This window comes from Streptomyces sp. CB02980, assembly GCF_014451325.2.
Classification (GTDB): domain Bacteria; phylum Actinomycetota; class Actinomycetes; order Streptomycetales; family Streptomycetaceae; genus Streptomyces.
Genome location: NZ_JACSCH020000006.1, coordinates 170284 through 227954 on the forward strand (window position 1 = coordinate 170284; position 57671 = coordinate 227954).

The 57671-nt window shown below is 71.6% G+C and carries 47 protein-coding genes and 5 tRNA genes; 15 read left to right on the plus strand and 37 right to left on the minus strand.

What is annotated here, in order from left to right; translation table 11 throughout:
- Positions 1-13: 13 nt before the first annotated feature.
- The 10 genes from E0F75_RS15255 to E0F75_RS15300 form a co-directional block, all read right to left on the minus strand.
- A tRNA-Glu gene (locus E0F75_RS15255) sits at positions 14-86 on the minus strand.
- A 41-nt stretch (positions 87-127) separates the two neighbouring features.
- A tRNA-Gln gene (locus E0F75_RS15260) sits at positions 128-199 on the minus strand.
- Positions 200-213: 14 nt separating this feature from the next.
- A tRNA-Glu gene (locus tag E0F75_RS15265) sits at positions 214-286 on the minus strand.
- A gap of 84 nt (positions 287-370) precedes the next feature.
- Positions 371-443: transfer RNA gene (locus E0F75_RS15270), tRNA-Glu, on the minus strand.
- A gap of 42 nt (positions 444-485) precedes the next feature.
- Positions 486-557, minus strand: a tRNA-Gln gene (locus E0F75_RS15275).
- 92 nt (positions 558-649) lie between these two features.
- Positions 650-1372, minus strand: a complete 723-nt coding sequence (locus E0F75_RS15280; RefSeq protein WP_187623071.1) for an HAD family hydrolase — start codon at positions 1370-1372, stop codon at positions 650-652.
- A gap of 26 nt (positions 1373-1398) precedes the next feature.
- Positions 1399-2046 (minus strand): DUF4241 domain-containing protein, encoded by a 648-nt coding sequence (locus tag E0F75_RS15285; RefSeq protein ID WP_187623072.1) that lies wholly within the window; start codon positions 2044-2046, stop codon positions 1399-1401.
- 81 nt (positions 2047-2127) lie between these two features.
- On the minus strand, positions 2128-3603 hold the full coding sequence (gene gltX / locus E0F75_RS15290) for a glutamate--tRNA ligase (RefSeq protein ID WP_187623073.1): 1476 nt from the start codon (positions 3601-3603) through the stop codon (positions 2128-2130).
- Complete coding sequence (locus E0F75_RS15295) at positions 3596-4390, minus strand: fumarylacetoacetate hydrolase family protein (RefSeq protein WP_055598481.1); 795 nt, start codon at positions 4388-4390, stop codon at positions 3596-3598. Before E0F75_RS15295 ends, gltX begins: the two co-directional genes overlap by 8 nt.
- 128 nt (positions 4391-4518) lie before the next feature.
- Positions 4519-4722, minus strand: coding sequence for a hypothetical protein (locus E0F75_RS15300; RefSeq protein WP_030325552.1), 204 nt, complete (start codon positions 4720-4722; stop codon positions 4519-4521).
- A 571-nt stretch (positions 4723-5293) separates the two neighbouring features.
- Here E0F75_RS15300 and E0F75_RS15305 point away from each other — a divergent pair.
- From E0F75_RS15305 to E0F75_RS15340, 8 genes are all read left to right on the plus strand, one after another.
- Entirely contained in the window at positions 5294-9142 is a 3849-nt protein-coding gene (locus tag E0F75_RS15305) for a nitrate- and nitrite sensing domain-containing protein (RefSeq protein WP_187623074.1), read from the plus strand.
- Positions 9143-9151: 9 nt separating this feature from the next.
- Positions 9152-9565 (plus strand): roadblock/LC7 domain-containing protein, encoded by a 414-nt coding sequence (locus E0F75_RS15310; RefSeq protein WP_030325548.1) that lies wholly within the window; start codon positions 9152-9154, stop codon positions 9563-9565.
- Positions 9566-9724: 159 nt separating this feature from the next.
- Positions 9725-10129 carry a DUF742 domain-containing protein gene (locus E0F75_RS15315; protein ID WP_017235980.1) on the plus strand — a complete coding sequence of 135 codons (405 nt, stop codon included), beginning with the start codon at positions 9725-9727 and terminating at the stop codon, positions 10127-10129.
- Positions 10110-10691, plus strand: a complete 582-nt coding sequence (locus tag E0F75_RS15320; RefSeq protein WP_055602619.1) for an ATP/GTP-binding protein — start codon at positions 10110-10112, stop codon at positions 10689-10691. The genes E0F75_RS15315 and E0F75_RS15320 overlap by 20 nt, the downstream gene beginning before the upstream one ends.
- A 338-nt stretch (positions 10692-11029) precedes the next feature.
- On the plus strand, positions 11030-14302 hold the full coding sequence (locus tag E0F75_RS15325; protein WP_187623075.1) for a nitrate- and nitrite sensing domain-containing protein: 3273 nt from the start codon (positions 11030-11032) through the stop codon (positions 14300-14302).
- Between the two features lie 7 nt (positions 14303-14309).
- A complete protein-coding gene (locus E0F75_RS15330; protein WP_026057603.1) occupies positions 14310-14723 on the plus strand; it encodes a roadblock/LC7 domain-containing protein in 414 nt (137 codons plus the stop codon).
- 91 nt (positions 14724-14814) lie between these two features.
- On the plus strand, positions 14815-15369 hold the full coding sequence (locus E0F75_RS15335) for a DUF742 domain-containing protein (protein WP_187623076.1): 555 nt from the start codon (positions 14815-14817) through the stop codon (positions 15367-15369).
- Complete coding sequence (locus tag E0F75_RS15340; protein WP_187623077.1) at positions 15350-15931, plus strand: ATP/GTP-binding protein; 582 nt, start codon at positions 15350-15352, stop codon at positions 15929-15931. The genes E0F75_RS15335 and E0F75_RS15340 overlap by 20 nt, the downstream gene beginning before the upstream one ends.
- A 197-nt stretch (positions 15932-16128) precedes the next feature.
- Here E0F75_RS15340 and E0F75_RS15345 read toward each other — a convergent pair whose 3' ends face one another.
- The 4 genes from E0F75_RS15345 to E0F75_RS15360 form a co-directional block, all read right to left on the minus strand.
- On the minus strand, positions 16129-16332 hold the full coding sequence (locus E0F75_RS15345) for an acyl-CoA carboxylase subunit epsilon (RefSeq protein WP_030320260.1): 204 nt from the start codon (positions 16330-16332) through the stop codon (positions 16129-16131).
- Between the two features lie 14 nt (positions 16333-16346).
- Positions 16347-17930, minus strand: a complete 1584-nt coding sequence (locus E0F75_RS15350; RefSeq protein WP_078944794.1) for an acyl-CoA carboxylase subunit beta — start codon at positions 17928-17930, stop codon at positions 16347-16349.
- Positions 17931-18209: 279 nt separating this feature from the next.
- Complete coding sequence (locus tag E0F75_RS15355) at positions 18210-22124, minus strand: endo-alpha-N-acetylgalactosaminidase family protein (RefSeq protein WP_187623078.1); 3915 nt, start codon at positions 22122-22124, stop codon at positions 18210-18212.
- A 132-nt stretch (positions 22125-22256) separates the two neighbouring features.
- Positions 22257-22766, minus strand: coding sequence for a hypothetical protein (locus E0F75_RS15360; protein ID WP_187623079.1), 510 nt, complete (start codon positions 22764-22766; stop codon positions 22257-22259).
- 259 nt (positions 22767-23025) lie between these two features.
- On the opposite strand from E0F75_RS15360, the gene E0F75_RS15365 reads away from it, so the two are divergent.
- Complete coding sequence (locus E0F75_RS15365; RefSeq protein ID WP_187623080.1) at positions 23026-23637, plus strand: YceI family protein; 612 nt, start codon at positions 23026-23028, stop codon at positions 23635-23637.
- Between the two features lie 141 nt (positions 23638-23778).
- Here the strand turns inward: E0F75_RS15365 and E0F75_RS15370 are convergent, their stop codons facing one another.
- Both E0F75_RS15370 and E0F75_RS15375 read right to left on the minus strand, forming a co-directional pair.
- Entirely contained in the window at positions 23779-24408 is a 630-nt protein-coding gene (locus E0F75_RS15370) for an ankyrin repeat domain-containing protein (RefSeq protein WP_187623081.1), read from the minus strand.
- A gap of 12 nt (positions 24409-24420) precedes the next feature.
- Entirely contained in the window at positions 24421-25620 is a 1200-nt protein-coding gene (locus E0F75_RS15375) for a serine hydrolase domain-containing protein (protein WP_187623082.1), read from the minus strand.
- A gap of 212 nt (positions 25621-25832) precedes the next feature.
- Here E0F75_RS15375 and dnaN point away from each other — a divergent pair, with 212 nt between their 5' ends.
- The gene (dnaN, locus tag E0F75_RS15380) at positions 25833-26933 is read left to right on the plus strand and encodes a DNA polymerase III subunit beta (protein ID WP_187623083.1); all 1101 of its coding nucleotides are present in this window, start codon (positions 25833-25835) and stop codon (positions 26931-26933) included.
- Between the two features lie 8 nt (positions 26934-26941).
- On the opposite strand, the gene E0F75_RS15385 is transcribed toward dnaN, so the two are convergent.
- The 7 genes from E0F75_RS15385 to ureA form a co-directional block, all read right to left on the minus strand.
- Positions 26942-28294 (minus strand): hypothetical protein, encoded by a 1353-nt coding sequence (locus tag E0F75_RS15385; protein ID WP_187623084.1) that lies wholly within the window; start codon positions 28292-28294, stop codon positions 26942-26944.
- A gap of 42 nt (positions 28295-28336) precedes the next feature.
- Positions 28337-29953 (minus strand): citramalate synthase, encoded by a 1617-nt coding sequence (gene cimA / locus E0F75_RS15390; protein ID WP_187623085.1) that lies wholly within the window; start codon positions 29951-29953, stop codon positions 28337-28339.
- Between the two features lie 382 nt (positions 29954-30335).
- Positions 30336-31685 (minus strand): MFS transporter, encoded by a 1350-nt coding sequence (locus E0F75_RS15395; protein WP_187623086.1) that lies wholly within the window; start codon positions 31683-31685, stop codon positions 30336-30338.
- Between the two features lie 121 nt (positions 31686-31806).
- Positions 31807-32352: a TetR/AcrR family transcriptional regulator gene (locus E0F75_RS15400; protein WP_229312696.1), complete on the minus strand. Its 546-nt coding sequence runs from the start codon at positions 32350-32352 to the stop codon at positions 31807-31809.
- Between the two features lie 147 nt (positions 32353-32499).
- On the minus strand, positions 32500-33516 hold the full coding sequence (locus E0F75_RS15405) for an agmatine/peptidylarginine deiminase (RefSeq protein WP_187623087.1): 1017 nt from the start codon (positions 33514-33516) through the stop codon (positions 32500-32502).
- Positions 33517-33536: 20 nt separating this feature from the next.
- Positions 33537-35219, minus strand: a complete 1683-nt coding sequence (locus E0F75_RS15410; RefSeq protein WP_187623088.1) for an urease subunit alpha — start codon at positions 35217-35219, stop codon at positions 33537-33539.
- Entirely contained in the window at positions 35219-36022 is an 804-nt protein-coding gene (ureA, locus tag E0F75_RS15415) for an urease subunit gamma (protein ID WP_187623089.1), read from the minus strand. The genes E0F75_RS15410 and ureA overlap by 1 nt, the downstream gene beginning before the upstream one ends.
- A gap of 177 nt (positions 36023-36199) precedes the next feature.
- Between ureA and E0F75_RS15420 the strand changes: the two genes are divergently transcribed.
- On the plus strand, positions 36200-37621 hold the full coding sequence (locus E0F75_RS15420; RefSeq protein WP_187623090.1) for a cytosine permease: 1422 nt from the start codon (positions 36200-36202) through the stop codon (positions 37619-37621).
- Between the two features lie 3 nt (positions 37622-37624).
- Here E0F75_RS15420 and E0F75_RS15425 read toward each other — a convergent pair whose 3' ends face one another.
- The 3 genes from E0F75_RS15425 to E0F75_RS40040 form a co-directional block, all read right to left on the minus strand.
- The gene (locus tag E0F75_RS15425) at positions 37625-38713 is read right to left on the minus strand and encodes a branched-chain amino acid aminotransferase (RefSeq protein WP_187623091.1); all 1089 of its coding nucleotides are present in this window, start codon (positions 38711-38713) and stop codon (positions 37625-37627) included.
- A 260-nt stretch (positions 38714-38973) separates the two neighbouring features.
- On the minus strand, positions 38974-40014 hold the full coding sequence (locus E0F75_RS15430; protein ID WP_187623092.1) for a 3-isopropylmalate dehydrogenase: 1041 nt from the start codon (positions 40012-40014) through the stop codon (positions 38974-38976).
- Positions 40015-40094: 80 nt separating this feature from the next.
- Entirely contained in the window at positions 40095-40226 is a 132-nt protein-coding gene (locus E0F75_RS40040; protein WP_260461862.1) for a hypothetical protein, read from the minus strand.
- Positions 40227-40605: 379 nt separating this feature from the next.
- Here E0F75_RS40040 and E0F75_RS15435 point away from each other — a divergent pair, with 379 nt between their 5' ends.
- Together E0F75_RS15435 and E0F75_RS15440 are read left to right on the plus strand one after the other, a co-directional pair.
- The gene (locus E0F75_RS15435) at positions 40606-40947 is read left to right on the plus strand and encodes a PadR family transcriptional regulator (protein WP_187623093.1); all 342 of its coding nucleotides are present in this window, start codon (positions 40606-40608) and stop codon (positions 40945-40947) included.
- Positions 40944-41687: a hypothetical protein gene (locus E0F75_RS15440; RefSeq protein WP_187623094.1), complete on the plus strand. Its 744-nt coding sequence runs from the start codon at positions 40944-40946 to the stop codon at positions 41685-41687. Before E0F75_RS15435 ends, E0F75_RS15440 begins: the two co-directional genes overlap by 4 nt.
- A gap of 7 nt (positions 41688-41694) precedes the next feature.
- Here E0F75_RS15440 and E0F75_RS15445 read toward each other — a convergent pair whose 3' ends face one another.
- Positions 41695-42231 (minus strand): GNAT family N-acetyltransferase, encoded by a 537-nt coding sequence (locus E0F75_RS15445; protein WP_187623095.1) that lies wholly within the window; start codon positions 42229-42231, stop codon positions 41695-41697.
- A gap of 119 nt (positions 42232-42350) precedes the next feature.
- On the opposite strand from E0F75_RS15445, the gene E0F75_RS15450 reads away from it, so the two are divergent.
- A complete protein-coding gene (locus tag E0F75_RS15450; protein ID WP_187623096.1) occupies positions 42351-43244 on the plus strand; it encodes an alpha/beta fold hydrolase in 894 nt (297 codons plus the stop codon).
- Here the strand turns inward: E0F75_RS15450 and E0F75_RS15455 are convergent.
- From E0F75_RS15455 to E0F75_RS15465, 3 genes are all read right to left on the minus strand, one after another.
- Complete coding sequence (locus E0F75_RS15455) at positions 43234-43470, minus strand: hypothetical protein (RefSeq protein ID WP_187623097.1); 237 nt, start codon at positions 43468-43470, stop codon at positions 43234-43236. The two genes, E0F75_RS15450 and E0F75_RS15455, sit on opposite strands and share 11 nt — an antisense overlap.
- A 124-nt stretch (positions 43471-43594) precedes the next feature.
- Positions 43595-45235, minus strand: coding sequence for an L-glutamate gamma-semialdehyde dehydrogenase (pruA, locus tag E0F75_RS15460; RefSeq protein ID WP_187623098.1), 1641 nt, complete (start codon positions 45233-45235; stop codon positions 43595-43597).
- A gap of 30 nt (positions 45236-45265) precedes the next feature.
- A complete protein-coding gene (locus E0F75_RS15465; RefSeq protein ID WP_187623099.1) occupies positions 45266-46192 on the minus strand; it encodes a proline dehydrogenase family protein in 927 nt (308 codons plus the stop codon).
- 183 nt (positions 46193-46375) lie between these two features.
- On the opposite strand from E0F75_RS15465, the gene E0F75_RS15470 reads away from it, so the two are divergent.
- A complete protein-coding gene (locus E0F75_RS15470) occupies positions 46376-47500 on the plus strand; it encodes a CdaR family transcriptional regulator (RefSeq protein ID WP_187623100.1) in 1125 nt (374 codons plus the stop codon).
- Between the two features lie 9 nt (positions 47501-47509).
- On the opposite strand, the gene E0F75_RS15475 is transcribed toward E0F75_RS15470, so the two are convergent.
- The 7 genes from E0F75_RS15475 to E0F75_RS15505 form a co-directional block, all read right to left on the minus strand.
- Positions 47510-48550 (minus strand): aldo/keto reductase, encoded by a 1041-nt coding sequence (locus E0F75_RS15475; RefSeq protein WP_187623101.1) that lies wholly within the window; start codon positions 48548-48550, stop codon positions 47510-47512.
- A complete protein-coding gene (locus tag E0F75_RS15480) occupies positions 48547-52440 on the minus strand; it encodes an ABC transporter ATP-binding protein (protein WP_187623234.1) in 3894 nt (1297 codons plus the stop codon). Before E0F75_RS15480 ends, E0F75_RS15475 begins: the two co-directional genes overlap by 4 nt.
- Positions 52441-52559: 119 nt before the next feature.
- The gene (locus tag E0F75_RS15485) at positions 52560-53969 is read right to left on the minus strand and encodes an LLM class flavin-dependent oxidoreductase (RefSeq protein ID WP_229312680.1); all 1410 of its coding nucleotides are present in this window, start codon (positions 53967-53969) and stop codon (positions 52560-52562) included.
- Complete coding sequence (locus E0F75_RS15490) at positions 53953-54885, minus strand: ABC transporter ATP-binding protein (RefSeq protein WP_229312681.1); 933 nt, start codon at positions 54883-54885, stop codon at positions 53953-53955. The genes E0F75_RS15485 and E0F75_RS15490 overlap by 17 nt, the downstream gene beginning before the upstream one ends.
- Positions 54861-55790, minus strand: coding sequence for an ABC transporter permease (locus E0F75_RS15495; protein WP_187623102.1), 930 nt, complete (start codon positions 55788-55790; stop codon positions 54861-54863). Before E0F75_RS15495 ends, E0F75_RS15490 begins: the two co-directional genes overlap by 25 nt.
- Positions 55787-56860 (minus strand): ABC transporter substrate-binding protein, encoded by a 1074-nt coding sequence (locus E0F75_RS15500; RefSeq protein ID WP_187623103.1) that lies wholly within the window; start codon positions 56858-56860, stop codon positions 55787-55789. The genes E0F75_RS15495 and E0F75_RS15500 overlap by 4 nt, the downstream gene beginning before the upstream one ends.
- Before the next feature lie 39 nt (positions 56861-56899).
- Positions 56900-57403 carry a flavin reductase family protein gene (locus E0F75_RS15505; RefSeq protein ID WP_187623104.1) on the minus strand — a complete coding sequence of 168 codons (504 nt, stop codon included), beginning with the start codon at positions 57401-57403 and terminating at the stop codon, positions 56900-56902.
- Positions 57404-57671: the final 268 nt, after the last annotated feature.

Genomic DNA, 57671 nt, shown 5'->3' on the forward strand with positions numbered 1-57671 from the left:
CTTCTTCGTTCTGTACCCCCGACCGGATTCGAACCGGCGCTACCGCCTTGAGAGGGCGGCGTGCTAGGCCGCTACACAACGGGGGCCTTTGCGGATCAGATCCGCGGGTGCAGATGAGCTCTGCGAGCTGGCCTACCTGGACTCGAACCAAGAATGACGGTACCAGAAACCGTAGTGTTGCCAATTACACCATAGGCCATGGTGGTTACACCGTACCCCCGACCGGATTCGAACCGGCGCTACCGCCTTGAGAGGGCGGCGTGCTAGGCCGCTACACAACGGGGGCCCTAGCGATCCCACCCGGCCGAAACCGGGTGATGTCACCGTAGATCCACCGGGAGCTACCCAAGTGACCTACAGGATGGATCTGTACCCCCGACCGGATTCGAACCGGCGCTACCGCCTTGAGAGGGCGGCGTGCTAGGCCGCTACACAACGGGGGCTTTGTGGATGCCTATCCACGGGTTGCAGATGAGCTCTGCGAGCTGGCCTACCTGGACTCGAACCAAGACTAACGGAACCAGAAACCGTCGTGCTGCCAATTACACCATAGGCCACCGGAACAACGTCCCCACCAGGGGGATCTTGCTCGGCTTGCGCTTTTCGGGTTCTTGCCTTTCGGCTTGTTCCCCTCGGCGCAGAAAGAACATTACCCGAAGGTGGACGGTGCTCCAAAACGGGTATGGCCTCCGAGCAGGGCCGGGAGCTGGCGGAGGTCGGTGATCCGGTTCAGCTCGGGCCTGCCCCCGGTGTCCGCGCGGTCCAGCCAGATGCCCCGCAGCCCCGCCTCCACGGCGCCCCTGGCGTCGATGTCCGGCTGGTCCCCCACGTACGCCACCTCGCTCGGGCGCAGGTCAAGGGCGGTACAGGCGGCGTGGAAGGCCTCCACGGCCGGCTTGGCCACCCCGAGCTCCGCCGCGCACAGGACGGCCTCGAAGCGGTCCCGTACACCGAGGACCCGCAGCTTCCGGTCCTGGTTGTGGAGGCTGGAGTTGGACAGAATCCCGTGACGATAGTCATCGGCCAGCAGGTCGAGAACGGGGAGGGCGTCGGGGAAGAGCTCCCAGGCCGCCTCGTAGTGGGAGACGTACCGCTCGAACCAGCCGTCGGCCTCCGCGGCGGTCAGGCCGGGCTGCGCCAGGAAGTCCCGGACGCGCTCCCGCCGCTGCTCCTGGAAGTCGACCCCGCCGGCCTCGAAACGGCGCCAGTGGAGCGCGGTCAGCTCCCGCCAGCGGCCGAGGGCCTGGTCGACGGATGCGTATCCGTCGACCAGGCCCTCGGCCGTCAGGTGCGCGCTCATGCCGACGTGGTCGGCGCGGGCGTAGTCGAAGATCGTGTCGTCGACGTCCCACAGCACCGCGCGGATGGTCATGGTCCGACCGTACCGCGCGGCGGCGGTCAGGCGGGGGCGAAGCGGAAGACGCGGAAGTCGGTGACGAAGCAGACGGCCCCGCCGTCGGCGGCGCGGCCGATCCAGGTCGGGTAGCAGCCGTCGCCCCAGCCCGAGCCGAAGACGGCGACGGTGTGGCCGTCCGCCCCCTCGGCGAGGAAGGCCGTCGGGCCGGGCGGCCCGCTGTCCATCGCCTCCCAGACGACACCCTCCTCGTCCTCGGTGCCGGGGAAGGCGTGGTGGGCGGAGGCGTCGAGGAAGCAGCCGACGCCGGCGTCCACGCCGTAGCCGAAGAACTCGCCGTCGGCGAGCTCCGCCAGGTCCTGGCCGGGGACCAGGGCGGGCTCCCAGCTGACGGCGGGGGCGTCCCGGACCACCAGCCGGGCGGCGGCGATCACGCGGTTCCGGAAGGGGTGCTCGACATCGGCCACGACGGTCTGGACCGGGTAGCTCCCGGGCGGGACCGTGACGGTGAAGGGCGCGGGCCGCTCGTCGTCGTCCCCGAGGTGGACGACCGGGTCGCAGGCCACCAGCCGCCCGGTGGGCAGGCCGAGCTCTCCGAGCTCCGTCACGGTGAAGGCGGCGCCCCCGCCCCCGGGCGGGGCGGCGGCTCCCGCCGTGAACCAGCGGGTGCAGTCCGGTGGGGTCGAAGTCATGAACCGAGGCTAGGGGGTGGGTACGACAGCGAGGGGCGGCGGCCTCTGCGGCCGCCGCCCCTCGTCGCGTTGCGGAAGCCGTCAGGCGGCGAGCTTCGCCAGAGCCGCGTCGATGCGGGTCAGGGTCTTCTCCTTGCCCAGGATCTCCAGGGACTCGAAGAGCGGCAGGCCGACCGTGCGGCCGGTGACGGCCACGCGGACCGGGGCCTGCGCCTTGCCGAGCTTGAGGCCGTGGGCCTCGCCGGCGGCCAGCACGGCGTTCTTGAGGGACTCGGGGTCGCTCCAGTCGGCGCCTTCGAGCTTCTCGCGGGCGGTGGTGAGGAGGGCCGCGGGCTCGCCCTTCATCGCCTTGTCCCACGAGGGCTGGTCGAAGACCGGCTCCGACAGGAAGAGGAAGTCCACGTTGGCCGTGATGTCCGAGAGGACGGTGACGCGGGTCTGGGCGTGCGGCGCGATGGCCTCCCAGGCGGTCCGGTCGAAGTCCTCGGGCGCCCAGTTGGCGAAGGGGGCCCGCAGCCAGGGCTCGCAGGCCTCGGCGAACGCCTTCACGTCCAGCATGCGGATGTGGTCGGCGTTGATCGACTCGGCCTTCTTGAGGTCGAAGCGCGCCGGGTTGGCGTTGACGTCGGCGATGTCGAACTTCGCCACCATCTCGGGGATGGTGAAGATGTCCTGGTCGGCCGAGAAGGACCAGCCGAGGAGCGAGAGGTAGTTCAGCAGGCCCTCGGGGAGGAAGCCGCGCTCCCGGTAGAGGTTGAGGGAGGCTTCCGGGTCACGCTTGGAGAGCTTCTTGTTGCCCTCGCCCATCACGTACGGCAGGTGGCCGAAGGAGGGGATCTCCTTGGCGACGCCCAGCTCGATGAGCGCCTTGTAGAGCGCGACCTGGCGGGGGGTGGAGGAGAGCAGGTCCTCGCCGCGCAGGACGTGGGTGATCTCCATCAGGGCGTCGTCGACCGGGTTGACCAGGGTGTACAGCGGGGCGCCGTTGGCCCGGAGGATGCCGTAGTCCGGCACGTTCTCCGGGGTGAAGGTGAGCTCGCCGCGGACCAGGTCCGTGAAGGTGATCGGCTCGTCGGGCATCCGGAAGCGGACGATCGACGCGCGGCCCTCGGCCTCGTACGCCGTCTTCTGCTCGGCGGTGAGGTCGCGGCAGTGGCCGTCGTAGCCGGAGGGGCGGCCGGCGGCGCGGGCGGCGGCGCGGCGCTCGTCGAGCTCCTCGGTGGTGCAGTAGCAGGGGTACGCGTACCCGCCGGCGAGCAGCTTGTCGGCGACGTCCTTGTAGATGTCCATCCGCTGCGACTGCCGGTACGGGGCGTGCGGGCCACCGACCTCCGGACCCTCGTCCCAGTCGAGGCCGAGCCACTTCAGGGAGTCGAGCAGCTGGTTGTACGACTCCTCGGAGTCGCGCGCAGCGTCGGTGTCCTCGATGCGGAAGACCATGGTGCCCTCGTTGTGCCGGGCGAAGGCCCAGTTGAAGAGGGCGGTGCGGACCAGACCCACGTGGGGGTTGCCGGTCGGCGAGGGACAGAAACGGACGCGGATGTTCGCGTTAGCCACGCTTGATCACCCTATTGGTGAGAGTGCCGATGCCTTCGATGGTGACGGCGACCTCGTCGCCGACGTTGAGGGGGCCGACCCCGGCGGGGGTGCCGGTGAGGATGACGTCTCCGGGGAGCAGCGTCATGGCCTCGGTGATGTGGACGACCAGGTCCTCGATGGAGCGGATCATGTCGCTCGTCCGACCCAGCTGGCGCTGTTCGCCGTTGACCGTGGCCTGGATGGTCAGGTCGCTCGCGGCAGCGATGCTCAGGTCCGTCTCGACCCAGGGTCCCAGCGGGCAGGAGGTGTCGAAGCCCTTGGCGCGGGCCCACTGCTTCTCGCGCTGCTGGGCGTCGCGGGCGGTGACGTCATTGGCGCAGGTGTAGCCGAAGATGACGTCCTTCACGCGCTCGCGGGGCACCTCGCGGCACATGCGGCCGATGACCACGGCCAGTTCGGCCTCGTGGTGCAGCTCGTTGGAGAAGGAGGGGTACTCGATGGCGTCGCCGGGGCCGATCACCGAGGTGGTGGGCTTGAAGAAGGCGACGGGAACGTCGGGGACCTCGTTGCCGAGTTCGGCGGCGTGCTCCGCGTAGTTGCGGCCGATGGCCACGACCTTGTTGGGGAGCACGGGCGGCAGGAGCCGTACCTTGCTCAGCGGGACCTTGGTGCCGCTGAGCTCGAAGTCGGTGTACGGGATGCCCTTGATGATGTCGAGGACGAGGCCGCCGGACTCGACGGTTCCCTCGCCCTCGACGGCGCCGAAGGCCACATTGCCGTCGATGGAGAATCTGGCGATGCGCACGAGTGCTGTCGCCCCTCACTTGGTGCTGGCTGGAGTCTGACGCTCCAGGCTAACGCGGCGCGGGGCGGCCGACCGGCGATGTCACCGGGCCCGTGACAAGGATGACGCGGGTGGCTCCGGGGGTGGCGTCAGCGGGACGCGGAGGCGTACGGCTGGGGCTGGTACGGGGCCGGGGGCTGCATGAGGACGGTGCGGCGCGGGTTGGCCGTCTTCGCCGGCAGCTCGACCGCGTACTCGGGCAGGGCGACCCTGCCGAGCTCTGCGGCGTCCGAGAGGTGGACGAGGGTGGAACGGCGGGGGTTGGCCGTGGTGCCGGGCGTCGTCGTCTTCATCGCGGTGATCTGACCTTGTTCCGGAACGGGCGCCGCGTTCGGGCGCGAGGGGGTGTAAAGCGTCAGGCTAAACATGCGATTCCCTTCGAATGCATGGCTAAGACATCGATCATCGTGTGAGTTTGCTCACCACGGGCGACATATTCCGGGCATTACGGACTGTCGCCTGTCGTCACGGAAAGGGACATTCCGCCACTGAATGCTCTATTCCGCTCCTGATCATGGCGACTGGGACACACGGGTACGCGCAGTCATTGGAGAGGAAAAGTCCGAATCCTCCGCGATCATCTTCTACATGGGGTGACACTGTGCGTACGGGTTGTCATGACCCTCCCGGCGCGACACGCGGCCCTTGTTGGAGGTCCGGCACTGTGCTGGAATTCCACGCACCGCCGCGGGATTCAAGCCGGCACGCAGAAGGCGCAACGCAGCGCCGGCCTAGTGGCGGGGAAGGGGGAACTGCGCCGGTCACCGACGACCACCTGGGGTGCCCTCCACGCACCCCGATTGACGCCGACACCGTCCTCTCCGCTCATCCGGAAGGACGCCTGGTCCAGAGGTTGCGACGCTAGTGCAGGGACGTTTCAAGAGGGATGGCTCGGGGTCTCCCCAGGCCCGTAAGGGCCGAGCCGATGCTCCGGCGGAGCAGGAACCGCGTGCCGGGACCGACCGCGGTCCCTCGGCCTCGCACACCCCGAACCAGGGTCAGGGCCCGACCGGCGAGAGCGGTGAAGGCGGCAGGCGCACGAGCGCCGCGGCCGCTTCCGCCGAGCCGTCCGACGCACCCCCCAAGGTCCGGGCCGAGAACGAGGTCGGCCCTCGAATAGCCCTGCGCAACTGGCGCATCTCCACGCGCCTGGTCGCGCTCCTCACCCTCCCCGTGGTCGCCGCGACCACCCTGGGCGGCATCCGCATCAGCGAGTCGCTCCAGGACATGGAGCAGCTCGACCACATGCAGCTGCTCACCAAGCTGACCCGAGAGGCCACCGACCTCGCGCAGGCCCTCCAGTCCGAGCGCGACCTCTCCGCGGGTCCGCTCGCCAACGGCCGCCCGGTCAGCGACTACCAGGTCGCCAACCCGCGCCGGAAGACGGACCTCGAGTACAAGGCCTTCCTCCAGGCCACGGAGGCCATCCCGGCCACCGAGGGCGACGAGGCGCTGCGCAGCATCCGGCAGAACGTCAACCAGATCGCCTCGCAGGTCAGCGGTCTGCACACGATCCGGAGCAACGCGTACGAGAAGGACGTCTCCCACTCGGTGACGGTCGAGGCGTACAGCCGTCTCATCCGCTCGCTGCTCAGCCTGTCCCAGGACATGGCGCAGGCGACCAGCAACCCCGAGATGATCAAGCGGACCCGCGCGCTCGCCGCGTTCTCGTCCGCCAAGGAGTACGCCTCCATCCAGCAGGCGATCATCGCCGCGGCGCTGCCGCCGAGCGACCGGACCTCCGGTGACATCCAGCAGGGTGACCGCCTCTACGCCGAGGCCGCGCTCAACTCCGAGGGCCGCGAGCTCCAGTCCTTCCAGGCGATCTACGAGTCGACCGGTGGCGACGCCACCGAGCGGACCGCGTCCCTGAACACCGGCAACCCGTCGATCACCGCCGCCGAGAAGTACGCCGAGCGTGTCCTCAACATGGACAACGCCATGAAGAGCGGCCCCCGGCGCGGCCACCTCAACTTCACCGACGAGTACGGCACCAAGATCGCCACCATGAACCGCATCGAGCGCGGTCTGCTCGGCGACATGGAGACCCTGGCCCGTGAGCTCCGCCAGGAGTCGCAGCGGGACGCCATCGTCAACGGTGCGCTGATCCTCCTCGTCCTCGGCGTCTCGCTCATCGGCGCCTTCGTCGTGGCCCGGTCCATGATCCGCTCGCTGCGCCGGCTCCAGGACACCGCGACCAAGGTCGCCCAGGAACGCCTGCCCGAGCTCGTCAAGCAGCTCTCCGAGTCCGACCCGCAGGACGTCGACACCTCCGTCGAGTCCGTCGGTGTGCACTCCCGGGACGAGATCGGCCAGGTGGCCGCGGCCTTCGACGACGTGCACCGCGAGGCCGTCCGTCTCGCCGCCGAGCAGGCCCTCCTCCGGGGCAACGTCAACGCGATGTTCACCAACCTCTCGCGCCGTTCCCAGGGCCTCATCCAGCGTCAGCTCTCGCTCATCTCCGAACTGGAGTCGCGCGAGGCCGACCCGGACCAGCTGTCCTCGCTCTTCAAGCTCGACCACCTCGCGACGCGTATGCGCCGTAACGGTGAGAACCTCCTCGTCCTCGCCGGTGAGGAGCCCGGCCGCCGCTGGACCCGCCCGGTCCCGCTGGTCGACGTGCTCCGTGCCGCCGCCTCCGAGGTGGAGCAGTACGAGCGCATCGAACTCGCCTCGGTCCCCGCGACCGAGGTCGCCGGCCGGGTCGTCAACGACCTCGTCCACCTCCTCGCCGAGCTGCTCGAGAACGCCACCTCGTTCTCCTCGCCGCAGACGAAGGTCCGGGTCACCGGTCACGCGCTGCCCGACGGCCGGGTGCTCGTCGAGATCCACGACACCGGCATCGGCCTCTCCCCCGAGGACCTCGCCGCGATCAACGAGCGGCTCGCCTCGCCGCCCACCGTGGACGTCTCCGTCTCCCGCCGCATGGGTCTCTTCGTGGTCGGCCGCCTGTCCCTGCGACACGGCATCCGCATCCAGCTGCGCCCCTCCGACTCGGGCGGCACCACCGCGCTCGTCATGCTGCCGGTCGACGTCGCCCAGGGCGGCAAGAAGCCGATGCCCAAGCCGGGTGCCGGTGGCCAGGGCGCGATGCCGCCGGGTGCCGGTGGCCAGGGCGGCCGGCTTCCCGCCGGTCCCGGCGCGGCCGGTGGCCCCGGCGGGCGTCCGGGCCAGGGCGGTGCGCCCTCGGGCGGCCTGCTCGGCGGTGGCGCTCCGCGCGGCCAGGTCGGTACGAGCGGTCCCCGGGCCGCGCTGCCCGCCCGTGACGGTGCGCCGCTCGCCGGTGGCCCGCAGGGCGCCCCGCAGTCCCGGACCCCGCAGCCGCAGAACGCCTCGCTCGACCGGACCGGTCAGCTGCCGCAGATCCCCCAGGCCCCGCAGGCCCCGCAGAGCGGCGATCCGCTGCGGCCCGGCCCCGGTGGCGGCGGTCTCATCGGCGGCGCCGCGAGCGCCATCCCGTCCCGCACGGACGTGTGGGGCAGCCAGGGCTCCCCGCAGGCCGGACCCGGCGCGCCGCGGCACGCACCGCAGGGCCAGGGTCAGGGCCAGGGTCAGGGCCCGGGTGCCCAGCAGACCGGTGGGTACGAGTTCCCGCGCGCCGAGCTGCCGGGGGGCAACCCCCAGCCGCAGCGCCCGCAGGCGGCGAGCTGGGGCAACGAGCAGGCCCAGCAGCCGGTCCGCCGCGCACAGCAGGAGATGTCCCCGCTGGACGCCCCGCGCGGTCACGAGGACCCGGAGACGACCGGCTCCTTCGCCGCCCCGGCGCCCCAGGGCCCCGGTTCCACGGGCCAGTTCCCGCGCCCGGACTTCGGTGCTCCGCAGCCGTCGCAGGGCCGCCCGCAGCAGACCCCGCAGCAGCAGGCGCCGCAGGTGTACCAGGGCGGTGTCCAGGACCCGGCGTCGACGGCGCAGTTCCCGCGCCCCGACTTCGGTGCTCCGCAGGGCCCCGGCTCCACCGGCCAGTTCGCGCGGCCCGACTTCAACAGCCCGCAGCAGGCCCCGCAGCAGCAGGGCTACCAGGGCGGCCAGCAGCAGCAGTTCGGCCGGCAGCCCTACGTACCGCAGGCCCAGCAGCAGGCCCAGCAGCAGGCCCCGCAGGCGCCGGCCCCGCGTCAGCACACCGGCGGCGGCGACTTCGGCGCCCCGCGCCAGGAGCCGGTCCAGCCGCAGCAGCAGCGTCAGCCGCAGGGCCAGCAGCCGCAGCTCCAGCAGCCGCGCCGCCCGGAGGCACTGCCGCCGGCGGGCGCGGGCGACGGCCGTACGCCGCTGTACGACACGCTGGAGACCAACTGGTTCCACCAGGAGCAGGCCCAGCAGCAGGCCCAGCAGCAGGCGCAGACCCCGGTCGCGCCGCAGTCGGCCGCTCCGGCGCAGCGTCCGGCCGGTGACCCGGCCGACGGTCGCCAGAACGGCGGGGCCGCCTGGCGGACCTCGCCCAACGACGAGTTGGTGCGCCAGGCCGAGCGGGTGCGCAAGCCCGCGGCCGGCGGTGTCACCACCTCTGGCCTTCCCCGGCGTGTGCCGAAGGCCAACCTCGTACCCGGGACCGCACAGGAGCAGGCCAACACGGCCGGCCCCCAGGTCTCGCGTGCACCCGACGACGTCCGCGGCCGGCTGACCAATCTGCGCCGCGGTATCCAGCAGGGCCGGCAGGCAGGTAACTCGACCACGGGTAATCACCACCTCGGTCCGAACCATCAGCAGGAGCGTTAGTTGAACGCGATGAGCCAGGCGGCGCAGAATCTGAACTGGTTGATCACCAACTTCGTGGACAACACCCCTGGGGTGTCCCACACGGTGGTGGTCTCCGCCGACGGACTCCTGCTGGCCATGTCCGAAGGATTCCCCCGCGACCGTGCCGACCAGCTGGCGGCGGTCGCGTCCGGACTGACCTCGCTGACCGCGGGTGCGTCCCGGATCTTCGAGGGGGGCCCCGTCGCGCAGACCGTGGTGGAGATGGAGCGCGGCTTCCTCTTCCTCATGTCGGTCTCCGACGGTTCCTCGCTGGCCGTGCTCGCGCACCCCGAGTGCGACATCGGCCTCGTCGGCTACGAGATGACGCTGCTGGTCGACCGGGCCGGCAGTGTCCTCACCCCGGATCTCCGTGCGGAGCTCCAGGGAAGCCTGCTCCACTAGCCGGTTCGCTTTCCGGACAGAACCTCACCGCACGACCGATCGACAGGGCGGTACGCCCCTCCGTACCGCCCTGGCACCGTTATCCGTCCGGCCGCCCCACCCGGCCCCCCACCGGCCCCATCAGACGGCAGAAGGTTTGCCGTCACGCCCGGAGGATTCATGACCCCGCCCCCCGCCTCTCACGATCCGTACGGCGCCTCAGTCGACGAGTACGGACATGAGGGCGACCAGCCGCTGGTGCGTCCGTACGCGATGACCGGCGGCCGGACCCGGCCGCGCTACCAGCTCGCCATCGAGGCACTGGTCAGCACCACGGCCGACCCGGCGCACCTCGCCACGCTCCTCCCGGAACACCAGCGGATCTGCCACCTGTGCCGTGAGGTCAAGTCGGTGGCCGAGGTGTCGGCACTGCTGTCGATGCCCCTCGGTGTCGCCCGCATCCTCGTCGCCGACCTGGCGGAGGCCGGCATGGTGGCGATCCACCAGCCGGGCAACGGAGAGACCGGCGGCACGCCGGACGTGACTCTGCTCGAAAGGGTGCTCAGTGGACTTCGCAAGCTCTAGCGGCGGTGCGGCCCGTTCGACCACCAGCGCGAAGATCGTGGTGGCGGGCGGCTTCGGCGTGGGCAAGACCACGTTCGTCGGCGCCGTGTCCGAGATCAACCCGCTGCGTACCGAGGCCGTCATGACGTCCGCCTCCGCGGGCATCGACGACCTCACGCACACCGGTGGCAAGACGACGACGACCGTCGCCATGGACTTCGGCCGCATCACCCTGGACCAGGACCTGATCCTGTACCTCTTCGGTACGCCGGGCCAGGACCGCTTCTGGTTCATGTGGGACGACCTGGTCCGCGGCGCCATCGGCGCCGTGGTGCTCGTCGACACCCGCCGTCTCGCCGACTGCTTCCCCGCGGTCGACTACTTCGAGAACAGCGGCCTGCCGTTCGTCATCGCCCTCAACGGCTTCGACGGCAGCCAGCCCTACCAGCCCGAGGAGGTCCGCGAGGCCCTCCAGATCGGCCCCGGCACCCCCATCATCACCACCGACGCCCGGCACCGCGCCGACGCCAAGAGCGCGCTCATCACCCTTGTCGAGCACGCCCTCATGGCCCGTCTCAAGTAGTCGGACGACCGGGACGGTCGTCCTGTGCCACGCGGGGGGCGGTCTGTGTCGTTCGACACGACCGCCCGCGCGTTCATAACATTTCGACAGAGAATTGGGGCGCCTCGGACACCCGACGCATCCGATCGGTGTCGCTGCGCTCACCTGAGCCCCGTCTTTTGGCGGGGCTCGCTCTTTATGCCCGTTTTATACGAGGCGTAGGCCCGTGAAACCGGCCGCATCCCACTGTTTGGAACCGACCCCCTTCACGTGCTGCAATTCATGAACTCCCGAGTAGTACGGCCCTGAACGAAACACCGGCACAACGTAGGTGCCGACGCCGAGAGGTTGTTGGTCGAGTGAGGCGCAGCAAGGAAAGCTCCGCGGAGCAGGAGACACGGGGCAACTTCACCCCGCCGTCGCGCACGGCGATGTCGCCCGCGGACGTGCCCGTGACGCAGCCCTCCGTGGCCGCCTCCCCGGGCAGCTCCAGCAAGCTCTCGCCCCGCAACTGGCGGGTGCCCACCAGGCTGAACGCGATCCTCTGCGTACCCGTGCTGGTCGGCCTCGTCATGGGCGGCTTCCAGGTCAAGGGGTCGATCGACACCTGGCAGGAGGCGCAGGACGCCGAGAAGACGGCGCTCATCGTGCGCGCCGCCTCTGAGTACAGCACCGCCCTGCTCAACGAGCGCGACCTCACCGCGGGCCCCCTGCTGGCGGCGAAGACCGCCGAGGACCGCAAGAGCGACGAGGTCACGAGGGCGTACGCCGCGACCGACGCCGCCAAGGTGAAGTTCGACGAGGCAGCCCAGGACCTGCCCTCGGGCCAGGGTCTGGAGCGCCGGCTGAACCTCTTCCGGGAGGAGGAGCCGAAGCTCGAGGCGCTGCGCAAGGCCGCGTACACCCGCTCCCTCGACCCGGTGAACACCCAGCTCCAGTACACCGGCGTCCAGCACTACCTCACCGAGTTCTCCAACGAGCTCGGCCTCGGCACCGGCAACGTCACGGCCTACGGCCGCAGCGTCTACGCCATCCAGCTGGCCAAGGGCGCCGAGTCCCTCCAGCGCTCCATAGGCACCCAGCTCCTGGTCCGGCCCAGCCGCACCGAAGCCGTCTTCGCCCAGCAGTCCGTGGCGTTCAACTCGTACAACTACCTGGAGCAGATCGCCCTCGGCGAGTTCTCCTCCGGTGGTATGCCCGAGGACGTCGAGATGCTGAAGAAGGTCATGGCGGGCAAGGCCGCCGAGGGCGCCAAGCAGATGCAGGCCGCCGGCCTCGACCTGCCCAAGGGCAAGGACGGCTCCGTCTACTCGGGCGCGGCCACCGCGATCGGCACCGCGAAGGACCCCGAGGGCCTCGCGTCGCTCAAGGCCAAGGGCATCACGGCCGAGACCTGGGTGGCGATCGCCACCGCCAAGTTCGAGGGCTACTCCGAGGTCGAGAAGGCCCTGGTCGACAAGGCCGTGGCCGAGGCGATCAAGATCTCCGACGAGGCCAAGACGGACGCCTGGGTCAACGGTGGCATCGTCGTCATCGCCCTGCTCGCCGCCTTCATCCTCGCCGGGATGATGGCCCGCCAGATGAGCCGCGCGATGCAGCAGCTGCGGACCGCCGCCTTCGGCATCGCCGAGCAGCGTCTGCCGATGCTGGTCGACCAGCTGTCCCGTACCGAGCCCGGCCGCGTCGACACCCGCGTGCAGCCGATCCCGATCGACACGCAGGACGAGATCGGCGAGGTCGCCCGCGCCTTCGACCAGGTCCACCGCGAGGCCGTCCGGCTCGCCGCCGAGCAGGCCATGCTCCGGGGCAACGTCAACGCGATCTTCACCAACCTCTCGCGCCGCAACCAGTCGCTGATCGAGGGCCAGCTGACCCTCATCACCGACCTGGAGAACAACGAGGCCGACCCGGACCAGCTGGAGAACCTCTTCCGCCTGGACCACCTGGCGACCCGTATGCGCCGCAACGGCGAGAACCTCCTCGTCCTCGCCGGCGAGGAGCCGGGCCGCCGCTGGGACCAGCCGGTCCCGCTGGTCGACGTCATGCGTGCCGCCTCCTCCGAGGTGGAGCAGTACGAGCGCATCGAGCTGGCGGGCGTGCCGGAGGCCGAGATCCACGGCCAGGCCGTGACCGACCTCGTGCACCTGCTCGCCGAGCTCCTGGAGAACGCCACCACGTTCTCCTCCCCGCAGACCAAGGTCCGCGTCACCGCGACCCGTCTCCCCGACGGCCGTGTGATGGTCGAGATCCACGACAAGGGCATCGGCCTCACCGCCGAGGACTTCGCGGACATCAACCACAAGCTGGCCAACCCGCCGACCGTGGACGCGGCCGTCTCGCAGCGCATGGGCCTCTTCGTGGTCGGCCGGCTCGCCGACCGCCACGGCATCCGGGTCCAGCTGCGCCCCTCGGGCGAGCAGGCCGGTACGACCTCGCTGGTCATGCTGCCCGACGCGATCACGCACGGTGGCGGTGGCGAGCAGCCGCTCCAGGACGACTTCACGGTCTCGCAGATCATTCCGCAGCAGCATCAGCCGAGCGCCTTCGAGAGCGCCCCGCCGCAGCAGCAGCCGATGCTGACCGCCGCCGACCTCGGTTTCGACGACTCCCGCTACGAGCAGCCGGCCGAGGAGGAGCGTCAGCTCGACCCGGTCAACCGCTCGCTGAAGCGCGAGGGGCGGCGTGCCGCCCTGGAGGCCCAGACGCAGGGTGGCGACCGGCCGCTCTTCCGTGACGAGGCGGAGCAGCCGGACGAGTACGCGCAGCAGGGCCAGGAGTACGGGCAGGGTCAGGAGTACGGGCAGCAGCAGGGCCAGGAGTACCCGGCCGAGCAGTACGCCCCGGCGCAGGAGTACGGGCAGCAGCAGTCGCAGGGGTACGGCCAGGAGTACGCGGCCGGGTTCCCGCAGCAGCAGGACGGCTACGCGTACCCGCAGCAGGGCTACGAGGCCTACCCGCAGCAGGGCTATGCGGAAGCTTCGTACGAGACGCCGGGAACCGAACACCAGCAGTACGGCAATGCGTTCGATACCCAGTCCCACCAGGGAGACTGGCAGGATCAGGGCGCGTACCAGGGCGGCTACCAGCAGCCGTTCGGAGCGGAATCGGAATCTGCTCCGAGCGCTCCCGAACAGGCCCCCGACCGCGTAGGCTTCGACCGTCCGGGTCCGACCCCGAGTGCCGCCCCGGACGCCGGTCACGCGCTGACCGACGCCGGACTGCCGCGCCGCGGCAGCGTCGCCTCGCCGACCCAGCAGGCGCCGCAGCAGCAGGCACCGCAGCAGGCGAAGCCCGCGCAGCCGGCGCAGGAGCAGCAGCAGAACGACGCCGCCCCCACCGACGACTGGCGCTCGGCCAACGACGAGCGCTGGCAGCGGGCCGGGAAGCTGAAGGACCCGAAGGCGGGCGGGGTCACCTCGTCCGGTCTTCCCCGCCGGGTCCCGAAGGCCAACCTGGTCGAGGGCACGGCTGAGCAGACCCCGCAGGGCGGCCCCCAGGTCTCCCGCGCACCCGAGGACGTACGGGGCAGGTTGAGCAACCTGCGCCGCGGCGTCCAGCAGGGACGCAGCGCGGGAACGGACACGAACGGATCGGGCCTCGGCCCGGGCAGTACCTACAACCAGGAGCGTTAGTGTGAGCATGAGCCAGGCGGCGCAGAATCTGAACTGGTTGATCACCAACTTCGTGGACAACACCCCCGGGGTGTCCCACACGGTGGTGGTCTCCGCCGACGGACTCCTGCTGGCGATGTCCGAGGGTTTCCCCCGGGACCGCGCCGACCAGCTGGCGGCCGTCGCCTCCGGACTGACCTCGCTGACCGCGGGCGCGTCCCGGATCTTCGAGGGTGGTGCGGTCAATCAGACCGTGGTGGAGATGGAGCGCGGCTTCCTCTTCATCATGTCGATCTCGGACGGCTCCTCGCTGGCCGTGCTCGCCCACCCCGAGGCCGACATCGGTCTCGTGGGCTACGAGATGGCACTGCTCGTCGACCGCGCGGGCACCGTACTGACTCCTGACCTCCGGGCGGAGCTTCAGGGAAGTCTTCTCAACTAACAGACAGACAGTGCGTTTCGCGCCACCGCCCCGTAAGGTGCGGTGGCGCGGTTCAAGGGACATGGACCGCGAGGCAGTCGGAGGAGGAGACGTGGGAACACCACCGGGCTCAAGCCCTTACAACGGTTATGACGCGCACCAGGCGCCGCTCGGCGACACCGCGCAGAACCGGTTCAACTTTCCCTCCGCCCCGAGCAGACAGGGCGCGTCGCAGCCCTATCGGCAGCCTCACAACCAGCCCGCGGGTGCGCAGGGCTCCTCACGTGCTCCGTCCGCCGCAGGCTCCAGCAGCTCGGGCGGCGTGCACAACCCGCTGGTGCGTCCCTACGCGATGACCGGCGGCCGGACCCGGCCGCGCTACCAGCTCGCCATCGAGGCGCTGGTCAGCACGACGGCCGATCCCTCGCGGCTGCAGGGGCAGTTGCCCGAGCACCAGCGGATCTGCCGGCTGTGCATCGAGATCAAGTCGGTCGCCGAGATCTCGGCCCTCCTCTCCATCCCCCTCGGCGTCGCCCGGATCCTCGTCGCCGACCTGGCGGAGGCCGGACTTGTCGCCATTCACCAACCCGGCGGCGACGAGTCCGCCGGCGGCCAGCCAGCCGTGACACTGCTCGAAAGGGTGCTCAGTGGACTTCGCAAGCTCTAGCGGCGGTGCAGCCCGCTCAACCACCAGCGCGAAGATCGTGGTGGCGGGCGGCTTCGGCGTGGGCAAGACCACGTTCGTCGGCGCCGTCTCGGAGATCAACCCGCTGCGTACCGAAGCCGTCATGACGTCCGCCTCCGCGGGCATCGACGACCTCACCCACACCGGCGACAAGACGACGACGACCGTCGCCATGGACTTCGGCCGCATCACCCTGGACCAGGACCTGATCCTGTACCTCTTCGGTACCCCCGGTCAGGACCGCTTCTGGTTCATGTGGGACGACCTGGTCCGCGGCGCCATCGGCGCCGTCGTCCTGGTCGACACCCGCCGTCTCGCCGACTGCTTCCCCGCGGTCGACTACTTCGAGAACAGCGGCCTGCCGTTCGTCATCGCCCTCAACGGCTTCGACGGCAGCCAGCCCTACCAGCCCGAGGAGGTCCGCGAGGCCCTCCAGATCGGTCCGGACACCCCCATCATCACCACCGACGCCCGGCACCGCGCCGACGCCAAGAGCGCGCTCATCACGCTTGTCGAGCACGCCCTCATGGCCCGCCTGCGGTAGCTGTCCCCCGGCGCCCCGTACCGAAAGGCCGCGTTCCCCGTCGGGGACGCGGCCTTCGGCGTGTGCCAGGGTCCTCTGCGGCGTACCCGCCAAGGCCCTGTACGGCGCGTCAGGGCCCCAGAACGGTGCGTGAGGGCCTGAACGCACGAAAGAGGGCCGGAACCCGGTGATACCGGGTTCCGGCCCTCCTCGGTCGCTCAGCGCCAGCTGTGCGGCGCGCGGAAGCCGTGCTCGCGCTCCAGGCGGCGCCAGCCGGCCGTGGTGCGGCCGCGGTGGCCCGCGGCGGTGTCCTCGTCGGACCGGGCGGCGGCACGGGCGAGCAGGACGGCCGTGATGGCCGCCAGCTCCTCGGGGTCGGCGTGGCCCTTCTCGACACGGAGAAGGTTGGCAGGGGTTGTCACGTGGATGACTCCTCTTACTGAGGCGGGTTGCCGTGCTTGCGGGACGGCAGGTCGGCGTGCTTGGTGCGGAGCATCGCGAGGGACCTGATGAGCACCTGTCGGGTGTCGGCGGGGTCGATGACGTCGTCGACCAGGCCGCGCTCCGCCGCGTAGTACGGGTGCATCAGCTCGGCCTTGTACTCCTTGACCATGCGGGCTCGCATGGCCTCGGGGTCCTCGGCCTCCGCGATCTGCTTGCGGAAGATCACGTTGGCGGCGCCCTCGGCGCCCATGACCGCGATTTCGTTGGTGGGCCAGGCGTACGTCAGGTCGGCGCCGATGGACTGGGAGTCCATGACGATGTACGCGCCGCCGTAGGCCTTGCGCAGGATCAGGGAGATCCGGGGCACGGTCGCGTTGCAGTACGCGTACAGCAGCTTCGCGCCGTGCCTGATGATTCCACCGTGCTCCTGATCGACGCCCGGCAGGAAGCCGGGTACGTCCAGAAGGGTGATGATCGGAATGTTGAAGGCGTCGCACATCTGCACGAAGCGGGCGGCCTTCTCGGAGGCCTCGATGTCGAGGACACCGGCCAGCGTCTGCGGCTGGTTGGCGACGATGCCGACGACCTGGCCGTCGAGGCGGGCGAGCGCGCAGATGATGTTGCGGGCCCAGCGCTCGTGGATCTCCAGGTAGTCGCCGTCGTCGACGAGCTCCTCGATGACCTTGTGCATGTCGTACGGACGGTTGCCGTCGGCCGGGACCAGGTCGAGCAGGACCTCGGAGCGGCGGTCCGCCGGGTCCTCGGAGGCGACGGTCGGCGGGTTCTCGCGGTTGTTCTGCGGGAGCATCGACAGGAGGTAGCGGACCTCCGCGATGCAGGTCTCCTCGTCGTCGTACGCGAAGTGGGAGACACCGGAGACACCCGCGTGGACATCGGCGCCGCCGAGGCCGTTCTGGGTGATCTCCTCGCCGGTGACCGCCTTCACGACGTCCGGTCCGGTGATGAACATCTGCGAGGTCTCGCGGACCATGAAGACGAAGTCCGTCAGCGCCGGGCTGTAGGCCGCGCCGCCGGCGCACGGGCCGAGCATCACCGAGATCTGCGGGATGACACCGCTCGCGCGGGTGTTGCGCTGGAAGATGCCGCCGTAGCCGGCGAGCGCCGAGACGCCCTCCTGGATACGGGCGCCCGCGCCGTCGTTCAGGGAGACCAGCGGGGCACCGGCCGCGATGGCCATGTCCATGATCTTGTGGATCTTCGTCGCGTGGGCCTCGCCCAGCGCGCCGCCGAAGATCCGGAAGTCGTGCGCGTAGACGAAGACCGTCCGGCCCTCGACCGTGCCCCATCCGGTGATCACACCGTCGGTGTACGGCTTCTTCGCCTCCAGGCCGAAGCCCTGGGCGCGGTGCCGGCGGAGCTGCTCGACCTCGCTGAAGGAACCAGGATCGAGCAGCAGCTCGATGCGTTCGCGCGCCGTCAGCTTGCCCTTCGCGTGCTGGGCCTCGGTCGCGCGGTCACTCGGGCCGCGGAGGGCCTGCTCGCGCAGGACGTGCAGCTCGGCCACTCGGCCACGGGCGTCAGCGGGCTCGCTCGGGATCTGGTCCACAACGGTCATGTACCGACCCTACGAAGTCGGACAAGAAAACCCCGCCGTCGACTCCGTACAGTCTCCCGTGTCGATTCCTGGTGGGGCTGGACAGAACGACGAACTGTTCAGCACGAGTCAACAGTCAGGTACCCCTCGTGTTTGTAGGGGTTCAACATAGACCTCGGTGGGCCCGGATTCGTCGGCCCCTCGCCGGCCCCTCGTCTGCCCTACTCGCCCACAAGGTAGCCCATGGCGGCGAAGGGCCCGCGACCCCGAAGGGTCGCGGGCCCGTGTCCCGCCCCGCGGTCAGCCTCCGCAGTGGAAGCGGGCGCCGCCCCAGTCCGCGTGGTCGTTTCCGTTGCCGTCGCCGCCGTCGGAGACCACCAGATCGACCCAGGTGGCGCCGGTCACGTCGGCGGTGAGCGGCCAGGCGGCGTCCGTGGCCCTGAGGACCGGGGATTTCACCCGCTCGGCGCCGTCGGCGAGGACGCTGAACTGGACGGTGCCCCGGCTGGTCTGGACGTCGTCCACCCCGACCTCGGCGGTGAGCGAGGTGCAGCGGCCGCCCAGGTAGTAGCGGACCTTCGCCGGTGCGTGGCTGCCCAGGCCCTTGGCGTACGTCACTCCCCCGATCCGCAGCGGGGAGCCGTCGCCGGTGCCGGTCTCACCGTTGGAGAGGTCGCGCTCGACGGGGCCCCAGCCGTTGGTGGCCGAGGTCCAGTCGAGGTCGCTGGCCCAGCTGTCGGCGGTGGGCGGCGGGGGCAGCGTACGGACGGTGGTGGCGGCGGTGAGCTTCCGCTCCCCTTCCCCGAGGGCGTACGTGAGGGAGGCGGCCAGGCTGTACGGCCGGTAGGCCGCGTCCACCGGGGGCGTCACCTGCCAGGTGGCGGTGGCCTTCCCGCCCGGTGCGACGGTGCCGAGGGTGACGGGCGCGGCCGGTTCGGCGGTCCAGCCCGTCGGGAGGGTGAGCTCGGCCCGGGCGCCGGAGACGTCGGTGGCCTCGTCGTTGCCGAAGGTGGCCGTCACCTGGTTCGGGCGGCCGGGCTCCAGGGTCTCGGGCGCGGTGACGGTGAGCGTGCCGCAGGCGGCGCGCTCGGTCGCCGGGCCGAGGTCGGTGACGGTGAAGGCGTCGAGGACGAAGTCGGCGCCGTCCGGGGCGTCACCGCGCTTGCGCAGCCCGGTCCAGGTGTCGCCGCAGCCGGCGGTGACGGTCTCGGAGAAGTGCCCGCTGTCCCTCTGCTGTCCGATCGTGGTGCGGCGGGTCTCCACGGAGGTCCCGTTCGTCCGGTCGTAGCCGGTGATCCACTCGTACGCGCCCGCGTGGCTCGACCGGTAGTCGTACTCGACGCGGTAGGTGCGGCCGTCCTTCATGGGGACCGTCCAGGGCGCGGTCCGGTAGACGAGTCCGCTGTTCTCGTCGTGGGACTTGAGGGACTCGGCGCCGCCGATGACGTCGTCGATCAGCTTCCCGTTCCAGCCGGCCTGGGTGTAGGGGGCGTGGAGCTGGGCGATGTGGGTGCGCGGGTCGGTCGTACCGCCCGCGTCACCCTTGAGGAAGGGGCCCCAGCCCTGGTCGACGGCCTCGAAGTCCTCGTACACCACGGTCCCGGCCCTGGTGGCGGGGGCGTTGGCGACGATCCGGACGTCGTCGATCCGGACGGTGGCGTCGCTGCCGCTCGCGGCCTGGATCCTCAGTGCGGTGCCGCCGTGGCGCGGGGCGGTGAAGGTGACCTTGGCGCGCTGGAAGCGGGTGCCGTTCCAGTCGGAGGCGGCGACCCGGTCCTGGAGCGAGGACCGCTCGACGGTCACGGACTGCCCGCCGGCGGAGAGGGTGGTGGGCCGGGTGGCTCCGGGCTGGACCTCGATCAGGGCGGAGGCGGTGTACCGCTTGCCCGGGGTGAGGCCGGTGATCCGCTGGCCGACCGAGGCGGTGGCGGTGCCGGAGAGCTTCGCGCTGTTGCGGCCCTGCTCGTCGGTGTCACGGGCGACGGTGCCGGTCCTGGTCCAGGCTCCGAGCCTCGCGTCGTTGAAGCCGGGGTCCTTCACCGGGGTGCCCTGGCCCCACTTCGGGGCAGGCTGCGCGGGGGCGCGGTCGGGGTGGAGGACGTAGGGCTGTCCGGCGACGGCGTCGAGGGTGATCTTCCCGCCGGTGGGCCGCAGGGTGGCGGTCTTCACGCGCCCGTTGTCGGTGAGCTTGTAGACCGTGTAGGAGCGGGTGCCGGCCGGGACGGACCAACTGGTGGTGCCGCCCGACTTGTTGTAGTGGTAGAGCTTCTTTCCGCCGTCCCAGGGCAGCAGGTAGGTCTCGCCGTCGAGGACCTTGCGGCCGTCCTCGTAGAAGGTGCGGCGGCCGTCCTCGACGGTGCCGCGGACTCCGCCGGTGAAGGTGATGTCGTTGCCGTCCCAGCGGGTGATCCGCTGCTGCTGGAGGTACTTGGCGGGCAGGTTCCGCTGCCAGATGTTGGCGGTGAAGTCGTTCCAGTCGGTCTCGCCGGTCCAGCCCTCGAAGTCGACGAGGGCGGTCTGGCCGAGGACCGGGTGGTTGTTCCAGACGTCCTTCTCGCCGTTGCGGATGAAGCGCACGATCTGCGAGTTGAGGCCCTTGTTGGTGGCGCCGCCGTAGTCGAGGTCGTTGGCCCAGTGGGACCAGAGGGTGGCCCGCTCGAACTTCTCGGACCACTCGGTGGCCACGTTCCAGCCCTGCGCCTGGACGGCCCTCATCGTCTCGTCGGCGATCCAGCCGTGGGTGTAGTAGACGTCGATGTAGAGGGTGGAGAGGTTGCGGTCGGTCTCGTCGCGCAGCTGCTGGAAGCGGCGGGCGAGGTCACCGCTGTTGATGTCGCGGCGCTGGTCGATGTAGTAGCTCTGGTTGAGCCAGTTCCAGCCGGGCTTCGTCCTGTCGACGAGGGTCTCGCTGAAGTTCTTCGCCTCGGGGTACGACTCGGTGGCGTTGACGTGGACGCCGAAGTCCGCGCCCCACTTCCGGCCCTCCTTGAGGAGGACGTTGAGGTCGGTGAGGCCGCCGGCCCGCTTGTTGTAGTTGCCGCCGTAGTCGGGGTGGGCGGAGTCGTGGCCCTCGGAGCCGTACCCCTTGAGCAGCGCGAACTGGCCGAGTCCGTCGGTGGAGAGCGAGATCCGCTTGACGTCGTCGAGGGTGCGCAGGAAGGGGTGGGTGGCCTGCGAGGCGAAGTTGAACGGGATGTGGGCGACGACCCGGTCGGGGGTGTCCTCGCTGCCCGGGGCCTTGATCCCGATCGTACGGAAGGCGACGGCGCCGTCCTGCCAGTCGGTGGTGCCGTCGGCGTTGGCGTCGGGGGTGACGACGACCTTGGCCCAGGGCAGGCCGTCGCCGCTCGCGGGCTTCGGGGCGCCTTCGCCGCGGTAGGTCCACTGGCCGGACCAGACGCCGACACGGGTCTCGGTGCCGGCGGCGGTGGTCTGCCTGCGGGCCTGGTGCCAGAAGCGGGCGCCGTCACGGGCGGAGGCGCCGGTGGGCTTGTCGTAGCTGGAGTTGGACTCGACGGCGGCGGCGAGCCGCCCGGTGCTGACGATCGCGTAGCTCGCGCCCACCGGGTCGGCCTCGGCGGCGGTCGCGTCGGTGACCTGGGCGAAGACATCGGCGGTACGGGTGGAGTCCGGGTCGAGCCGGGTGAAGGCGGTCGCGGCGCCGGCGTCCGAGGAACCGACGGAGACCAGGTCGTGGCCGGGTATGTCGAGGGTGCCGATCCGGAAGCCCTCGGTGTCGCGGACGGCGGTCACGCGGAACGCGGTGGCCCGCCCGTCGACGCTCAGCCGCGCGTCGATCTCGACGCCCGGCAGGTCGGGGAAGGTGAGGGTGTACGCGGCGGAGGACCCGGTCAGGACGGGGGCGCCCTTGGCCCGGACGGCACGGGCGGTGCCGTTGAGGACGATCTGCGTGACCGGGGCCGTACTGCCGAGGAGGCGGGCGCCGCTCGCGCGGTCGGTGTACGAGAGGACGCGGGGGAAGTCCTCGGCGACGGCCACGGAGAGCTGACGGGAGGCGATGACGGGGCCGTCGGCGGCCGCGGTGTCGGCGCCCGCCGTGTCGGTGGCCGCCGTGTCGGTGGCCGCGGGGACGGCTGCCGCGCCCCCGGCCGTGGCTCCCTCGGCCAGGGCGGGCCCGGCCAGGGCGAACACGGCGGAGGAAGCGACGGCGAGCGCACAGGCCGCACGGATTCTTCGCGAAGGGGGGAGGGACATGCGCACTAGTTGGCCCCCGCCCCGGCGGCACCGTCAACGAGATCGCGCCGCGCGGGCCCCTCCAGTCCAAGAACCCCCTTCGGTTAGTCCAAGTGACCGCCGAAGAGGGCTCTTTCGGACCGGAACCGCCGGTCAGCAGCCGCCGCAGTTGTAGAAGGTCACGTCCCAGTGGTTGCCCTCGTCGGCGTAGACGTTGCCCGCGCCGGACTTCCACTGCGGGGCGCCGTCACCGCGTACACCGATGTACGTGAACGTGTTCTTCACGTAGTTGGTGACGCAGGTGGCCTTGCCGAAGTCGAGCTTGTAGCCGTTCCAGTGGGAGTACGTGCCGCTCGCGTGGCCGGTCTCGGTGCCGCCGGTGATGTTGAGGGCGCAGCCGCTGGCGCTCCTCAGGGTCTGGGCGCCCTGGGCGGTGGCCAGGTTGAGCTGGTCGAAGGACGTACACGTGGCGACGTTGCGGTTGGAGCAGCCGCCGGACGAGGACCAGGTGATCCCGGAGGACCGGAACATCGAGGTCGCGGTGGCGTGGCTGATCTTCGTGACGGCGTGGGCCTCGCCCGCGGCGGTGAGGACGCCGACGCCCGGCGCGAAGAGCGCGCCGAGGACGAGGGCGAGGGCGGTGAGGACGGAGCGGAGCTTCATGGGGTTGCCTCCTGCTGGTGACCGTGACGGTGGGGACGGTTGTGCAGGTGGTGCTCTGGTGCTCTGGCGCTCTTCGCGCAGGGAGATGGTGCCGCAGTTCTACGCGCGTCCGCCAGAGGGCGTCGGCACCCTGGCGGCACCGTTCGGGTGAACATCTTCCAGAGATGTTGAAAGTTGAACGGAATGCGTCTACAGTCATTCTCGTTGAAGGTTCAACAAGAACCGGTCGACACACATCCCGATCAAGGAGCTGTCAGTCATGGGTATCTTCAACCGCAAGAGCAACGAGTCCGCCGTCGCCGTCGCCACCCTCCCCGTGGACCCGGCCCTGACCGCCCTGACCGGCGACTACGCCATCGACCCGGCGCACAGCAGCATCGGTTTCACCGTCCGTCACGCCATGGTCACCAACGTCCGCGGCACCTTCGCCGAGCACGAGGGCGTCCTGACGCTGGACGGCGCGAACCCGGACGCCTCCACCGCCTCGATCGACGTCAAGATCGCCTCGATCGACACCGGCATCGCGGACCGCGACGGCCACCTGCGCAGCGGCGACTTCTTCGACGCCGAGCAGTTCCCGCTCATGACGTTCCGCTCCCTGCACGCCCAGCAGCTGGGCGGCGACAAGTACCGGGTCACCGGCGACCTGACCATCAAGGACGTCACGAAGCCGCTCGCGATCGACCTGGAGTTCAACGGCTCCGCGACGGACGTGTACGGCAACGAGCGCGTCGGCTTCGAGGGCTCCGCCGAGATCCTGCGCTCCGACTGGGGCCTGACCTGGAACGCGGCCCTGGAGACCGGCGGCGTGATGGTCAGCGACAAGGTCAAGCTGAACTTCGACATCTCCGCGATCAAGAACGCCGCCTGACCCTGAGCACCGGGCCTCAGCCCTGAGCCCGGGCCGCCCCCGGCCCCGAGCCCGACCCCGACGTCACACGAGCGCGCCCGCCCTCCGCAGCAGCGGAAGGCGGGCGCTCGGCGTTGCGCGCCGCTCGGCGTCGCGCGACCGTCAGCGTCCCGCGGCGCGGAGGACGGCCTCCTCGATCTCCTGGAACGCGGCGGCCTGCTCCGGGAGCCTCAGCGCGCCGCCGCGAGCCCGGTGGACGGCAAGCGGGGTGGGGGTGGCGCCGCGGGCCAGCAGGTGGCGGACCGTGTCGGGGTGGGGTGTGCCGGCCACCCATTCGAGAGGGGTCTCCCCCTTCATCGACCGGTCGTCCAGGTCCGCGCCGTACTCCAGGAGCACGTCGATGAGGGGCGCCCGGTCGTCGGTCATGGTGCAGGTCGCCGCCAGGACGAGGGGGAGCAGATGCCCGTGCCGGGACTGGATGCCCGTGGGTGCTCCGGCGGCGAGCAGGAGCCTCGCGATGTCGGTGTACCCCCAGGCCACGGCCTGGCAGAGCGGCGTCTGCTCCCCGTACTCCCCGGTGTACTGGCGGGGGTCGGCGCCCGCGTCGAGGAGGAGGGCGACCACGTCCGCGTGCCCCTTGTCGACCGCGATGTCCAGAGGCGTGGGCCGGTACTGCTCCTGCGCGTCGGGGTCCACGCCCGCGGCGAGGAGTTCCGCGACCAGCGCCGCGTCGCCGGCCTCCGCCGCGCGTCCGAGCCGTTTCACGTCGTCCAGGGGATCGTCTCGCTGCATCGGCTGATCATGTCAAACGTCTCCGTCAGCCGCGCCGGAGATCTCGTCCCGGAGCGCGGCCGCCGCGACCACCGCCGGGATCAGGCGGTCGTTCTCGGCGGCGCCGGGGCCCGCCGCGAAGGCGAAGCGGCGGCGGGCGTAGCTGTAGGCGAGGCCGGTGGCCGGGTCGGCGAAGGCCTGGGAGCCGGGGGCGCCGCTGTGGCCGACGGCGACCGGGCTGAGCACCGGGTGGCGGGTGGCCAGCGGGACGAAGCCGAGGCCGAAGGCGTTCGTCGAACCGGTCACCAGGTCCTGGCCGGAGGAGTGGACCCGGGCGACCTCGGCCAGGGTGTCCGGCTTCAGGAGCGGGGCGCGGCCGTCGAGCTCGCCGGCGACCGCCGCGTACATCCGGGAGAGGCCGCGCGCGGAGCCGACGCCGCCGCCGGAGATCGGCGCCCGGGCCCGTACCGTACGGGAGTTGGCGTATCCGACGATGTCGAACGGCGGGTCCGCGTGGAAGTTGAACGCGATGGCCATGAGGCTGTCCGGGGCGATCGGGTCCTCCGCGAGGAGGGCCTGCTCGGCGGGTGTCGGCCGCATCGGCAGGGCCGTACGGAAGCGGGGCTCCAGCTCCTCGGGCAGGCCCAGGTAGTAGTCGAGGGCGTACGGGGCGCGGACCCGCTCCTCGAACAGCTCCTGGATCGTCCGGCCGGTGGCCCGCACGACGACCTCGCCGACGAGGGCGCCGATCACGAGGGCGTGGTAGCCGTGGGCGGTGCCGGGCTCCCAGAAGGGGCGCTGGCCCGCGAGCCGTGCGGCGACGGCCCGGTCGTCGGCGAGTTCGTCGGGGCTGAGGCCGCCGTCGGCGCCGATCACGCCGGACCGGTGGGCGAGCAGCTGCCGCAGGGTCAGCTTCCCCTTGCCCTCGGCGGCGAACTCGGGCCACCAGGAGGCGACCTCGCGGTCGAGATCGAGCACACCGTCCTGGACGAGCAGGGCGGTGACCAGGGCCATCGCACCCTTGGAGGAGGAGTAGAGGCCGAGGAGCGAGTCCCCGTCGACCCCGTCGCCGCCCCAGAGGTCCACGACGAGCCGCCCGTGGTGATGGACGGCGAGCTGGGCTCCGCCGTCGCGTGCCTCGTTCGCCACGACGGTGGCGAACTCCTCCCGCACGGACTCGAATCCGGGCTCCACCGTGCCATGGACCTGTGCCTGGACGTGACCGTCGCTCATCGCGCTACTCCCCCTGAACGTCTCCGACTAGTTCGGTGACTGCAACGATCAAGGGAGCGATTCCCTTCCCGTGCTCCTCGCCGAACTCAGGTGGATCGCCGCGCGGTCCCGCCGCCCTCGACGGCGGCGGCCGGCTCCGGCCCGAGCTCGCCGGGGGCGGCCGAACACGCGGGCCGACGGCATTGTCAGTGGTGGCGTCTAGCGTCGGCGGCATGGAATTCCGTATCGACAGTGGTGTGTTGACCGATGCCGTGGCCTGGGCCGCGCGCGTCCTGCCGGCCCGCTCCCCCATGCCCGTCCTCGGCGGTCTGCTTCTGGAGGCGGCGGACGGCCGTCTGCGGGTCTCCGGTCTCGACCACGAGGCCTCGGCCCGGGTCGAGGTAGAGGCCGACACGGACGTCGAGGGCCGGGCCCTGGTCCTGGGCCGGCGGCTGCTCGACATCTGCAAGGTGCTCCCCCGGGGCCTCACGGAGCTCGCCGTGGAGGGCGCCCGCCTCTCGGTCACCTCGGGCGACGCCCGCTTCGGCCTCTCCCTGCTGCCCCTGGACGACTATCCGGCTCCGCCCGCACTGCCCGAGGTCCGCGGCCTGGTGGACGGGGACGCCTTCGCCGCGGCGGTCGGCCAGGTCGCCGTGGCGGCGGGCCGGGACGACTCGCTGCCGGTCCTCACCGGGATACGGCTCGCCCTGGACGGCACGACCATGACGCTCGCGGCCACCGACCGCTACCGCTACGCGGTCCGCACCCTGGAGTGGAAGCCGGAGGCGGACGGCGGCGAACCGGCCGACGTGGTCGTCCCGGCCCGGCGCCTCACCGAGATCGCCCGCTCCCTGGCGGGCACGGGCCCGGCCCGGCTCGCTCTGGACAGCGGATCGATCGGCTTCGAGAGCGACGGCCTGCGCACCACCACCCGCCTCCTGGACGGCCGTCTCCCCCGCCACGACAAGCTCTTCGCCCTCGGCGACCACGCCCTGGCCGCCACCGACCGGGCCCCGCTGACCGAGGCCGTGAAGCGGGTCGCGGTCGTCGCCGAGGGCGACAGCCCGGTCCAGCTCACCTTCGGCCCCACGTCGATCCACCTCCAGGCGGGCTATGAGGACGACGTGGCCTCCCAGCGCCTCCCGGCCACCTTCACGGGCCCGGACACCCTCACGGTCGCCTTCAACCCCGGCTACCTTCTGGACGCCCTGACCACCCTGGACACCCCGAAGGTCCACTTCCACCTCCTGGGCCCGGGCCAACGAGCCCTGCTCACCGACGGCCCGCAGCCGGTCCACCGCCACCTGCTGATGTCGGTGAAGCCGCTGGTCTGAGGGGCCGGCTAGAACCCGCCCCCGCCGTCGAACCCGCCGCCCCCGCCGAAGTCGCCGCCTCCGAAGCCGCCGCCGTCGCCGAAGCCGCTGCCGCCGAAGTCGCCGGAGTTGAAGTCGGCGCCGGAGAAGTCGCCGCCCTCGAAGTCGTTGCCGCCGTACTCGGCCGCGTAGGCCGGGGTGGAGAGCATCGAGCCGAGGACGGTGCCCAGGAGGAGGCCGGGGAGGATGCCGCCGCCGAAGTAGCCGCCGGCCCAGGGGCCGTAGGCCGGGCCCGCCTCCCAGTACGGGCGGCGGACGCCGTCCGCGTCGACCGTGCGGGCCATCGGGTCCAGGCCGTCGTCGAGGCGGGACGCGTCGGCGGCGCAGACCGGGACCTGGCGGGCGGTGCCGCCGGTCGGGGTCCAGGTGCGGTCCTCGGTGGAGGGGCCGTGGCGCGGGTCGAAGAAGCAGGGGGCGCGGCGCTCGGGGAGCGGCCGGGACTCGCGGCGGGCGGCCAGGACGGCGAGGGAGTAGCGGCCGTCCTCCAGGGCCTCGGTGACCGGGCGGACGTCATGGGGCCGGGCGGCGGAGGCCATCAGGGACTTCGCCTTGTCGTACGAGTCGAGGGAGCGTTCGTAGTCGCCGCGCATGGCGTCGTCGGCGCCCGCTTCGGCGGGATGGAAGTCCAGGCGTTCGAGTTCCTCGCCGAAGGCGGTGATGTCCTCGTCGACGACGACCCGGAGCTTGTCGAGCGCGGCGCGCTCCTCGGCCTCCTTGCGGAGCCGGTTGCGGCGGACGACCGCGTAGGCGCCCGCGCCTCCGGCGGCGACCACGGCGCCGAGGGTCACGAGGCCGGCGACGGGGACGCCGTCGTCGGTGCCGGCGGAGCCCCAGCTCGCCGGGGCGGAGCCGCGCAGGGTGGGCAGGGCCTGGTCGACGAAGTTGTCGAGCTCGGTGGCCGCGTCGACGCCCGGCTGGCGTACGGAGGTGACGAGGTTCCGTACGGCCTGTTCGGACATGACGGCGCGGTCGGCGCCCGCGTCGAAGCCGTCACCGAGGCGGACCGCGTACAGGCCGGTGACTCCGGTCTGGGTCCGCAGGTTCGCGAGGAGGTCCTTGGGCGGGAACTGCGCGTTCGCGGGCAGGACCGCCACGAACAGCGGCTTGTCCGCGTCCTTGATCTTCTGGGCGAGGGCGTCCGCCTCGGACTTCGACAGCTGGTCGGCGGCGCCCGGGTCGACGTAGACCGGGCCCTGTTTCAGGGCGGCGGCCGCGTCGGGTATCCCCGTGGCCCTGGCTCCCGCGGAGGGGGCCAGGGCCAGGAGCAGCAGCAGTATCAGCCCGCCGAGGGCCGACAGTACGGAGAGCGGCCTGGTCCTCATGGTTCGACGCTACCCGAAGCACGACAAACAAGACATAGAGGGCTACTCGGTGGGGTCGATTCCGGCCCGCAGCACTCCGTACGTGAAGGCGTCCTCCAGGGCCTGCCAGGAGGCGGCGATGACGTTCTCACCGACGCCGACCGTCGACCACTCGCCGTTGCCGTCGCTGGTGGTGATCAGGACGCGGGTGGTGGACTCGGTGCCGTGGCGGCCCTCCAGGATGCGGACCTTGTAGTCGACCAGCTCGAACTTGGCGAGCTGCGGGTAGATCCGCTCCAGGGCGAGGCGCATCGCGCGGTCGAGGGCGTTGACGGGGCCGTTGCCCTCGGCGGTGGCGACGATCCGCTCGCCCTTGGCCCAGAGCTTCACGGTGGCCTCGTTGGCGTGGGTGCCGTCGGGGCGGTCCTCGACGATCGCGCGCCAGGACTCCGTGCGGAAGTAGCGGCGGGCCCGGCCCTCGGCCTCCTCCCGGAGGAGCAGCTCGAAGGAGGCATCGGCGGCCTCGTAGGTGTAGCCCTGGAGCTCGCGCTCCTTGACCCGCTCGACGACCCGGGCCACCAGCGCGCGGTCGTCGCCCAGGTCGACGCCGAGCTCCTTGCCCTTGAGCTCGATGGAGGCCCGGCCGGCCATGTCGGAGACCAGCATCCGCATCGTGTTGCCGACCAGCTCGGGGTCGATGTGCTGGTAGAGGTCGGGGTCGACCTTGATCGCGGAGGCGTGGAGCCCGGCCTTGTGTGCGAAGGCGGAGACGCCGACGTACGGCTGGTGGGTGGAGGGGGTGAGGTTGACGACCTCGGCGATGGCATGCGAGATCCGGGTCATCTCGGCGAGGGCGCCGTCGGGCAGCACCTTCTTGCCGTACTTGAGCTCCAGGGCCGCGACGACGGGGAAGAGGTTGGCGTTGCCGACCCGCTCGCCGTAGCCGTTGGCGGTGCACTGGACGTGGGTGGCGCCGGCGTCGACGGCGGCCAGCGTGTTGGCGACGGCGCAGCCGGTGTCGTCCTGGGCGTGGATGCCGAGGCGGGCGCCGGTGTCGGCGAGGACGGTGGCGACGACGGCCTGGATCTGGGCGGGGAGCATGCCGCCGTTGGTGTCACAGAGGATGACGACATCGGCGCCGGCCTCGTCCGCGGCGCGGACGACGGCCTTGGCGTAGTCGGGGTTGGCCTTGTAGCCGTCGAAGAAGTGCTCGCAGTCGACGAAGACGCGGCGGCCCTGGGAGACCAGGTGGGAGACGGTGTCGCGGACCATCTCCAGGTTCTCGTCGAGGGTGGTGCGCAGCGCGAGCTCGACGTGCCGGTCGTGCGACTTGGCGACGAGCGTGACGACCGGGGCGCCGGAGTCGAGGAGGGCCTTGACCTGCGGGTCGACGGCGGCGTCGCCACCCGGTCTGCGGGTGGCGCCGAAGGCGACGAGCTGCGCGTTCTTGAACGCGATCTCCTGGCGGGCGCGGGCGAAGAACTCCGTGTCACGCGGGTTGGCTCCGGGCCAGCCGCCCTCGATGAAGCCCACGCCGAACTCGTCGAGGTGCCGGGCGATGGTCAGCTTGTCCGCGACGGTGAGGTTGATGCCTTCACGCTGCGCCCCGTCGCGCAGCGTCGTGTCGAAGACATGGAAGCTGTCGTCGAGGCGCTGGCTCTCGGCGTTCTCCGTGGTCATGACTGTGATGGCTCCTGTCGGATGTGGCTCCGGAAGGTCTGGATCCACTTGCCCCCATTCTCACGCGACGTCCGCTTCCGGCGTGGGTGGGGCCGGAAAACGAAAAAACCCCTCGCGGGTGCGAGAGGTCTGCGCGCGGGTCTGAGGCACGGTGTCCACTGCCGCGGGGGTCGTGCCGCGATTCAGTGGCCACTGCGGACCGGCGCGCTGCTGCCGATAATCATCGTGGTAGCTAGCACGCCGGAAGTCTGACACAGGTGACGGCCCGGCGGGACGGGGGTCTCACGATACGGGCAGTCGTTCGGGAGGCCCTCCGGCCCACGCGACACCGGCTGCCGTCCGGGACCCGGCTGCCGTCCGCGAGACCCGCCGTCCGCCGCCCTCACGACACCGGCAGCCGCTCCGGAGACCCTCCCGCCTGCCCGCGCTTCTGGCCGGGCACCGCGGCGCCGTCCGTCCCGACCCGGCCCAGGTCGATGTCCCTGGTCTCCCGCATCGAGAGGTAGACGACCAGGGAGACGGCCGCACAGCCCGCCACGTACCAGTAGAAGCCCGACTCGATGCCCGCGTCCTTGAACCAGAGGGCCACGTACTCGGCGGTGCCGCCGAAGAGCGCGTTGGCGACGGCGTACGGCAGGGCGACGCCGAGGGCGCGGATGCCGGTGGGGAAGAGCTCGGCCTTCACACAGGCGTTGATGGAGGTGTAGCCGGTGATGACGACGAGCGCGAGCAGGGAGAGCCCGAGGGCCGGCCAGAAGGAGCCCGCGTGCTTCAGCATCGTCAGGATCGGCACGGTGAGGAGCGTGGAGCCCACCGCGAAGGTGATGAGCAGCGGGCGGCGGCCGATGCGGTCGGAGAGACGGCCGGCCAGCGGCTGGAGGCAGGCGAAGACGATGAGCGCGCAGAAGGAGACCAGGGTCGCGGTCTGCTTGGAGAGGCCGGCGGAGTTGGAGAGGTACTTGGTGAGGTAGGTGGTGTACGTGTAGTACGCCACGGTCCCGCCCATGGTGAGCGCGACGACGAGGAAGGCCTCGCGCCGGTGCGCCCACAGGGCCTTGAGGGTGCCCTTCTGCTCGCTCGCGACCCCGTCGTCGGCGGTGGTCTCGTACACCTCCGTCTCCAGCATCGTGCGGCGCAGGTAGAAGACGACGGCCGCGCCGAGGGCGCCGAGGACGAACGGGATGCGCCAGCCCCAGCTGTGCAGGGCCTCACTGGACAGGGTGTGCTGAAGGACGAGCAGCAGGCCGAGGCCGAGGATCTGGCCCGCGGTCATCGACACGTACTGGAAGCTGGAGGCGAAGCCGCGGTGCTCCGGGGCCGAGGCCTCGGTGAGGTAGGTGGCGCTTGCGGCGTACTCGCCGCCGACGGAGAGCCCCTGGAGGAGGCGGGCGATCAGGAGGACGGCGGCGCCGCCGTATCCGGCGACGGAGTAGGTGGGCGCGACCGCGATGAGGAGCGCGGAGGCGGACATCAGGGTGACGGTGAGGGTGAGGGCCGCCTTGCGGCCCTTGCGGTCGCCGACCCGGCCGAGGAGCCAGCCGCCGACGGGCCGCATGAAGAAGCCGACGGCGAAGATGCCGGCGGTGTTCATGAGTTTGGCGGTGTCGTTGCCCTCGGGGAAGAAGGCCCCCGCGAAGTAGGTGGCGAAGCTCGCGTACACGAACCAGTCGAACCACTCGACCATGTTGCCGGCGGAGCCGACCCAGATCTTCTTCCAGTGCTCTCGTCCCATGGACCGGAACCGTGCCGGAGGTGGCGCCGGGGCAACAAGGGTGTAGCAGACAACGATCCCGTGTACTTACGTACGTTGCGGTCGTGGCGCGGGACCGGCACCGGGGCCGGTCCGCGTCCGGCTACGGTCGCGCCAGCAGATCCTGCTCGATGAACTCGCGTACGTGTGCCAGGACTTGCTCGCGGCCGGTGCCGGGCACACCCACCGCGACGTGCACGCTGAAGCCGTCCAGGAGCGCCCTCGTACGGGTCGCGAAGCGGTCCGGGTCGACGGCCCGGAACTCCCCGCGCGAGACGCCCTCGGCCAGGATCGCGACCAGGTCCCGGTGCCAGGCCCCCTCGATGGCGGCCTGGCGGATCCGGGCGTCGGCGTCGGCGTTCTGGGACCGGTTCCAGACCTCCAGCCACAGGATCCAGTGCGGATCGCGCGGCCCGTCGGGCACGTACACGTCGACGTACCCGTCGAGCCGCTCGCGCGCGGTCCCCGGCCGGGAGAGCAGCGCGCTCCGCTCGGCGCCGAGGCGCCCCTCGCTCCACTCCAGGGTCTGCAGCAGCAGCTCGTCCTTGGTGCGGAAGTAGTAGAGCAGGTGCCCACTGCTCATCCCGACCTGTCGCCCGAGCCCGGCCATGGTCAGCCCGTCGAGCCCGCGCTCGGCGATGGTCCCCATGGCGGCGGCGAGCAGCTCCTCACGGGGAGGAGCGGCCTGGTTGCGCCGGCGCGGCGGGGAGGCCGGGGCGGCGGGGCCGGAGGGGCGGGAGGGGTCGGAGGGGTCCATACGGGTCACTCGTACGTTCTACCTCATCCCCTCCCCGCCTCAGACCTTCGGCTGCTGCTGGGTGATGCAGTGGATGCCGCCCCCACCTGCGAAGATCGTGCGGGCGTCGACCAGGACGACCTCGCGTTCCGGGAAGAGGCGGCGGAAGATCTCGGCCGCCAGTTCGTCGTGCGGGTCGTCGAAGGCACAGAGGACCACGCCGTCGTTGCACAGGTAGTGGTTGATGTACGAGTAGTCGACCCAGTCGCCCTCCTCGTCCTTGAGGACGGTGGGGGCCGGGATCTCGACGACCTCCAGCGGGCGGCCCTGGGCGTCGGTCTGGCCGCGCAGGATGCTCACGTACATCCGGGAGCGCTCGTAGTCGGGGTGGGCCGGGTCCTGCTGGCTGTGAACGAGGACCGTGCCGGGGCGGGCGAAGGCGGCGACGATGTCGACGTGGCCCTGGGTGCCGTAGAGGCCGTAGTCGCCGCTGAGGCCGTGGGGGAGCCAGATCGCCTTCGTCGTGCCGAGCCTGGCGTGGATCTCGGCCTCGACCTGCTCGCGGGTCCACCCGGGGTTGCGGCCGGCGCCGAGCTGGACGGTGTCGGTCAGCAGGACCGTGCCCTCGCCGTCGACGTGGATCGCGCCGCCCTCGTTCACCAGGGGCGAGGAGAGGACGGGGACGCCCGCCGCGTCCGCGACATGGCGGGCGATCTTCGAGTCGTGCCCCCAGCGGGCCCAGTCCTGGCCGCCCCAGCCGTTGAACACCCAGTCCACGGCGGCCAGTTCGGTGCCGTTGGTGACGAAGGTCGGACCGATGTCCCGCATCCAGGCGTCGTCGAGGTCCCGCTCGACCAGGTCGACGTCCTCACCGACGAGGGCGCGGGCCGACGCGGCGTCGCCGGGCGCCACCACCATCGTGACCGGCTCGAAGCGGCGTACGGCACGGGCCACGGACGCCCAGGCCGTGCGGGCCTCGGCGAGCTCGTCGGCGTTGGTGAAGGTGGGGTTGGGGCTGGGCCAGGCCATCCAGGTGCGCTCGTGCGGCATCCACTCGGCGGGCATGCGGTAGGTCATGGTGACAGGTCCTAGAGGAACTAGAGGAAGTAGAGGCGGTTGAGCGAGACGGAGTCGGCCGCCTCGGAGCGGATCGGCGCGCCGTCGAGCGAGACGAGGCCGGTCCGGCCGTCGACCTGGACGTCTCCGGTGCGGGAGTTGAGCCGCAGGTCGGCCGGGCCGATGCCGCGCGTGCCGCGCACCGGGACGCGGCGGCGGCGGGTCGGCATCAGGTCGGAACCGAGGTCGACGGCCGCCTGGGCGACGAACGCGACCGAGATGTCGGCGGGCGTGGCGCCGTGTCCGCCGAACAGCGGTCCGAGGACGAGTGGTTCACAGGTGTCGGTGGCGGCGTTCGGATCGCCCACGACCCCCCACGCGGGGAAGCCGTTCTTGATGACCATCTGCGGCTTGGCGCCGAAGAACTGCGGCCTCCACAGCACGATGTCGGCCATCTTGCCGACCTCGATCGAGCCGATCTCGTGGGCGAGGCCGTGGGCGATCGCCGGGTTGACGGTGAGCTTGGCGATGTAGCGGAGCACGCGCGCGTTGTCGTCGTGCGCGCCGTCTCCCTCCATCGGTCCGAGCTCGGCCTTCATCTTCCCGGCCATGGCGAAGGTCCGGCGTACGGTCTCGCCGGCCCTTCCCATCCCCTGCGCGTCGGAGGAGGTGATCCCGATCGCGCCGAGGTCGTGCAGGACGTCCTCCGCGCCCATCGTCCCGGCCCGGATCCGGTCACGCGCCATGGCCGCATCACCGGGGAGGTCGGTCTTCAGGTCGTGGACGGAGACGATCATCCCGTAGTGCTCGGCGACGGCGTCGCGTCCGAAGGGGAGCGTGGGGTTGGTGGAGGAGCCGATGACGTTCGGCACGCCCGCCATCTTCAGGACGTTGGGTACGTGCCCGCCGCCGCAGCCCTCGATGTGGAAGGCGTGGATCGTACGGCCGTCCAGGACCCGCAGGGTGTCCTCGACCGAGAGGCACTCGTTCAGGCCGTCACTGTGCAGGGCGACCTGCACGTCGTGCTCCTCCGCCACCCGCAGGGCGGTGTCGAGCGCACGGGTGTGGGCGCCCATGTCCTCGTGGACCTTGAAGCCGGACGCCCCGCCCTCGGCGAGCGCCTCCACCAGCGGCGCCGGGTCCGAGGACGAACCCCGGGCCAGGAAGCCGATGTTGACCGGCCAGGCGTCGAAGGCGCCGAACGCGTGCCGCAGCGCCCACGGCGAGTTCACGCCGACGCCCCACACCGGGCCGAACTCCTGCCCGATGACCGTGGTGACGCCGCTCGCGAGCGAGGCCTCCATGATCCGGGGCGAGAGCAGATGGACATGGGTGTCGACGGCTCCTGCGGTGGCGATCAGCCCCTCGCCGGAGACGATCGAGGTGCCGGTGCCGACGACGACGTCCACGCCGTCGAGGGTGTCGGGGTTGCCGGCCCGGCCGATCGCGTGGATCCGGCCCTCGCGGATGCCGATGGACACCTTGCGGATGCCGAGGACGGCGTCGATCACCAGCACGTTGCTGATCACGACGTCACAGGTCTCACGGACGGCCGCGGCCTTGAGGTGCAGGCCGTCGCGGGCGGTCTTGCCGAAGCCGGCCAGGAACTCGTCCCCCGGCTGCTGCGAGTCGGACTCGACGCGGACGACGAGCCCGGAGTCGCCCAGGACGACACGGTCGCCGGCGCGGGGGCCGTGCACGGATGCGTACTCGTACGGGTCCATCACTTGCCTTCCTCGTCGGACGGGGCGTCTCCGGACGGGGCGTCTTCGGACGGAACTACTCCGGACGGGACGTCTCCGGACGGGACGCCTTCGGACGGGACGCCTTCGGACGGTCCTTCATCGGACGAGACGCCCAGGTAGCCGCAGGCCGCCGCGCGCCGCAGGGCCTCTTCCCGCGCGCCCGGCGCGTCGAGCGGTCCGTCGACCAGGCCCGCGAAGCCGATGGCGACGCGCGCGCCGCCGATCGGCACGAGCCCGACCTCCGCCTCGCCGCCCGGGTCGAAGCGGAAGGAGGCGCCGGCCGGGATGGCCAGCCGCATGCCGTAGGCGGCGGCCCGGTCGAAGTCGAGGCGCGGGTTGACCTCGAAGAAGTGGAAGTGGGAGGTGACGCTCACGGGGACCGTCGCCGTGTTCCGCACGGGGAGGGTGAGCGCCGGCTCCGACGCCGGGTGCCCGGGGCCCGGCAGCAGCGCGCCCGGCGCGGCCTCGCCCAGGCCGCCGCCGCCGATCGGGGCGGAGACGACCGCGAGCCGCGAGCCGTCGTCGAAGACGGCCTCGACGTGGACCTCGGTGACCACGTCGGCGACGCCCGGCAGGACGTCGTCGGGGCCGAGGACCGAACGGGCGGCCTCGATCGCCTCGGCGAGCCGCTTGCCGTCGCGGGCCGCCTCGCAGACCGTGTCCGCGATGAGCGCGGTCGCCTCGGGGACATTGAGCCGCAGACCGCGGGCCCGGCGGGCACGGGCGAGCTCGGCGGCGCCGAAGAGCAGCAGCCGGTCGCGTTCCGTGGGGGTCAGTCGCACGTCCGAAACACCTCCTGTTTGAGCGACACTCTAAATGTTGTGCGGCTTTCTTCCAAGCATTGACGCGGGGTACAGGCACAGGTCACATTGAGCGTCACTCTAAAAGTGCTCGCCCTAGCTCGCCCTAGCCCGCCTTAGCCCGCCTTAGCCCGCCGCTCCCGTCCCCCAGGAGTCCCCATGCCGATAGAACAGCGCGGAGTCGACACCGTCCCCGAGGCCGAACGCACCAGCGGGCCCCGGGATCTCGTCGCGATCCTGCTCGGGTCCAACCTCTGCCTGGGGGTGATCGTCTTCGGCTGGCTCCCGGTCTCCTTCGGGCTCGGGCTCTGGGCCTCGGTGACCTCCGTCGTCACCGGCACCCTCGTCGGTGTCGCCGTCACCGCCCCGCTGGCCCTGGTGTCGCTCCGTACCGCCACCAACCTCTCCACCTCCTCCGGTGCCTTCTTCGGCGTACGGGGCCGGCTGGTCGGCTCGGTGGTCGGGCTGCTGCTCTCGCTGGGGTACACCGCGCTGACGCTGTGGATCGGCGGCGACGTCATGGTGGGGACCCTCGCCCGGCTGGTCGGCCTGCCGACCGGCGGTGCCACGCACGCCGTCGTCTACGCGCTGCTCGCCGCCTGCACGGCGGTCGCCGCGGTGTACGGCTACCGGCTGCTGCTCAAGCTGAGCAAGGCGCTCGCCGTCGTCATGACCGTGCTCCTGGCCCTCGGACTCCTCGCGTACGCCGGGGACTTCACGGCGGCGGCGGTGCCGGACACCCCTTACCTGCTCGACTCGTTCTGGCCGACCTGGCTGCTCTCGGCGGTGGCGGCGGGCCTCAGCGGACCGGTCGCCTTCATCACCCTGCTCGGCGACTACACCCGGTACGTCTCGCCCGAGCGGCACAGCTCCCGTTCCGTCTGGCGGGCCACCTGTCTCGGCCTGGTCGTCGGGCTGCTGATCCCCCAGCTCTTCGGTACGTTCACGGCGCTCGCCGCCCGCGGCGGGCTCGACTACGCGGGACCGCTGGTCGCCGCCTCGCCCGTCTGGTACCTGGTGCCGCTGCTCATCGCGGCCACCGCCGGGTCCGTCGGCAACGCCGGCCTGATGCTGTACTCGATGGGTCTCGACCTGGACGCGATCCTGCCCCGGGCCACCCGGGCCCGCGCCACGCTCGTGGTCGCGGCGGTGGCGACGGCCTTCGTCTTCGTCGGCCACTTCGCCTCGGACGCCCAGTCGGCGATGACCTCGTTCGTGCTGCTCCTCACGGCGATCGGCACGCCGTGGGCGGTGATCACCCTGATCGGCCATGTGCGCTGCGGAGGCTCGTACGACCCGGAGGCGCTCCAGGTCTACAACCGGCGCTCGCGCGGCGGGATCTACTGGTTCTCGGCGGGCTGGCACCCGCGCGCCACCGCCTCCTGGGCGATCGGCGCCGCGGTCGGCCTCGCCGCCGTGTCGACGCCGATGTACGAGGGACCGCTGCTGGCCCTGACGGGCGGAATCGACTGCAGCTTCGTGCTGTCGGGGCTGGTGGGCGGCACGCTGTACGCGGTCCTGACGCCGAACAGGGCTCCCGGGACCGTGACGGCCCCGGAAGCCCTGGCACAGGCGGAGTAGGTACTAGCCCAGCTCGTGCATCCAGCCGTGGACGTCCTCGGCCTTGCCGGTCTGGACGGCGAGCAGCGCGTCGCGCAGCTTCATCGTGACCTCGCCGGGCTCACCGCCCGACTGCTGCCACTCACCCCGCTCGGACTTGACCGTGCCGACCGGGGTGATCACGGCGGCGGTGCCGCAGGCGAAGACCTCGGTCAGGGTGCCGTTCTCGCTGTCGGCCTGCCACTGGTCGATGGAGACGCGGCCCTCCTCCGGCTCGAGACCGAGGTCCGCCGCCAGCTTGAGCAGCGAGTCACGGGTGATGCCGGCGAGCAGCGAACCGGTGAGGGTGGGGGTGACGAGCTTGTTTCCGTACACGAAGTACAGGTTCATGCCGCCGAGTTCCTCGACCCACTTGTGCTCCACGGCGTCGAGGTAGGCGACCTGGTCGCAGCCCTTCCCGGCGGCCTCGGCCTGCGCGAGCAGCGAGGCCGCGTAGTTGCCGCCGGTCTTGGCGTCGCCGACGCCGCCGGGGACGGCGCGGACGCGGTTCTCCGAGAGCCAGATGGAGACGGGCTTCACGCCGCCGGGGAAGTACGGGCCGGCCGGGGAGGCGATGACGACGAAGAGGTACTCGTTGGCCGGGCGGACGCCCAGGCCGACCTCGGTCGCGATCATGAACGGGCGCAGGTAGAGCGAGGCCTCGCCGCCGTGCTCCGGGACCCACGCCTTGTCCTGCTGGACGAGGACGTCACAGGCCTCGACGAAGGTCTCGACGGGCAGCTCGGGCATGGCGAGCCGGCGGGCGGAGGCCTGGAAGCGGCGGGCGTTGGCGTCGGGACGGAAGCTGGCGACCGAGCCGTCGGGACGGCGGTAGGCCTTCAGGCCCTCGAAGATCTCCTGCGCGTAGTGCAGGACGTTGGTCGCCGGGTCCAGGGAGAGCGGGCCGTACGGCACGAGCTGGGCGTCGTGCCAGCCCCGGCCCTCGGTCCACCGGATGGTGACCATGTGGTCGGTGAAGTGGCGGCCGAATCCCGGGTTGGCCAGGATCGCCTCGCGCTCCGCGGCGGACAGCGGGCTGGAGGAGGGCTTGAGCTCGATCGTGGGCGTCGTCATGAGTGCGTGTCCTTCACCGGTTGTGTGGGTAGGACCGCGCGCGCACGCCACTCTCGGAGACTGCTTCGTCCCTGACGAGGTGGACGTCCGAGCATGCCCGCATGGCACGGCCCCACGTCCGATTATCGCTCGCGGGGACCGGTGCGGGAAACGGGTGAACGCGGTCCTGGGTTCGATGGGGGCACCCGGGGCCGCGCAAGGGTCAGCCGCCGGGCGCTGTGGCGACCCGGCGGCTGCTGTGGATTGTCAGTCCGGCCGGGTCAGCTGGCTACTCGCGCGGCGAGCGCGTCGCCGACCTCGTCCGTCGTGCGGACGCTGTCGCCGCGCTCGGTGAGGTCTGCCGCGACGGCCTCCTCGACCCGGGCGGCCTCGGTCTCGTAGCCGAGGTGGCGCAGCAGGAGCGCGACGGAGAGGACGGTGGCCGTGGGGTCGGCCTTGGCCTGGCCCGCGATGTCCGGAGCGGAGCCGTGGACCGGCTCGAACATGGACGGGAACTCGCCGCTCGGGTTGATGTTGCCCGAGGCGGCGACGCCGATGCCGCCGGAGACGGCCGCGGCGAGGTCGGTGATGATGTCGCCGAAGAGGTTGTCGGTGACGATCACGTCGAAGCGGGCCGGGTCGGTGACGAGGAAGATCGTCGCGGCGTCGACGTGCAGGTAGTCGGTGGTGACCTCGGGGAACTCGGCCGCGACCTTGGTGAAGATGTTCGTCCACAGGTGGCCGGCGAAGGTCAGCACGTTGTTCTTGTGGACCAGCGTGAGCTTCTTGCGCGGGCGGGCCTGGGCGCGGGCGAAGGCGTCACGGACGACCCGCTCGACACCGAAGGCGGTGTTGACCGAGACCTCGGTGGCGACCTCGTGCGGGGTGCCCTTGCGGATGGTGCCGCCGTTGCCGGTGTACGGGCCCTCGGTGCCCTCGCGGACCACGACGAAGTCGATCTCGGGCTGCCCGGCGAGCGGGGTGGCGACGCCGGGGAGCAGCTTCGAGGGACGCAGGTTCACGTGGTGGTCGAAGGCGAAGCGGAGCTTCAGGAGGAAGCCGCGCTCCAGGACGCCGGAGGGCACCGACGGGTCGCCGATGGCGCCGAGCAGGATGGCGTCGTGCTTCTTGAGGGAGTCGAGGTCGGCGTCGGTGAGGGTCTCACCGGTGGCGTGGTAGCGCTTGGCGCCGAAGTCGTACTCCTCGGTCTCCAGCTTCACGTCCTGGGGAAGGACGGCCGCGAGGATCTTGAGGCCCTGGGCCACGACCTCCTGGCCGATGCCGTCGCCGGGAATGACTGCGAGATTGATGCTGTGAGACATGTCGGCACCCTACTCTTCGTCCCATCGTCTGACACGTCACGTCCATCATGTGGACGAAGCGCCATCCGGGTGAAGGTGTGTCAGTGGCCGGTGGAGCCGCCGTTGTCACGGCGGTCGAGGGCGCGCTGGAGGGCGGCGGCGGCGTTCTGCCGGGCCTCGTCGCTGGGACGGTTGGCGGAGTGGCGGACGCGGCGGGCGGTCTGAGTTGCCATGAGGGATCGACTCCTTGAGATCAGTGGTGATCCGAAGTGCGGAGATCAGTGGTGATCGAAGGTGCCGGCAGGGGCGGGGAGCGCCGCCGCAGGGGTTGCCTGCACAGGGGCGTCGCGCTCTCGACCGCCATTCGCTGATGTAGCGAGACGTTCGGCTTCTACAAAGCTAGGGCAGGTCTTCTCATCTGTCTCCACAGTTACTCGGACTTCCTACTATCTGAGACGGCGCGGGACAGCGCGTCAGCCGGCGATGGCCCGCAGCTCGCGGATCAGGGCCCGTACGGCGAGGGAGGCGGCCGGTTCGGGGTGCCGGTCGCGCGATGAGATCGGCCCTCCTATCTAGTTTGCATTCCTACCTAGCTGGTGCTGCAATACACCCATGGCCGCAGACCGCAGATCCAGCTGGCTCAAAGGAGTCCTCGACCTGCTCGTCCTCTCCCGCCTGACCGACGGCGAGAGCTACGGGTACGAGATCGCCAAGGCACTCGCCGAGGCGGGCCTCGGCGAGATCAAGGGCGGGACGCTCTATCCCGTACTGAACCGCCTGGAGGAAGCGGGTCTGGTGGAGGCCGAGTTCCGCGCCGCCGAGCGCGGCCCGGGACGCCGCTACTACCGGCTCACCGAGCAGGGGCGCGAGCACCTCGCCACCGAAAGCCGCGACTGGCTGCGCTTCCACCGCGCCGTCGAGACCACGCTCCACCCAGGGGGAACCACCGCATGACCACGGAATCCGACCGCTACTTCGCCGAGCTCGCCGACGCGCTGCGCACCACGGGCGTGCCGGCGGAGCAGATCGCCGCCACCGTCGAGGACCTGCACGGACATCTCTCCGGGACCGGGACGCGTCCGGAGGAGGAGTTCGGGCCGGCCGCCGCCTTCGCCGCCCAGCTCGGCGGGCTCGCGCCGCTGCCGGGTGAGCCGGACGGGAAGGCGGAGAGCTGGACCTGGACGGCGGACCTCTTCAACGACCGCCGGATGCTCGCCGTCCACGGCGACCAGGGCTGGGAGGTGGAGTCCCTGGACCCCCTCGGCCGGTTCGTCTGCCGACGCTCCGCGACGGCGGCGCTGCGCTGGGAGTACCGCCGCGAGATCATCGGCGCCCGGCGCCGCGCCAAGGTCCTGGCCGAGCTGGAGCCCGAGGGCTGGGAGCTGTGCGGCGAGTGGCTGGTGTACGGCTACTTCAAGCGGCCGCGCGCGGCGACTGCGGGCCCGGCGGGCGCCCTGGAGGCCCGGCCGGCCGCCCCGCACCGGTGGCTGTTCCTGAGCCGCCGCGGCAAGGTCGCGCTCGCGGTGTGGACCGTCGTGGTCGGCGGCGCGACGGCGGCGTGCTTCATCGGGACGCTCGGCATGGGCGGGCTCGCGATCACCATCGCCCTGGCCTCGATGTTCTCCGCCCTGTTCACCTCCCATCTGGAGACGACCAAGGGGCGGGTGGACCAGGAGCGCTCCAAGCCCTCCTGACCCTTCCTCACATCACGTCGCCGTCCCGCCAGTCGAAGACGAGCGCCGCGGCCGGATCGGGCAGCGCCCGGCCGGCCGCCGGGCGCAGGAAGACGTACCCCTCCTCCTCCGCGAGGTGGACGATCCCCTCGGGTCCCATGGCTTCCAGGCGGCCTTCCCAGACCCGCCAGCCGCGCCCCCGGTAGAGAGCGGCCCCGTCGTCCGAGGCGCCGAGCGCCCCGAAGACGTACGCCCCGTCGATGACCCGCTCCAGCCCGGCCATGACGGCCCCGCCGAGCCCCCGGCGCCTGAGGCCGGCGCGGACGGCGACGCCTTCGACGTACCCGACGCGGTGCGAACGCCCGCGATGGAGAGCGCGGCGCATGACGACGGCGCCGTGGGCGGCGATACCGCTCTCGTCCTCGATCCAGGCGTGCACGCCACCGAGCGTGTGGTCCCAGTCGTCGTCGGAGAAGTCGCCGTCGAAGGCGGCGTCGAGCAACTCGCGTACGGAGCGGAGCCGTTCGGCCCCGAGTTCATGGGTGGGCGCGATCCTCACGGTCATGCGCCCAGACTCCCACACCCCTCCCACCCCGAACCTAACCTCCAACAATCCATTGACAGGTTAGCCAGCGCCTGCTTGAGTCATCTCATAACCACTGACACGCATTTAAGAGGTTAGAGATGACGAGCACCGTGCTGCCGACCCACCACCGCACCGTCAAGGTCCGCGACCACGAGATCGCCTACCGCGAGGCGGGCCCCACCGACGCCCCCGTCCTCCTGCTGCTGCACGGCTTCCCCACCAGCTCGCGCATGTTCCGCGACCTGATCCCGCGGCTCGCCGACTCCTACCGCCTGATCGCCCCCGACCACCTGGGCTTCGGCCGCAGCGCGGCTCCCGACGCCGCCGACTTCGACTACACCTTCGCCGAACTGGCCGCGCTCACCGCCGAGTTCACCGAGGCACTGGGCCTGGAACGGTTCGCGCTCTACATCCAGGACTACGGCTCCCCCATCGGACTGCGCCTCGCCCTCGCCCACCCGGAGCGGATCACCGCGATCATCAGCCAGAACGGCAACGCGTACGAGGAGGGCCTCGGCTCCGAGGCCTGGGCGCCGGTCCTCGCCCTGATCGAGGAGCGCACCCCCGAGACCGAGGAGCCGGTGCGCGGCATCCGCTCCCTGGACGGCATCCGCTGGCAGTACGAGACGGGCGTACCGGCCGAGTACCGCGACCTCCTCGACCCCGACGCCTGGCACCACGACGCCGCCCTGATGGCCCGCGCGGGACAGGACGAGATCCAGCTCGGGCTGATCGCCGACTACGGCTCCAACTTCGCCCTCTACCCGGCCTTCCAGGAGTACTTCCGCACCAGCCGGGTCCCGCTCCTCGCGGTCTGGGGCGAAGGCGACCAGGTCTTCGTCCCGGCGGGCGCCGAAGCCTTCCGCCGCGACCTCCCGGACGCCGAGATCCACCTGCTCCCCACGGGCCACTTCGCCCTGGAGACCCACGCGCCGGCGATCGCCTCACTGATCGGCGACTTCCTCGCCCGGCGCGTTCCGCTCAGGCCGTAGCCTTCTCCAGGTCGCGAGCCATGCGCTCCACCCAGTCGGTGAAGCCCTCTCGATGATGGCCCTCGGCTTCGAGCAGGGCCGCGACCTGGGCGTCCGTGAGCCGGTCGGGTCCCGACCCGGTCAGCATCCGGTGCAGCTCCTTCATCAGGGACATCATCCGCAGCGCGTCGAGGTGCTCGATCGCGTCGACCCCGTGCCCGGGGCCGAGTGTCGTCGAACCAGGCATGTCGTGCCTCCTCACCGATCCCCCTCCCAGCAGCGTAAGCCCACCGCATGAGAACCGCCCCCGTCCTCGGTGGGGGCCGAGAAGGGGGGCGGTGATCAGGGGCCCGGGTCAGGGGCGGGGGGCGTCAGCCCATGTGGGGGTAGCCGTACTCGGTCGGCGGGACCAGCGTCTCCTTGATGGCGCGGGTCAGCGTCCAGCGCATCAGGTTCTGCGGGGCGCCGGCCTTGTCGTTCGTACCCGAGGCGCGGCCGCCGCCGAAGGGCTGCTGGCCGACGACGGCGCCGGTCGACTTGTCGTTGATGTAGAAGTTGCCCGCGGCGAAGCGGAGCTTCTCCATCGTGTACGCGGCCGCCGCACGGTCACCGGAGATGACCGCGCCGGTGAGGGCGTAGTCCGAGACCGACTCCATCTGGGTCAGCATCGCGTCGTACCCGTCGGCAGCGCTGTCGTCGTAGACGTGGATCGCGAGGATCGGGCCGAAGTACTCGGCCTTGAAGACCTCGTTCTCCGGGTCGGTGCAGGCGATGACGGTCGGACGGACGAAGTAGCCCACCGAGTCGTCGTACGTGCCACCGGCGATGATCGTGCAGGTCGGGTCGGCCGCGGCACGGTCGATCGCGGCCTTGTTCTTGGCGAACGAGCGCTCGTCGATGACGGCGCCGATGAAGTTCGACAGGTCGGTGACGTCACCCATGGTGATGCCGTCGACCTCGGCCGCGAACTCCTCCTTGAAGCCGTCGTTCCAGATCGAGGCCGGGACGTAGGCGCGCGAGGACGCGGAGCACTTCTGGCCCTGGAACTCGAAGGAGCCACGGGTCAGCGCGGTCTTCAGGATGGCGCGGTCGGCGCTGGGGTGCGCGACGACGAAGTCCTTGCCGCCGGTCTCACCGACGATCCGCGGGTACGAGCGGTACTTCTCGATGTTGGTGCCGACCGTCTTCCACAGGTGCTGGAAGGTCTTGGTCGAACCGGTGAAGTGGATACCGGCCAGGTCGCGGTGGTTCAGGGCCACCTCGGAGACGGCGATGCCGTCGCCGGTCACCAGGTTGATGACGCCCTTCGGCAGGCCGGCCTCCTCCAGGAGCTCCATGAGGAGCACGGCGGAGTGGGTCTGCGTCGGGGACGGCTTCCAGACCACCACGTTGCCCATGAGGGCGGGGGCGGTGGGCAGGTTGCCCGCGATGGCGGTGAAGTTGAACGGCGTGATCGCGTAGACGAAGCCCTCGAGCGGGCGGTGGTCCAGACGGTTCCACACACCCGGGGAGTTCGCCGGCGGCTGCTCGGCCAGGATCTGGCGGGCGTACGCCACGTTGAAGCGCCAGAAGTCGACGAGCTCGCACGGGGTGTCGATCTCGGCCTGCTGGGCGGTCTTCGACTGGCCGAGCATGGTGGACGCGGCCAGCGTCTCGCGCCACGGGCCGGCGAGCAGCTCGGCGGCGCGCAGGATGATCGCGGCACGGTCGTCGAAGGCCATCGCGCGCCAGGCGGGGGCCGCGGCCAGGGCCGCGTCGACGGCGTCCTGGGCGTCCTGCGTGGTGGCGCCGCGGAAGGTACCGATGACGGCCTTGTGGTTGTGCGGCTGGACGACCTTGAACTCCTCGCCGCCACCGAGGCGCTTCACGCCGCCGATGGTCATCGGCAGCTCGCGCGGGTTCTCGGCCAGCTCCTTGAGCTTGATCTCGAGGCGGGCGCGCTCGGGGGAGCCGGGGGCGTAGCTGTGCACCGGCTCGTTGACCGGAGCGGGGACCTGGGTGACAGCGTCCATAAGTCTCGGGACTCCTTGTGAGAGGTGGGCTCAGCCCTTGGTGAGGATGGAGCGGACGAAGAAGAGGAGGTTGGCCGGCTTCTCCGCGAGGCGTCGCATGAAGTAGCCGTACCAGTCGGTGCCGTAGGCGGTGTACACGCGCATGCGGTGTCCCTCGGCGGCCAGCCGGTTCTGCTCCTCGCTGCGGATGCCGTACAGCATCTGGAACTCGTACTCGTCCAGCTTGCGCCCCGCACGGCGGGCGAGCTCCTGGCCGACGGAGATCAGGCGCGGGTCGTGGGACCCGATCATCGGGTAGCCCTCGCCGTCCATCAGGATCTTCATGATCCGGACGTACGCCTTGTCGATCTCGGGCTTGTCCTGGATGGCGACGGAGGCGGGCTCCTTGTAGGCGCCCTTCACGATCCGGACGCGGGAGCCGTTCGCGGCGAGGCGGCGGGCGTCGTCCTCGGTGCGGAAGAGGTAGGCCTGGATGACACAGCCGGTCTGCGGGTGGGTCTTCCGCAGCTCCTCGTGGATGGCGAACATCGAGTCGAGGGTGGTGTGGTCCTCGGCGTCCAGGGTGACCGTGGTGCCGATCTCGGCAGCGGCCTCGACGACCGGGCGGACGTTCGCGAGAGCGAGCTCGTGGCCGTTCTCCAGGGACTGGCCGAACATCGACAGCTTGACGGACATCTCGGCGCGCTCGCCGAGGCCCAGCTCCTTGAGGCGCCCGATGAGCTCCAGGTAGGCGTCCCGGGCGGCGTACGACTGCTCGACGGTGGTGATGTCCTCACCGACGACGTCGAGGGTGACCTCCAGGCCGCGGTCGCTCAGCTCCCGGACGATCGGGACGACGTCGTCGACCGACTCACCGGCGATGAAGCGGGCGACGACCTGCTTGGTCCCGGGGGCGGCCGACACGAAACGGCGCATCTTGTCGCTGCGCGACGCGGCGAGGATCACGGGACCCAGCACGGGGGACCTCCAGAAGGACAGGGTGACGAAGGGGCTGTACCCGATCTTTCGTAAGAATCCGGGAACAGCACGAAGAACCACCGTGAAACCTATGGATCGCTCCGATCGTCCGCCATCTACAGCTGTCACGCATCCGTGGGCGGCATCTCATACACATGTCTGAGGGGGTGCGAGAATGGCGCTGTGAAGGGCGATTACCAAGAACTGGTGGACGAGATCTCCACGCTGCTCGGCGCACCGGCGACGCTGGAGAACCGCGATTTCGGTCTGATCGCCTTCGGCGCCCACGACAGCGACGACGACACCGCGATGGACCCCGTCCGGACGCGGTCGATCCTGACCCGGAAGTCGACCCCGGCGGTCCGCGCCTGGTTCGAGGGCTTCGGCATCACCCGGGCGACCGGCCCGGTCCGCATCCCGGCCGCCCCGGACGCCGGGGTGTTCCGGGACCGCGTCTGCCTGCCCGTACGCCACCGGGGGGTCGTCCTCGGGTACGTCTGGCTGCTCGACGCCGAGCCCGGCCCCACGCCCGCCCAGCTCACGTCCGCGATGGAGGTCGCCACCCGGATCGGCGACCTCCTCGCCGACGAGGAGCGCGCGGACGCCGACCTCTCGCGCGAGTTCGCCGCGGCCCTGACCGCCGGGCGCGGCTGGCAGAGCGACATGGCCGTCGCGGCCCTCCGGGTGGCCCTCGGCCCCAGCGCGGACGGTCTGCACACCGTGGTCTGCGTGACCCCCTGGCAGGGCGAGGCCCCCTCGTCGATCCGGTCGGTCCCCGCCGCGGCGGCGGTCGCCGTCCTCCCCGAGGGCGAGTCCGGCGAGTCCCTCGCCGTCCTCGTACGGCTGCGCACGCCCGAGGACCTCTCCCCCGCCCGCGCGGCCGCCGACCGGCTGCGCGCCGCCGCCCCGGCCGGCATCGCCACCGCGCGCCGGGGTCTCACGGACCTCCCGGCGGCCTGGCGCGAGGCCAACACGGCGGCCCGCGCCGCCACCGCCCAGCCGACCCTCGGCCCGGTCGCGGAGTGGGCCGGGATCGGCCCCTACCGCCTGCTCGCGGCGCTCTACCACCCCGAGGTCGACCCCGCCGTCGCCCCGCTCGTCGCCCCCGCCCACGCCGAACTGGCCCGCACCGCCGAGGTGTTCCTCGACAACGCGGGCCAGGCGGGCCGCACGGCGGCGGCCCTGGGCATCCACCGCCAGACCCTCTACTACCGGTTGTCCCGGGTCGAGCAGCTCACGGGCCTTGACCTGGACGACGGAGAGGACCGGCTGCTGCTCCACATGTCCCTGAAGTCGGCGCGGCTCTGAACAGAGCCGTCAGGGACGCGCGCGGCGGCGCAGCTCCGGCTCTCCCAGTGCGGGCGGCACGTATCCGCCGTCCCGGGCCGACAGGTTCGTGCCCGGCGGCACGATCTTGTCGATCCGGTCGAGGACGTCCCTGCTCAGCCGGATCCGGTCGGCACCGAGCTGCGCCTCCAGCTGCTCGAAGGTCCGGGGCCCGATGATCGCCGAGGTGACGGCGGGGTGCTCCAGGACGAAGGCGAGCGCGAGTCGGACGAGGCTCAGTCCGGCCTCGTCGGCGAGCTGGGCCAGCGCCTCGGCGGCGTCGAGCTTGGCCGCGTTCTCCGGGTCGGCGATGTCGAAGCGGGCGGCCTGGCGGTCGATCCGGCTGGACTGCGGCTGCTCCGCGCCCTTGCGGTAGCGGCCCGAGAGCCAGCCGCCCGCCAGCGGGCTCCAGGTGAGGACACCGAGGCCGTAGCGCTGGGCGACGGGCAGCACCTCGCGCTCGATGCCCCGGGCGAGCAGGGAGTACGGCGGCTGTTCGGCGACGACCCGCTCGCGGCCCCGGCGCTCGGCGATCCACTGGCCCTCGACGATGGCGGAGGGCTCGAAGGTGGAGGTGCCGATGTAGCGGATCTTGCCTTGGCGGACGAGGTCGGTCAGGGCGCCGAGCGTCTCGTCGAAGTCGGTCTCCGGCTCGGGCCGGTGCACCTGGTAGAGGTCGATCCAGTCGGTGCCGAGGCGGCGCAGGCTGTTCTCGACCTCGCGGACGATCCAGCGCCGGCTGTTGCCGCGCTCGTTGGTGTCCTCGCCGAGGCTGCCGTGGAACTTGGTGGCCAGCACGACGTTGTCCCGGCGGCCGCCCGCGAGGGCCTTGCCGACGATCGTCTCCGACTCCCCCGCCGAGTACACGTCGGCGGTGTCGACGAAGTTGATGCCGGAGTCCAGGGCCTTGTGGATGATGCGGACGCTGTCGGTGTGGTCGGTGTTGCCACGGGCGCCGAACATCATCGTGCCCAGGCACAGCGGGCTCACTCTTACGCCGGTGCGGCCCAGCAGGCGGTGTTCGGTGGTCATCGTGCACTCCCTTGGACGAGTCGGTCGTGGCGCTCCGCCGCCGCGGGGGCGGACGGGGTGGTACGGGTGGTGGCGCCCTGCCGGTAGGCGTCCCAGAGGCGGCGGTACGGCCCCTGGCCCGCGAGGAGCTGGGCGTGCGTGCCGCTCTCCACGACGGTGCCCGCCTCCAGGACGACGACCCGGTCGGCGCGGGCGGCCGTGGTGAGCCGGTGCGCGACGACGAGCGTCGTACGCCGGCGGCTCAGCGCATCGACGGCGGCGGCCACGCGCCGCTCGGTGGCGAGGTCCAGCGAGGCGGTCGCCTCGTCGAGGAGCAGGACGTCGGGGTCGATGAGTTCCGCCCGGGCGAGGGCGAGCAGCTGGCGCTGCCCGGCCGAGAGGCCGTGGCCCCGCTCCCCCACCGGGGTCAGATAGCCGGCCGGCAGGGCGGCCACCGTGTCGTGGGCGCCGACCGCCCTGGCGGCGGCCTCCACCTCGGCGTCGGTGGCGTCCGGGCGGCCGTAGGCGATGGCGTCGCGGACGGTGACGCCGAACAGGTGCGGCTCCTGCGGAACGATGCCGAGCCTGCGGCGGTAGCCGGTCAGGTCGAGCTCGCGCAGGTCGTGCCCGTCCACCCGGACGGCTCCGGCCACCGGGTCGTAGAACCGGGCGAGGAGCTTGACGACGGTGGACTTGCCCGCGCCGGTGGTGCCCACGAGAGCGACGGTCTCGCCGGGCGCGACCCGCAGCCGGACGCCGTGGAGCACGTCCCGCTCCCGGCCGCCCGCGTAGTGGAACGACACGTCGTCGAACTCGATCTCGCCGCGCAGCGAGGTCACCCGGCGCGGCGCCGCCGCCAGGGGCGTGGCGACGGGGGTGCGCATCAGGCCGCGCAGCCGGCTCATCCCGACGACCGCCTGCTGGTAGCCGTCGAAGACCTGGGAGAGCTGCTGGATGGGCGAGAAGAAGAGTTCGACGTAGAGCAGGAAGGCGATCAGCGTCCCCGCCGTCAGCTCCCCGGAGCGCACCTGCCCCACGCCGACGGCGAGGACCGCGGCGGTGGAGAGCGTGCCGAGGAACTCCACGAAGGGGAAGAAGGTGCCCATGTAGCGCTGGGCGCGCAGCCGCGAGTCGCGGAACGACCAGGCGAGGGCGGCGAAGTGGGCGGCGTTGTGCCCCTCGCGCCGGAACGCCTGGGTGACGCGCAGCATGCCCACGTTCTCCTGGAGGCAGGCGTTGACCGTACTGATCCGTTCCCGGGCCTCCAGGTAGGCGGGGACCGAGTAGTGCCGGAACACGGCGGTCGCGCCGATGAGCAGCGGCAGCGCGGCGAGCAGGACGAGCGCGAGGCCGGCGTCGATGACGAGGAGCGCGGCCAGGACGCCGAGGACGGTGAGGAGGCTGACGACCGCGGTGATCAGCCCGGTCTGGAGGAAGTTGGACAGGGCGTCCACGTCGGTGGTCATCCGGGTCATGATGCGGCCGCCGGGCTCCCCCTCGTAGTAGTCGAGGCCGAGCCGCTGCAGCTGGGCGTAGGTCTTGATCCGCAGGGTGTAGAGGAGCCGCTCGCCGGTGCGTCCGGTGGTGCGGACCTGGGCGACGCCGACGAGCCAGTTCAGGCCGACGACGAGGGCGGCCGTGGCCGAGGCCGCGAGGAGGACTCCCCGGGCCTGGTGGGCGACGCCGCCGTCCACCCCGTGGCGTACGAGGACGGGCACGGCGATCTGCGCGAGGGCGTCCACGGCGACCAGGAGCAGGCCGGCGAGGAGCGGCAGCCGGAACGGCTTCAGGAGGGTGCCGAGATGGAACCGGGGGTCGGCTGAGACCGCCTGCTCCAGCGGCACCCGGGGGTCGTCCTCGGGCAGCGGGAGCCGTTCGAGGGCAGCGAGGAGTTCGGGGGTCGGCGGTGCGGAGCCGAGGACACCTCCCCCCGGTCCGCCGCGGCCCGGCCCGGCGGTGGCCGCGGCCTCGGCGAGCGCGTTGGCGGCCCGTACGGCCGTGGGCTCGTCGTGGACGCGCCCGGAGTCCGCGGGGCGCCGCCACAGCTCCTCGGTGACGCCCCGCGCCGGGGCCGGGGCCTCCTCCTGCCGCCCCTCCTCCCCGTCGGCGGCCAGGAGCGAGCGGAACAGGGCCGAGCGGGAGCGCAGTTCGTCCAGGGTGCCGGTGTCCACGATCCGGCCGCCGTCCATGAGCGCGATCCGGTCGGCCAGTTCCAGCGTCGATTCTCGGTGGGCGACGAGCACGGTGGTGCACCGGCGCCCGGCCTCGCGCAGGGACGCGTGGATGTCGGCCTCGACGCGGGCGTCGATCGCGGAGGTGGCGTCGTCGAGCACCAGGACCGCGGGGTCGCCGAGCAGGGCGCGGGCGAGGGCGATCCGCTGGCGCTGGCCGCCGGAGAGCGTGAGCCCCTGCTCCCCCACGAGGGTGTCGTAGCCGTCGGGCAGCCGCTCGACGAACTCGTCGGCGCACGCGAGGCGGGCGGCCGCCCGGATCTCCTCGTCACGGGCGTCCGGGCGGCCGTACGCGATGTTGGCCCGCACGGTGTCGGAGAGCAGCAGGCTCTCCTCGAAGACGAAGCCGATACGGGAGCGCAGACCGGCCAGGGTGAGGTCGCGGACGTCGTGCCCGCCGACCCGGACCGTGCCCGCCGCCGTGTCGTAGAAGCGGGGCAGCAGGGCGACGGCGGTGGACTTGCCGCAGCCCGCGGGGCCGATGAGCGCGAGCGTCTCCCCCGGGCGCACGTCCAGGCCGAAGCCGCGCAGCAGGGGCTCGCCGGCCCCGTGGGCGAAGGTCACGTCGTCCCAGGCGAGCGCGGGGAGGCCGGCCGGGTCGTCGGTGGGGTCGGTGGGGGCGATGCGGTCGGTGGGGTCCGTGCGGTCGATGCGGTCGGTGGGGTCGGTGCGGTCGGTGGGCGGGACGTCTCCCGACGGGTCTCCCGCCGTCGGCGGGTCGGTGATCCCCGGCTCCTCGTCGATCACCTCGAAGACGCGCTCCGCCCCCGCCCGCGCCTGCTGCCAGACGGTGAGCAGGGTCGCGACCTGACGGACCGGGGTGACGAACGAGCCGAGGTACGCGGTGAAGGCGAGGAAGGTGCCCAGCGAGACCCGGCCGTCGAGCGCCAGCCAGCCGCCGAGGACCAGGACCGCCACCTGCCCGAGCGCGGGCACGGCCTGGAGGGCCGGGTTGTAGCGGCTGGTGAAGGCGACGACGCGCAGCCGCGAGGAGAACAGTCCCCGGACCCGGCGTTCGAGTCCCTCCAGTTCGCGCCGCTCCTGGCCGAAGCCCTTGACGATGCGGACCCCGGTGACCGTGGCCTCGACGGCGGAGGCGACCTCGGCCGCCTCCTGCTGGGCGTGCCAGTTGGCGGGGAAGAGGGTGCGCCGCCCGCGCAGCGCGATCAGCCACAGGAGCGGGCCGACGACCAGGGCGACGACGGTGAGCAGAGGCGAGAGCCAGGCCATGAAGACCAGCGAGACGCAGAACATCAGGGCGTTGCCGGTCATGTTGGGCAGGAACTGCAGCAGGGTCTGGATCAGGGTGATGTCGGAGATGGAGCGGCTCACCACCTGGCCGGTGCGCAGGTCGTCCTGTTGCGCGCCGTCGAGCCGGAGGAGCGCGGCGAAGGCGTCGTTGCGCAGGTCGTACTGGACGCCGAGGGAGAGCCGGCCCGAGCAGTAGCGGCGGACGAAGCTCCCGCCGAAGCGCACCGCGCCGATGCCGGTGAGCAGCAGGATCCAGGGGGCCAGGGAGGTGGTGGTGGAGCCGGCGACGCCGTCGACGACGTGGCGGAGGACGAGGGGCAGCGAGGCGGTGGCGACGGCGGCGACGGCCGCGGCGCCGAAGGCGAGCAGGAGGTCGGTGCGGCGGCGGAGCGCGTACCCGCCGAGGCGGCGCGCCCAGCCGGGCCGCACCGCCGCTGCGGGCCCGCCCCCGGCCGCCCCGGCCGCCTCGGCCGCCGGGGGCGGTGCGGGCTCCGCGGCGGACGGGGACCGTACGGCGGACGGGGCGGCCTTGCCGGGGGGACAGTCGCTCACCGGGTCTCGACCAGACCGGTGCCGAGGTGACCGCCGGGCGTCTCGGCGCCCTCGGTCCCGGCGCCGTCGAACAGCCGGTTGGCGGGCCGGGGAAGGCCGTAGTGGTCCCGCAGGGTGGTGCCGGTGTACTCGGTACGGAACAGGCCGCGTTCCTGGAGCAGCGGCACCACCCGGTCGACGAAGGCTTCGAGGCCCGAGGGCAGGACGGCCGGCATGATGTTGAAGCCGTCGGCCGCGCCGCTGACGTACCAGTGCTCGATGGTGTCGGCGATCTGCTCGGGCGTCCCGGCGAACGTCCGGTGCCCGCGGCCGCCGCCGAGGCGTCCGATCAGCCGGCGCACGGTGAGCCGTTCGCGACGGGCCAGCTCCACGATCAGCGTGTAGCGGCTCTTCGCGCCCTCGATGTCGTCCTCGGTCGGGATGTCCGCGGGCAGTTCGGCGTCCAGGTCGAGATCCTCGGGCGCGATCTTCAGCCGCAGCGCCAGCTGGCGCTTGGCGTACTCCGGCACGATGAGCCGGTCGAGTTCGGCGTCCAGCTCGCGGGCCTCTGCCTCGGTGTCGCCGATGACGGGGACGATGCCGGGGAGGATCTTGATGCCGTCGGGGTCGCGGCCGAGCGCGAGCGCCCGCTGCTTGACGTCCTTGTAGAAGGCGATGCCCTCCTCCAGGGTCTGCTGGGCCGTGAACACCGCCTCTGCGTAGCGGGCCGCGAAGTCCTTGCCGTCCTCGCTCGACCCGGCCTGCACCAGGAGCGGGTAGCCCTGCGGGGAGCGCTCGACGTTCAGCGGCCCCTCCACCCGGAAGAACTCGCCCCGGTGGCCGATGCGCCGGACCCGGTCGGCGCGGGCGTGGATGCCGCCCTCCTTGTCCGCGACCACCGCGTCGTCGGCCCAGCTGTCCCACAGCTTGGTGGCCACGTCGACGAACTCGGCCGCGCGCCGGTAGCGCTCGCGGTGCAGCGGGGTGTCGTCGAGGCCGAAGTTGCGGGCCGCGTCCGCTCCGGCGGTGGTGACGATGTTCCAGCCGGCCCTCCCGTTCGACACGTGGTCGAGCGAGTTGAAGCGGCGGGCCAGGTTGAAGGGTTCGTTGTAGCTGGTGGAGGCGGTCGCGATCAGCCCGATGTGCGAGGTGACGGCGGCCAGGGCGGTGAGGAGCACGGTCGGCTCCAGCTTGCTGACGGGCCGGCGCCCGGGGTCGCCCTGCTGGACGGGGCTGTCCGCGAGGAAGACCGAGTCGAGCAGGCCGCGTTCGGCGATGCGGGCGAGGTTCTGGTAGTGCGCGATGCCGGTGCCGCCGTCGGCGGGGCTCTCGGGGAGGCGCCAGGCCGCCTCGTGGTGGCCGACCGACATGAGGAAGGCGTTGAGGTGGAGGGGCTTGCGGGCGGGGCGGTCAGACGTGTGCGGCATGGGAGTGGTCCTCCGGGCGGGGTGCGGGGGCGAACGGTGCGGAGTGCACGCCGAGCGCGGCGAGCAGGGCGTCGCGGTACTGCTGGAAGCGCGGGTCGCGCCGGTCGCGCGGGGTGGGGAGGTCGATGGCGAGGTCGACGGAGATCTCCCCCTCGTCGAGGACGAGGACGCGGTCGGCGAGTTCGACGGCCTCGTCGACGTCGTGGGTGACGAGGAGGACCGCGGGGCGGTGGCGTTCGTACAGTTCGCGGAGCAGGTCGTGCATCTTGATCCGGGTCAGTGCGTCGAGCGCGCCGAACGGCTCGTCGGCGAGCAGCAGTTCGGGATCGCGTACGAGGGCGCGGGCGAGCGCGGCCCGCTGCTGTTCGCCGCCGGACAGCTCGTGCGGCCAGGACCGCTCCCGGCCGGCGAGGCCCACCTCGGCGAGTGCGGTCAGACCGCGTTCACGGGCGCCGGGCCCGCGCAGTCCCAGGGTCACGTTGTCGAGGACCCGCAGCCACGGCAGCAGCCGGGAGTCCTGGAAGGAGAGCGAGACCCGCTCGGGGACGAGCAGCTCTCCCGAGCCCTCGACGTCGTGGTCGAGGCCGGCCACGGCGCGCAGGAGCGTGGACTTACCGGAGCCGCTGCGGCCGAGGAGGGCGGTGAACTCCCCCGCCGCCAGGGCGAGATCGATCTCCTTGAGGACGACCCGGTCGCCGAAGCGGCGGACCAGGCGCCCGGCCCGTACGGCGGGGGGTGCGTCGGGGTCCTGCGGACGGGGATCCCCCGGGGTGAGGGCCTGAGGACGGGGGGCCCGCGGATCGGGGGCTCCCGGATCGAGGCCCGGCCGGCTGCCGGCCGGGCCGTCGGGGACGGTCTCGGCCTCCCCGGGGCGCGGGTCGTGGTCCTTCGTCAGCCCGCCAGCGTGCGTCGCCATGACAGGGCCCTCCTCTCGACGGCGCGGACGAGGGCGTCGGAGGCGAACCCGAAGGTGCCGTAGGCCACCAGGCCGACGATGATCACGTCCGACTGGGCGTACTGCTGGGCCTGGAACATCATGTAGCCGATGCCACTGGTGGCGTTGACCTGCTCGACCACGATCAGTCCCAGCCAGGACGAGGTGACGCCGAGCCGGAGCCCCACGAAGAAGCCGGGCAGGGAGCCGGGCAGGACCACCTTGCGCAGGAACTGCCGTCGGCGCAGCTCCAGCACCTCGGCGAGCTCCACATGACGGCTGTCGATGCTGGTCAGCGAGGCGTAGGTGTTGATGTAGACGATCACGGCGACACCGAGGGCGATGACGGTGATCTTCATCTGCTCGCCGATGCCGAGCCAGAGGATCAGCAGCGGCAGCATCGCGAGGGACGGAATGGCCCGCTTGATCTGGAGGGGCCCGTCGACGAGGTACTCGCCGGTGCGGCTGAGTCCGGCGACCACGGCGAGCAGCACACCCGAGGCGACCCCGAGCAGCAGACCGAGCCCGGCGCGCTGCAGGGAGACCAGCACGTTGCCCTGGAGCCGCCCGTCGGCGATCAGCTCGCCGGCCGTGGAGACGACCGCGCCGGGGCCGGAGAGGATGCGCGGGTCGAGATAGCCGGCCGCCGAGGCGGCCCACCAGAGGGCGACCACGAGCACGGGGCCGAGGAGCCGCCCGAAGGGCACGCTCCGGCCGGGGCCGAGGCGCCGCCGCCGCTGGACGCCGGAGCGGGACACCGGGACGGTGGCGGGGGGCGCGAGGGCCGGCTTCCGGGCCTCGGAGGGCTTCGTGCCGTCCGGCTTCCGCGGCGGGGCCGGTACGCCGGCCGGGACGCGGGTGCGGACATCGGTCAGGGAGTCGCTCATGATCCCTCCCGGTATGCGGCGGGTACGGCCCCGGAGGCGAGGCCCTCGAAACGCCGGTCGAACAGCGAGGCGGCGTCCACCTTCGGCACGAACCCGCCTTCGGCCAGCAGGTCGGCCGTCTCCTGCTCCCAGGCGATGGCCTTGTCCCAGGAGACGGGGAACTGCGGTTTGGCGAGCGAGGCGACGATGCGGCGGCCGTCGGCCTCCTTCACGCCCTGGTCCTTGACGTAGTAGGCGTCGATCCAGCGGTCGGTGTTCTCCCACGCCCACACCACGCCCTGGGCCCACAGCGGGACGAAGGCACGGACGGCGGCGGCCTTCGCCGGGTCGTTCAGCACCTCGATCGGGGCCCAGAGGACGGTCAGCAGGTCGATGACGTCGGTGGGTACCCGGCGGGCGCCGTCCCCGGCGTACTGGCTCAGGTACTTGGTGAGCGTCGGCTCGCCGAGCGGCGCCGCGTCGACCTGCCTGGACTGGAGGGCGGTGAGGAACTGGGTGCTCGGCAGTTCGACGAGATCGACGTCGCCGTTGGCTATCCCGGCCTTCTTCAGGGCCCGCAGGACGACCACGCCCTGCGCCTGCCCCTGCGAGAAGGCGATCTTCTTGCCCCGGAAGTCCGCGACGCTCCGGACGGCCGAGCCCGGCGCGGTGGCGAAGACGTACGAGGGCTTCCTGCGCACCTGTACGGCGACGATGCGGGATTCCACGCCGATGGCCTCGGCCTGGATCGGCGGAATTCCGGCATTGCTGGCCAGGTCGATGGAGCGCGCCCGGAATCCCTGGATGATGTCGGGTCCCGCGCTCAGATTGGGCCACTCGGAGACGGTGAAGGGGAGTTTCTTTCCGATGCCGGATTCGGCGAATTGAATGCGCGAACTGCGGACGGCGACGGTCAGCGAGGTACCGGCCGGCGGCGGCCCGGTGGGCAGCTCCTTCAGCGGTACGGAATGGGCGGCGTTACTGGTCTGGGGCGCGCATCCGGCGGCGGCGAGGACGGCGCCGGACGCGAGGGCGAGGAAGCCTCTCCGCCCGAGGGCGGGGGACGGTGGCGGGTGCGGGAAGGAGGGCATCAGGGGAGTTCCTGTCGGGTGCGGTGCGCGGGCGGAGGGTCAGAGGGAGTGGTAGCCGCCGTCGTGGAAGAGCAGCGGGCGCCGGTTCGCGTCCTGCCAGGCGTCCACGACGCGGCCGATGACGATGCGGTGGTCGCCGGCGGGGACGAGCTGCTCGATGTCGACGCGCAGCCAGCCGGTGACGCCGTCGAGGACCGGGTCGCCCTGGTCGAGCCGCCGCCATCCGGTGGGCCGGGCGAACCGGTCGATCCCGCTGGTGGCGAAGCGCCTGGCCAGGTCCTCCTGTTCGGCGCCGAGGAAGTTGACGACCGCGGACGTGGCGCGCCGGAGGTGCGGCCAGGAGGAGGAGCGGGTCGCGATGCCGAAGGAGAGGAGCGGCGGTTCGAGGGAGAGGGAGGTGAGCGAGGTGGCGGTGAAGCCGACGGGGCCGGATCCGGCGTCCGCGGTGACGACCACGACGCCGGCCGGATAGGCGCGGAACGCCTGCTTGAAGAGGCCGGGTTCGAGACCGGCCGCGGGATGCGAGGACAAGGAGACAGTCATGTTTCCCCCGGGCGACGGAGAAGGAGGACAGGGCGGAGGACGGCACGCCGAAGCCGGACGGGACGGCATGCGGGCACGGCGGTGGAAGGGCCGGAACGTCACGCGTACGGGAAATGGCACGCGTGGAAAAGGAAAGCGGGACCGGGAGCCGGGAAAACCGCTCGGATCAACAGGCGCGGCAGGGACGACAGGAACGACGGACGCGTGCCGAATGCGGCACGTGGCGTCGGGTCCTCTGCGGGCTGCTCATGAATACATCTTCCCGTTC

Bases quoted from the DNA above. Each gene is read 5' to 3' on its own strand.
- E0F75_RS15420 (WP_187623090.1), top strand. From the start codon at position 36,200: ATGCCGATAGAACAGCGCGGAGTCGACACCGTCCCCGAGGCCGAACGC.
- E0F75_RS15500 (WP_187623103.1), bottom strand. From the start codon at position 56,860: ATGCCCTCCTTCCCGCACCCGCCACCGTCCCCCGCCCTCGGGCGGAGA.
- E0F75_RS15495 (WP_187623102.1), bottom strand. From the start codon at position 55,790: ATGAGCGACTCCCTGACCGATGTCCGCACCCGCGTCCCGGCCGGCGTA.
- E0F75_RS15475 (WP_187623101.1), bottom strand. From the start codon at position 48,550: ATGACCACCGAACACCGCCTGCTGGGCCGCACCGGCGTAAGAGTGAGC.
- E0F75_RS15355 (WP_187623078.1), bottom strand. From the start codon at position 22,124: ATGTCCCTCCCCCCTTCGCGAAGAATCCGTGCGGCCTGTGCGCTCGCC.
- E0F75_RS15485 (WP_229312680.1), bottom strand. From the start codon at position 53,969: ATGCCGCACACGTCTGACCGCCCCGCCCGCAAGCCCCTCCACCTCAAC.
- E0F75_RS15370 (WP_187623081.1), bottom strand. From the start codon at position 24,408: ATGCAGCGAGACGATCCCCTGGACGACGTGAAACGGCTCGGACGCGCG.
- E0F75_RS15405 (WP_187623087.1), bottom strand. From the start codon at position 33,516: ATGACCTACCGCATGCCCGCCGAGTGGATGCCGCACGAGCGCACCTGG.
- E0F75_RS15285 (WP_187623072.1), bottom strand. From the start codon at position 2,046: ATGACTTCGACCCCACCGGACTGCACCCGCTGGTTCACGGCGGGAGCC.
- E0F75_RS15395 (WP_187623086.1), bottom strand. From the start codon at position 31,685: ATGGGACGAGAGCACTGGAAGAAGATCTGGGTCGGCTCCGCCGGCAAC.
- E0F75_RS15425 (WP_187623091.1), bottom strand. From the start codon at position 38,713: ATGACGACGCCCACGATCGAGCTCAAGCCCTCCTCCAGCCCGCTGTCC.
- cimA (WP_187623085.1), bottom strand. From the start codon at position 29,953: ATGACCACGGAGAACGCCGAGAGCCAGCGCCTCGACGACAGCTTCCAT.
- E0F75_RS15330 (WP_026057603.1), top strand. From the start codon at position 14,310: ATGAGCCAGGCGGCGCAGAATCTGAACTGGTTGATCACCAACTTCGTG.
- E0F75_RS15440 (WP_187623094.1), top strand. From the start codon at position 40,944: ATGACCACGGAATCCGACCGCTACTTCGCCGAGCTCGCCGACGCGCTG.
- E0F75_RS15455 (WP_187623097.1), bottom strand. From the start codon at position 43,470: ATGCCTGGTTCGACGACACTCGGCCCCGGGCACGGGGTCGACGCGATC.
- E0F75_RS15505 (WP_187623104.1), bottom strand. From the start codon at position 57,403: ATGACTGTCTCCTTGTCCTCGCATCCCGCGGCCGGTCTCGAACCCGGC.
- dnaN (WP_187623083.1), top strand. From the start codon at position 25,833: ATGGAATTCCGTATCGACAGTGGTGTGTTGACCGATGCCGTGGCCTGG.
- E0F75_RS15315 (WP_017235980.1), top strand. From the start codon at position 9,725: ATGACCCCGCCCCCCGCCTCTCACGATCCGTACGGCGCCTCAGTCGAC.
- E0F75_RS15490 (WP_229312681.1), bottom strand. From the start codon at position 54,885: ATGGCGACGCACGCTGGCGGGCTGACGAAGGACCACGACCCGCGCCCC.
- E0F75_RS15445 (WP_187623095.1), bottom strand. From the start codon at position 42,231: ATGACCGTGAGGATCGCGCCCACCCATGAACTCGGGGCCGAACGGCTC.
- E0F75_RS15310 (WP_030325548.1), top strand. From the start codon at position 9,152: ATGAGCCAGGCGGCGCAGAATCTGAACTGGTTGATCACCAACTTCGTG.
- E0F75_RS15410 (WP_187623088.1), bottom strand. From the start codon at position 35,219: ATGGACCCGTACGAGTACGCATCCGTGCACGGCCCCCGCGCCGGCGAC.
- E0F75_RS40040 (WP_260461862.1), bottom strand. From the start codon at position 40,226: ATGGCAACTCAGACCGCCCGCCGCGTCCGCCACTCCGCCAACCGTCCC.
- E0F75_RS15365 (WP_187623080.1), top strand. From the start codon at position 23,026: ATGGGTATCTTCAACCGCAAGAGCAACGAGTCCGCCGTCGCCGTCGCC.
- pruA (WP_187623098.1), bottom strand. From the start codon at position 45,235: ATGGACGCTGTCACCCAGGTCCCCGCTCCGGTCAACGAGCCGGTGCAC.
- E0F75_RS15385 (WP_187623084.1), bottom strand. From the start codon at position 28,294: ATGAGGACCAGGCCGCTCTCCGTACTGTCGGCCCTCGGCGGGCTGATA.
- E0F75_RS15360 (WP_187623079.1), bottom strand. From the start codon at position 22,766: ATGAAGCTCCGCTCCGTCCTCACCGCCCTCGCCCTCGTCCTCGGCGCG.
- E0F75_RS15435 (WP_187623093.1), top strand. From the start codon at position 40,606: ATGGCCGCAGACCGCAGATCCAGCTGGCTCAAAGGAGTCCTCGACCTG.
- E0F75_RS15450 (WP_187623096.1), top strand. From the start codon at position 42,351: ATGACGAGCACCGTGCTGCCGACCCACCACCGCACCGTCAAGGTCCGC.
- E0F75_RS15375 (WP_187623082.1), bottom strand. From the start codon at position 25,620: ATGAGCGACGGTCACGTCCAGGCACAGGTCCATGGCACGGTGGAGCCC.
- E0F75_RS15350 (WP_078944794.1), bottom strand. From the start codon at position 17,930: ATGACCGTTGTGGACCAGATCCCGAGCGAGCCCGCTGACGCCCGTGGC.
- E0F75_RS15430 (WP_187623092.1), bottom strand. From the start codon at position 40,014: ATGTCTCACAGCATCAATCTCGCAGTCATTCCCGGCGACGGCATCGGC.
- E0F75_RS15300 (WP_030325552.1), bottom strand. From the start codon at position 4,722: ATGAAGACGACGACGCCCGGCACCACGGCCAACCCCCGCCGTTCCACC.
- E0F75_RS15280 (WP_187623071.1), bottom strand. From the start codon at position 1,372: ATGACCATCCGCGCGGTGCTGTGGGACGTCGACGACACGATCTTCGAC.
- E0F75_RS15400 (WP_229312696.1), bottom strand. From the start codon at position 32,352: ATGGGGACCATCGCCGAGCGCGGGCTCGACGGGCTGACCATGGCCGGG.